Origin of the sequence: Desulfitobacterium sp. (genome assembly GCF_034927245.1) — a bacterium.
Lineage (GTDB): Bacteria > Bacillota > Desulfitobacteriia > Desulfitobacteriales > Desulfitobacteriaceae > Desulfitobacterium_A.
In genome coordinates, this window is record NZ_JAYFQK010000031.1 from 1 (window position 1) to 47,103 (window position 47,103).

The window sequence follows — 47,103 nt, forward strand, 5'->3', positions numbered from 1 at the left end:
GCAGCCCACTCACCTCCTCGTGATTTGTAGTTAACTGTTATCCCTATGGCTGTAGAATAGTAAGAAATTAGCTCGAAGGCAACATATTTCATGCTGTTTTGTGCCTTGAGCGAAGCGAAAGGAATGGCTATATAAATGACACATCAAATTTCAATCCACGCTCTCTCGCAGAGAGCGACAAGAAGTGGTTACTATAACAGAGAAGCTAAATGGGATTTCAATCCACGCTCTCTCGCAGAGAGCGACGGCTGAGACAGTTGATGTAGTTAGAATAGTAAGAGATATTTCAATCCACGCTCTCTCGCAGAGAGCGACAAATTTCATATCTTCACGAGTTATACAGTACATTTATTTCAATCCACGCTCTCTCGCAGAGAGCGACGGCAATACTTCGAGAATTTTATTGATGGAGCAGGATTTCAATCCACGCTCTCTCGCAGAGAGCGACTGGTTATGGTCGAGTAAACATTTTTGATATTCATATTTCAATCCACGCTCTCTCGCAGAGAGCGACTAACGTATCTCTTAATCATGCTTTGCTTAAGTACATTTCAATCCACGCTCTCTCGCAGAGAGCGACGTAAGGATAAGGCTGATCAGTATGCTGAGTGGGAATTTCAATCCACGCTCTCTCGCAGAGAGCGACTCAAAACGGATAAGGCTCCTTACGATATATGGCTATTTCAATCCACGCTCTCTCGCAGAGAGCGACTTAAAAAAAGCACAAGCAAGTGCAACGCGGGCAAAATTTCAATCCACGCTCTCTCGCAGAGAGCGACGTTAGGTTTTTAGTGCATTGACTAGCTAGTTAGTTATTTCAATCCACGCTCTCTCGCAGAGAGCGACACGCTTTTAATATTCAAATGACTACAGGTAAAATATTTCAATCCACGCTCTCTCGCAGAGAGCGACTCATGGTGGATACTGGATGGTAATTGAAGTATGATTTCAATCCACGCTCTCTCGCAGAGAGCGACTTTTGTATTATGAAACAAATGTATATTTAGTTAATTTCAATCCACGCTCTCTCGCAGAGAGCGACGACATAGGGGTCTTTTTAACTTCGGAGTATTGCCTATTTCAATCCACGCTCTCTCGCAGAGAGCGACTTGGCATACGCTCGCGGAACGCTCTATCCGAATTCGATTTCAATCCACGCTCTCTCGCAGAGAGCGACCAAGTGAGTTCAACAAAAGACATTGAAAATCTAATATTTCAATCCACGCTCTCTCGCAGAGAGCGACTGGCCGTTTGGGGTGCGCTTAATACCACAATTACAATTTCAATCCACGCTCTCTCGCAGAGAGCGACTAGGAGTATCAAGATTTTCATCAAATGGAGCAAATTTCAATCCACGCTCTCTCGCAGAGAGCGACTCACTTTCTTTGAGTCGGCTTGCAAAGATAGTGAATTTCAATCCACGCTCTCTCGCAGAGAGCGACAGGCAGTAGATGATTTAGATTCGCTATACAATAATTTCAATCCACGCTCTCTCGCAGAGAGCGAAGCAAAAAACAATGATTTTATCCACTATTAAAAAGTTCTTATCACAATAATTAGGGTTTTCCACTAAAACTGCATCAAAAACCTACGACTATCCACATATTTCAACACAATTCTTATTATTTCGCGGTGCGAGAGCCCCTGGAATTCTATGCTCGCTATACATTCGCACTAAATAACGCTACTTAATAGCTTATATAACGCATAAACGCGCTTAATCCCCAAACAGACTCATTTGCTCTGGCGGCGTGCGCAGCACCATGTGCTCGAGCCGCTCGTTCTGCCGGATGTCTCCGTTGCGCCTGACCTCGTCGGTGCGAAGATAGGAATTTCGGCTATAAAGGGCCTGCCGGACGGAAAGCTGGTAAATCAGGGCAAAGCGGTTGGTAATCGAGCTTTGACTCAGATCGGAAAGGCAGATCATCTGCGTTTTGAACTTTTTGGCCACGCGCAGCATGGCTTCCAGCAGATGCTTGGACGAGGTTTTCCCGAACGGGTTGTCGATGAGAAAAACACGGGTGGTATCGGTCACACCGCTTTTGCCCATGATGCTGTTCCGCCGGTAACTCATCAAAGCGGAGACCAGTACGAAACAGGAAACGAAAAGTTCGCCGCCCGAGTTTTCAACCAACACGTCTTCCCAACTCCTCAGTCCACTGTTTTCCTTGATCTGATCAACCTTATAAAGCGAAACGGGGATGTTCGCTGTATTCAACACCTGGCAAAGCAGTTCCCGGTCCGAAAACAGAGCGCCTACCCGTTTGCGCAGTGTTTCCTCCGGAAGCGTACCTGCCGCCTTTTCCGCGCGCAGGATGGCGATACAGTGTTCCACATATGCTGCCATCCGCTTATCTTCTTCACCGTCGAGCACTTCCGGCACCCCGATTTTGAGCGTCTGACGCGGCGGGGAGCCCGGCCAGAGATTGACCAGCGAACTTTTGGAAAGTTGGCGGAGGCCGTCGTACAGGCTGTGCCCCTGAATCAGAGCGTGGCGGACGATATTCTGCTTATCGGTTTCCAGATGGGCCAGGTCGGCCGCCAGCACGGCGAGGGTATCCCGCAGGCGGGCGGACTGATCCGTCATCCGCTCATACACAAAATAATAGGCGCTGTAGGTCGATGCCGTTTCCTCGAGGGGAATATTCCGGAGATACCGGGTAAGGATCGGGTGCTTGTCCCCATAGTTCCGGCGCAAATCCCGCAGCCGTTCCTGCAGATAACTGCGTTGCTCTTTATTCCTTTCTTCCGTTTCCTTATAATTTTTCCCGGCTTTGACGATGTCGAATTCTTCCCAACCACCTTCCCTTGGAGCGGCGAGGGGCAGCACCTCCTCGGGGGCGATATAGTTCAAAATACGGTTTGAGCGCTTCGTCAGTTCTTCCATCACTTGCTCACAATGCGCCCGTTCGGTGGAAAGGCGGCCCAGCAGCTCTTTAATGTCCTGCCGACGCTGCCCATAGTTTCCGTAGATCTGCTCCGGGGGCAGCGGTTCGGAAAGTCCCGCGCCGGATAAGGATCTTCGGGCGTCCGCCATGCGCTCTTGAGCGGCGGTATATTTACCCTGCTCCACAGCCTGGGCGTCCTGTGCCGCGGCGGCCGCTTTTTCCGCCTGACGTTCCTTTTCATCCGCGTCGGAGAGCGCTTCGTCCGTAAAGCGCATGTTCTCGTATAGGGCCGGAGAAAGGTGCCCATAGCGGCGCAGAGCCTTTTCCGCGTTGTTTTCCGCGCTTACCGCGTCTTTAATCTTCCCGTGCAAAGAATTCTCGTCCTGATTGCGCTGATTAAGAATATCGCGGTAGCGCTCTTCCAGCACCGGCAGACTCCCCTCAAGCAGTTCGGCAGTTGAGGGACTGCCGAGTTCAGCCCGACGCTTATGGCAATCATCCAATTCCTGTTGCAATCGCGTGTTTTCCCTTTTCTTTTCTGCAAGGCTTTCCGTAAGCTCCCGCTCGAGCGTGCGATTTTGGGTCAGCCGATGATTGGCGTCAGAGATTTCAGCAGCCAGCTCATTTTGCCGCCGCATACTGACCCTATATTGGTCGTCCCTCTCCAGGAAATCGGCAAACAACCGACGGTGGCGCTCCGCAGTCTCAGCCTTCTCCTTGTTTTCCTGAAGTGCGGTGACAAGGGCGGATGCTTCCTTTGCGGTCTGCTCCGTCTCTATCTCCAGTTCCGCCACCCTGCTTTTCACCCTTTGGTATTCCCGCTTCGCGTCCTCCAGCGCTTGCGCCAGCTGCTCCGAGCTTTCCGCCGTATAGGGGAAAGCTTCCTTTAGTTCATGCAGATCGGCTTCCAGCTGTGCTCGCTGTTCCTGCAGATGCCTTTTGGCCGCAGCCTGCCGCTCAATTTCCTGCCGCAGCAAATCAGCATAAGCTTCTTTTGTTTCCGCGCGCAAACTTTGCCCGTTATAAAAGCAGGCCAACCGCAAGCCGGATGGCAGTTCCACCATCCGCCCATCCGGTTTCCCCGGCGTGGCGACATCTTCGAAAGCGATCACCGGGCAGACCCGGTTGATCGCTTCGTCCGAAACCGGCAAACGCGCGAGATCGCCTTTCGCCACTAAAAAGCAATAGGGCAGCATGGGATTAGCCCGGAGAAAAGCGTCTTGCTCTTCCTGGGAAAGCCTGCTGAGATAAGTCTCCCCCGTATCGTAAACAATACCGGACGCTGCGAGCAATTCACCATACCGGTGAGCGGTATGCAGATTGCCGGTCTCACAGTCATGCAATGTTTCCATAGCCGACAGATACCGCCGCTGCACGCTGTCTAGTTCCTTCTGTCTTTCCTCACCCAGCCGGACCAGTTCGTTTTGACAATAATCACCATCATAAAGCCGCTCAGTGGGAATACCGTGCCGCGCCAGAATCCCTTGGCGCCGGGCCCGCGCTTCGGTAAAGGCGGCGAGCGCTTGCTTCCCTTGCTCAATGGCAAGGCCGGCTGATTCACGGTGCTGACCCAGTGTCTCCCGTTCAACCTTCTGGGCGGCCGCCTGTGCCTTATTTTCTGCCGTAGCCTGGGTAAGGTTCTCTTTTTTCGCCTGCAGCGCGGCCTCCCGCTTTTGCAGCTCCTTCTGGGCAAACTCAATCTCAGACGGCGGCAGTTCACCGAGTAGATTGCGGGCAAGCACGAGGCTGAGTTCCCGCAGCGTTTTCTCCTCATAGGAGCGGAAATTTCGAACGCGCTCCTCCAAAACTCCGTCCTCCCGCCGGGCCTTCACTAACAGCTCCTCCAGTTCCTTGCCCCGCTGTTCCGTCTTGCGCAAATTTCCGGCATCCTCTTCCGCGCCGCAGCGCAGCCGAGCGATTTCTCCTTCATGGTCTTGGATGGCCTGACTGTAGCGAACAAAAAGCGTATAGACGACGCGCTGAAAATCCTCATCCGCCCGACCACTCCGCAGCAACTTAAGCTGTTCGTTCAGTGACCGGCGCATTTCCCGTGCCCTCTGCCGCTCCTCGGCATAGCGGGCGGCTTCCAGACATTCCCGTGCCTGTTTGGCCTCCGTGTGCTGCCGCTTGGCGTCTTCCCATAGCGTCTTAGCCTTCTGCCAAAGTTGCTCCCGCGTATGATATTCCTCGGCGCGGTGCAGGCAGTTCTCCGATACTTCCTCTTGGTGGATCGTTTCCAGTTTTCCGTTCTGCTCCCATTCCTGAGCGGAAAGCTCCGCCTTTTTCTGCTCCGTTGCCTGCTTCCGTCGATTAAGATGAACATACAAACCGGACAGCTCACCCGCCGTCTTTTCGGCGGCGTCCAGCCCCGTACAGAGAGCAGACAGTTCAGCGACAAAATCATCCGCTTTCTGAGAAAAATCCTCCAGCAGTTCCTTTTCCTTGAGTGTTTCCTCTTTTTCCAGAATCGAGGACATCAGTGTCCGGAAGAGTTCCGCCAACTCCTTACTCCCGCCGCTGAGCTCCTCGGATACGGTTTTCAAAATCCACCGGTCCATCAGGCTGTCGGAGGTCTTGCAGGCGGCAAACAGCTCGTCCACGCCGCCCTCCTTGTCATTGATGTCGGCGATGAATTCCCATTCCTCCGGCAGGATGCCGTACTCGCGCAAAGCGGCCTTATAGGCTTCGCTTTCATCGCGGATAAAGCAGCGAAGCTGAAACGATTCACCATTCGCCTGCCGCAACAACTCACGCGCCTTATCGTAAGGGGTATAGATCACACCGCCCTCCTCGTGCGCGATCAGCGGGATGCGGCGGATATCGTAATCATTGGCCTCATCATAATAATTGAGAAAGGTGAAATATTTCGTCCGGGACGATTGCTCGTCTGATTGGCCAATCGAACACATGGCAACACCGGTCAGCAGATAAAAAGAATGCTCGCTATTGTCGAGCTTCCACTCGATCATGATATAGCTCGGTGCGCTGGTCTTGGAAAGATAGTCGTCGATTTTGCGTTTATGAATGCGGCGCGTGGGCAGAATCGGCTGCAGCATCATCTGCACGAGGACGCTTTTGCCGCCGCCGTTTGCCAGGTTGAGCAGCATATCCTCGCCGTCGTAGCTGTCATACAGCTCATCGAGAATGATCCGCTTTTCCCAGGAAACGTTAGCGATGCGAATGCGGTTGATTTTAGGCATGGCTGTTCTCCTCCCGCGCAAACAAACTCTGGATGGCGGCCACACGCTCGTCGCTGAGGTAATAGTTCGTCATCAGATCCTTGAGCCGGGTCGTGGGGCGGATTTCCGTCCCTTCCTCATAAAAACCGATCAACTTTTGCTTTTCCAGCGCACGGCAGGCCTTGAGCACCGTCTCTTCCCGGGAGGCGCGCCGGCTGTCTTCCCGAATGGAGAGGTTATTCCAAGTCTGGGCCACCTGCGTAAAGTTAATTTCCATTTCTTCCTGCCAAACCGCTGCGGCCTGCTCTTCTGGTATGGCCAAGCGCCGGTCGAGTTCCGCCACGATATCCTTGATCTGCAAAAACGGCGTGCGCAATGGGTCGGTGTTTTTGCCGCCGAAAAACAGATAAAGGATCACCATCATGATGGTGCATTGCAGAAACGCGTCCACCGTGCGCGCGGCGCTGCCGATCCCTTTGCGCAAATCGCCCAGCGTCAGGCTCAGGAAAGGGTTGTCCATTTCCGGAACTAGGTAGACCGCATGGGGCACTTCCACCAAAGTAAACATCAGCTCTTCGGCGAACTCCTCCAATTCGGCGCGCACTTTTGGATCCTTGAAATCAGCAAAACGCGCCGGGTTAGAGGTATCGTTCAGTTCACCGTCCGTCAACAGGATTTTCAAAATCTGCAGTGTTTCCTTCATCAATTTCCACCTCAAATAAAAGATCGTCCATGGTCAGACGCGGCGTTTCGGTAAGCCCGTCCGCCACAGAATAAGGGGGCAGGGTACACTCCATATACCGACCGGCTTTTTTAATCCGGATACATCTCAACCCGTAAAAATCCGGATGAAGCCGTCCAATCCGGCCGAGACAGTACGACAGGTCAAACTCCCCGGCACAGTCCTCGCTCCATTCGTCATGCTGTTCCTTCCAGAGCGCCAGATCAATGCTTCCGGCCTCAAAAAGGCGCAGCATGGCCAGAAATAATAGCCGTTCCCGGCACAGTTCGGCAAACCCCTCTTCCTGCCGGAGCGCATTATAAAACATTTCTAAGGAAAAGCCTGCGGGGTGGGTCGCCGCGAAAGCGAGCAAACGGTTGACAACCCGGACATGCGCGCGGTTGCGCCATGCTAAACGCTCCTGCGCCGCCTGTTCGGACTCCACGGCCTCTTCTTCCACCGTTTGCTCCCGTTCAACTTCCCGGATCTTGGCCTGGCGGTCATAAATCAGTTTCAAATTTAAGATGGGTGAAAGCTGTGGCAAAAACAATGGCGCGAGCAACCCCCGGCTTAAGCGATCCATCGCCTCCGGTGACCGGATGGTACAGGCGGCAAGCGGCGCGAGAATTTCATCTTCCATGTTATACCGCCGCGTAGCATGATAGGCAATCGCATCCTCCAGCACATGCAGATAGAGTTTCTTCATCTTTTCGCACTGAATCAGCATCTGCCTTTGCAAGGAAAGCGCACGGCGCACGTTGGCAAGGATACCCAGCACCTCGGTGCGGGCCACCTGCGCTTTCTCATCCAGCCGCCCGCGGCGTGATTCCTCCTCGTCCAGCTGTTCCTGGGCCCGGCGCACCTTCGCCTCTATTTTCTGCATGGTGCCATATTCTTCGGCCAGCATGGCATCCACGCCGCGCATCAGAGCATCGTAATCCTGGCCGGAAATGGCGGAGAGGTCGCCGCGGATCTCCGCTTCAAACTGGGCCAGCTCTCGGCGTTTTTGAATCAGCATCCGCACCAGCTCGCGGCTCTGGCCGATGGCTTCTTTGTAGTAATGTTTTTCGATCTGCATCTGCAGGCGCATTTCCTCGATCTGAAAGCCCAGCTCGTCGTCCACTTCTTTGGTCCGGAACAGGAAATCATAGCCCTGTCGGGTCAGTTCAAAAATGACCTGATTGTGCTCGTTCACCTGATCGGCAATCAGCCGGACGGTCTGTTCCCGAAAACCGGCGGCAGCATAATCCATCACCTTGTAAGTGCGCTTCACCCCTTTGTTCTGGAGAATATCCTTAACGAGATACCGCGCGAGCGCATCTGCTTGCGCCGCGGAAAAGTGTTTTCCATAGGCGGGAAGCACGGCGCTTAAGAATCCGGCGATACTCTCGAGGGTACAGTCATGGTCCTCCGCCAGGGTGCGCTCCATAATAAATACCAAGATGGAAAACAGCAGGTTGTCGATCTCCTGTGGCGCGAACTGCTGCTCGATCTCACTATTCTTATTGATGCGGTTGACGATGGAATCCACCACGGCGGCAAACTCCATCCGCTTCTCAAACCGTTCGAGAAAATCAAACATCGCCATCCTCCACTTTTAAAAGCTGTTGTTCTAGGAAAGGGCAGGTTAGAATTTCCTGCGGCAGATAACGTCCCGCCGCAAGCAACCGGGCCATTTCCTCCGCCTCATCGGAGGTAAACAGGCTGAGAAAGTCCGCCATCCGCGCGGGTTTAGCCTGATCGGTATGTAAAAGTCCGTAGCCCGTCGTTCGCCCGCGCCGCAGCATGGCCCGATAGGCTGGCAGGAACAGCGAAATGTTCAACGCAGGGTTTTGTTCCGCCACAGACAGAAAAATGTCGATGCCGGCGTAATCCAAATCACCAAAATATAAAAACCGCGGCAGGGTGTCCGGCAGCAGCGCGGCATATTCTTCCAACGCATGCGGACGCGTTGCTTTCCGGCCTTCACCCAGCACCACACCGTCCAGATGGACACCGAACAGCCGGCGCTTTGCGGGATACTGCAAAAACAACCGGCGCAAAGTATACCAGGTATCTTTGTTTTCCAGAATGAGCAATGTTTGAATCGGTTCCCCAGCCAGATAATCAAAAAACGGCTCCGGCGTCGGATAAGTATGCAAACGGGTCTCCCAGTCGTTGAAGCGCAGCACGCCCCGGCAAAGGGCGCTGTCCAGTTGCTTTTCATTATGCCAGACGGCAAAGGCACGTTCGTTCCGTGACATGGGCCGGGCCAGCTCCCCCTGGCATTTTTTCATATAATCGTTCAGCGGAAGCAACAGTTCCCGGTGTTTCCGGTAAAGTTCCGGCTTTTGCAGATAGCCGGAGATATTGAGGGCAGGGGAAAGCTGCCGGATCGCGTCAAGGTCGGCGGAATCGTCTGCCTGCGGACGCAGGATCCGGTATTTGAGCCGCAGCGGCGGCACCATGCCGTTGTTGTTGCGGGCAGAACCGACAGGCTTGAGCAAACCGAGTTCCTCTAATCGCGTCACAGCATCATACAACCCGGAGTAGTCGGCGGACGAAAGGCATTCCTTTAGCTGGTCGAGGGTCACAAAGCTGCCTTTATATTGCTCAAGATTGTTTATGACTTTCGCGATATCCATGGACTTTTTCCACCTGCCCTGTAAAAGTAATTGATATCATTTGACTAATTGACTAATGCTAATATTGACATTCGTGAGAATTCGGCTCATTTCCTCTTTAGCTGTATAATTTGACAGAAATATTTTGAAGGCTTCCATATGTCAGGGAATAGACCCCGTTGCGCCTATGAATTTAATGTTAATATATGGTATAATTATTCTAAATGAATAAATGGGAGTGATCTTATGTCCATTCCTGAATCGAATAAAAAGTATACTTATAATGATTACCTCACTTGGCCTGAAGATGAACGTTGGGAAATCATCGACGGAGTACCTTTTATGCAATCTGCGCCTTCCTGGCAGCATCAAGCTATATTAAGTGAGTTGCATAGACAGTTTGCCAATTACTCTCTCAATAGCCCCTGTCGAGCATTTGTATCACCTTTTGATGTTAGACTTCCGGATTTAGAAGAAAACGATGAAGATGTTACTACCGTCGCTCAGCCTGATTTAACCGTCATCTGTGATTCCTCAAGATTACAAGGAACCGGGTATTATGGGACACCAACTCTTGTTATAGGAATTACCTCACCTACAACTGGTAAAATGGATAAGCTCTATAAGTTTAACAAATATGAAGAAGCCGGAGTTAAAGAATACTGGATTGTAGAGCCGGAACCAAAAATTGTAAGTGTCTTTGTTCTTCAGAAAAATCAAAGATATGGTAGGCCAGATGTCTATCCGGAAGATGCAAAAATTCTCGTCAGTACTTTTCCGGATCTAACAATTGACTTAAAACCAGTCTTCAAATAAGTGAGTTGTGATATTTATGCCATTACCACGAGAAGGAGGAAAATATTCATACGCCGATTATCTGACCTAGCCGGAAGGTGAACGTTGGGAGATTATTGACGGAGTACCCTATATGCAAGCAGCACCGTCGCCAACTCATCAACTGATATCCGGTGAATTATATAGGCAATCGGCGAACTATTTACAAGATAAGACCTGTAAGGCTTATCCGGCCCCCTTTTGTGTAAGATTAACCAAGGGTGATGAAAAGCAAAACGAAGATATAAAGAAAGTTGTTGAGCCGGATATCATTATTGTATGTGACAAATCCAAGATTGACGATAAAGGCTGTGCCGGTGCCCCTGATATGATCGTTGAAGTTATGTCTCCATCTTCGGTAAAGATGGACAGATTTATAAAGTTCAACAAATATGAAAAAGAAGAGGTAAAGGAATATTGGATCATTGAGCCTGAGGCGAAGCTTGTAAGTGTCTTTGTGTTGCAAGAAAACCAAAGATATGGCAGACCGGATATATATACAGAGGATGATAAAATAAAAGCATCCATATTTCCCGATCACATAGTAGACTTAAAACCTGTATTCGAAGGCATTTAGACGTAAGCGTCAAATAGACGCTTACGGTTATCTTCACGACACCATTATATCCACCGCTTACAAGTTACATTGAGGAAAACAGAAAAAGAGACCCGAAATGTTTAATGAACAAATCGGATCTCTTTTGCGTTTATCGAATCTTTTGGGAGGGCTTATGATGCACCCTTAGCCCGGCGCACAGTCAGACCCCGTTGGCCGATTACTTTTTTACCAATCCCATGTCCAGCTAGACCCCCAACCCGTTTGACTGAATCCGGGGCCCCGTCCATGCCCATACTTTGGCATCATCGGTCAACGATCAGGGGACCGCAGTGCGGAAGGACTGCTTTCTGTTTCCGTTACCAGCACGGCGGCCGAAAACGATTCACCGCCTGACCCTAAAGACGAAGGAGCAATTAAGACATTCCCGCTCTTATCCGCCATGGCGACCGGCGTAACCACGTTGCCGGAAGCATTCAGCGGCTAGCCATCCACTTTGGCTGAGGAATAGTTGACCGTTCCCATATTCGCCAAGGGATAAAGCTGGCTGTTCTCATTCGAAGTATCCTCGCTAATCCACTCTGCTAAGGTGCCTATTTCCTGAGCATAGGTCGAATTTAAAGTTACGGTAATCGTTTGGGCTTGCGTTCGGCCATCCGGTGTTGTCACCATGTACGTAAGGTCCCAAACATTGGTCGAACTGTCCATAGCGCCAAAGAGTGTGGAGTTTTCTTTCTCCAATTTCAATCCACGCTCTCTCGTAGAAGGCGACTTGCTAATTTAGATGAAGCCACTGGTAAAATTTATCGGCTCATTTAAGAATGTCATTGTACGGAGATGCCTATGGCTTTATCTATCTAAGAGTCTTAACCCATGCTTTTATGGGATACCTTTTTGTTTTGTTTGTGGTATCTTTTATTAAAATATGGCGCCATTCCATACCCTTATTCAAATCTTTCGTTGTCATTTCGATTGTTGCCTATACCCCGTTGAACTATATTAATGTCGATAGAATAATTGTAAAGGAAAATATTGCACGCTATACCGAGGGAAAAACTATAGACGTTTACTATTTAACAACACTGACCCCCACGCTAAGGAAGGTTTCTGTTTACAAATAGCGAATAGGTAAGACATCACCCAAGTTGGAGGGAGAATTTTATGGCATACGATTTCAAAAAGGAGTTCAAATCGCTTTATGCACCTGCCGCAAGACCGACTCTTATGGACGTTCCGGAGATGACTTTTGTTATGGCAGATGGCCAAGGTGACCCAAACACGTCAGCCGAGTACACAAACGCTGTCGGAGCTTTATATGGGTTTTCCTATACTGTAAAGATGAGCAAAATGGGCGGCAATACCCCTGACGGCTATTTTGATTTTGTCGTACCGCCGCTTGAGGGATTATGGTCTGTGGAAGGCGGGAAAAGCGCCCCGACCTTCATTGATAAAAGCAGATTCAAATGGACATCTATGTTGCGTGTACCAGACTTCGTTACGGAGGATATTTTTTAGCAGTTCAAAGGAATCCTCTCCACCAAGAAACCCGAACTTGACTTGTCGGTTATCCGGCTTGAAAAGTTCACCGAGGGACTATGCGGGTAGATTACCCACATAGGTCCTTACGACGGCGAACCGCCGACCATAGCGGCATTAGAGCATTTTATTGAAGAAAGCGGCTATCGCACGGAGATGTCGGGTATGCGCCGCCATCACGAGATTTATCTCGGAAACCCGCGCAAGGTTACGCCCAAGAAACTGAAAACGATTATCCGGCATCCGATTGTGAGGAAATCATGCTCGGAGCAATAATCGGCGACATCGTAGGCTCGGTCTACGAGTATGTATGCCGTCGGTGGCGCAAATTTGTACTGGATTTCGAGTAAAAGACCGAGCGGTTCAAATTTAACGATTACCTCTGTCTGTTAACGGTTACTCCAAAAAAATGCACCGCTCTCTTGAAATTTAACGGTTACTTTCGCCGGCTGCGTTGCTCCAACGTAAGCCCAGAAATGACCGCTGATACTAAAACGAAAGAAGCCATGAAAGTCCAATATTACTGGGCTTTCACGGCTTTTCTGCATGAGTGTCTTTTTAAGCTCATTGATTGACTTGGATCGCTGCAACGGTTGTCAGGCCTGAAGCGTTACTTGCAAGATGGAGAACAAAGTGGCTTTGGGGGTTTTCTAGAATCGCGTTCATCGCATGGGCCCGGTTGAAAAATTTCGAGATAAACTAGAGATGTTTTATTTCCTAAGGCAATGCATGCATTGTGAAAATTAATCATCCAACATTGAAACGATAAATTCAGTAAGATCTTGCACCCTTACTCTGGCTTTTGCTTTTCGAACTGCACCGCTCATGGTCCGTTTGCATTGTTGACAACCTGTTACGACGGTTTGAGCCCCAGTTTCTTTAATCATATTTACCTTTAAATCACTTATATTTGCAGCTAATTCTTTATCAGTCATCTCTAAGTTCCCACCTCCGCCGCAGCAAAGCGAGTTTTCTCGATTTCGTTCCATCTCAACGAGTTTTACACCTGGAACCGAGGTAATCAGTTGGCGCGGCTCATCATAAATTCCACTATTCCGGCCTAAATCGCAAGGGTCATGGTAAGTTACAATTTGTTCTTTTTCTTTCAGCTTTAAACGGCCTTCCTGCCTTAATTTCAATAAATATTGACTGCTGTGTAAGACAGGAAAGGGCAATTCTCTGTTTAATAAACGTGGATATTCATGTTTCCACGTATGCAAACAAGAAGGGCAGCTCATAACTATGCAGGAGGGAGACAGTTCTTCAATCCTGGCGATATTTTCTTCGGCTAGTTTTTTTATATCATCCGTTAATCCGGCTGCCATCAGGGGAAAGCCACAACACATCTCTTCTGCTCCCATGGTTGTAAAATTAACCCCGACTTTAGTCATGATTTTGACCATGGACTGAGGAATACTATACGCCGCTGGGAATAATGAAGACACGCAGCCTAAGAAATAAAGAACTTCAGGATTTTTCTTGCCATTCAGACCCTCTGGAACTTCATCCAAGTTTTCTGACCATAATAATCGGCTACTTTGCTCTTCACCCGATATATTGCCTTTATCTCGGACAGTATCCCGAAGAGAATACATCACCTCTGGAGCTTTACCCGACTTAGCAATCCGTTGGCGTAAATCAAGCCACATTTGACGTGTGTCAATATTAAGATGGCAAACTTCTCTGCATGCCCCGCATAAAGTGCATTGGTAAACGCGATCAATTAATTTTTGAGGATATTCCTGTTCATTTGCGGCCTGTACCAAAGCCATTTTTCCGCGTGGAGAAAAGGACTCCCATCCGCCTACTTCATAGGCTGGACAAACATCCCTGCAGTAACCGCAGCGGCCGCATATCGTCGTCTCTTCATTTAGACCCTCATAAAAAAACGGCTTGTCCATTTTCTTCACTCCTTTTCTCTTGCCCCAGTATATCTTTGCAGCAAACTGGCCATTCGCGTCCCAAATGAGAAAAACCAAGGAGGAAGGAGGGAAGGATAAGTATAGTGTTTCCCTGGATTTAATAATCCTTTAGGATCTAATTCTTTTTTTCGCTTTTTAAGTTTTGCCAATTCAACTTTTGAAAATATCGATGGTAAATAAGGTGTATTCCAAAGCCCCACGGAATAGGGATGTCCTCCCAAATTAATCGCCAGCTGATGGAGTCTTCCTGTAACCGCCATAGCAACAATATAACCTAAACCTTGTCGAGAATCTGCCCGGTAGGCTGTAAACATCGTCATCTTTTGAGAATTGACAATGGTGCCATAGCTGTAAAACTTGGTGCGCATTCGGCTGCCAAGCCGGGCTACCGAATCTTGGTATTGACTAAGATTATTAACCCCTATCCAATCTTCAGCTGCCATTAACGTTGGTCCGAGCCGTTTAATCCGCATATGGTAAAAACGCTCTTTCCATTCAGAAACTCCAACTTCCGTTGGAAGTATTTCAGCTCCAAATGTCCCCGCTAATTGTTTGATTATCTTCTGACCGCCCTGCACAGTTTCCTGATTGCCCTCATAATCAACAGCAAGGATCTCCCCGTGGGGCGCCGGGTAGCCTAATTGACGAAAGAAATCAAAATAATGTGCACTATAATATCCCAAGTTATAAGGACGATTCGCCTCTTCGGCAACTGTTGCTGCTGCTTTACTGAGCGAAGCCACATCTTTAAAGGAAAGCAGCCAGTGTCCTTCCACATCAGGTGCATGTCTGATCTTCAAAGTTACCTTTGTAACCAACCCTAACGTTCCGTCACTCCCGGCAAACCAAGAGATGGCCGGTTCACTGGCTTGGGTCACTTCCTTGATTGTTCCATCGGGTAAGACAACTTCCAGACGCACAACTTGCTCACTTAAAGGGCCAAAAGCCAGACTGCCAATGCCGTACCCTTCCATATTGAGCCAGCCACCGATAGTTGCCGTAGGCGCACTGCTCGGATAACTCCTAACCGCCCATCCCTTTTGACGCAACGCTTTATCAAGTGCTTCCCAACGTTGACCAGCCCCTACGGTCACTTCTTCCTGCTTCTCATCAAGATTAAGAATACCGCTTATACCGCTTAGATCAATGGTTATCCCCTTCTTGACCGGCACACTGTTAAAAAAGGCAGACGAACCGCTGCCCCGTGGGATAATCGGAATCCCTTGGCTATACGCGTACTGAGCCAGTGCAGCCACTTCTTCCGTATTTTGCGGCCGTGCAACCAAATCGGGAATGGTTTCTAAGCGTAATGCCCAACGCATAATCCCAGGGACCTCCGCTAAATCGCGACCATAGGTTACACGTTCCCACCAATCGTCTGTGATACGGTTACACAGAAGCTCCGACAAATGATTATCCACCTCAACACCTTCTCCCCTTGAAGTCGTTTTTAACCGTACGTTCTAATGGGTGCTAAAAAGTCTTTCCGCCTGATGATACCAAGGAGCCCCTTTAAATAATGATTCATGGTTTAAAACATCCTGAATTTGCCGCGGGGAAACTCCATTTTTCATCCAAGCGATAACCGCACCGGCTCCTCGATAATATCCTACAAACTGTACCCCTAAAATTTTCTCTTCCGTATAAATCACTTTGTAATAGCCATTAGAATTATTTCGTTCACACACCACTAGGTTGTCTGCATCTTTAAGACTGGTTTCAGTAAATCCCGCGGAAACCGCTGTTACGCCGCCGATCTCCTCGATCATTACACCTAGCGCGCCTTGGTAAACTCGTTCAAATCCTAAACAACTGCTGGCAGCAACCTCCGCCTGTTCCTTTGCGCTTGCCCAGAGCAAGCTTAGGGTTGGCTTTTGCAGGAGCCGATCCCAGATCTGTACACAATCTCCGCATGCATATACATTGGGTTCGCTTGTCTGCATCCGCTCGTCGACCTTGATCCCTCTTAACGATCCTGTCTTAATGCCGGCTTCTTGGGCAATAACTGTGTTGGAACGCACCCCCGCAGCCCAAATGACCAAGTCGCTGGGAATTGTTCCTTGAGTCGTTGTCACCCCAGTAACTTGATCTGTGCCCTCAACTCCCATGACCTTCTCATTAACCAACACTTTTACGCCATGCTTTTCGACAGCAGCCTGAAGAATACGGGAGGCTTGCAAGTCAAAGGCTGTAGGCATAATTCGATCGACCATTTCAATAAGTGTGACATCGAGGCCGCGTTCTTTTAACGCCATGCTTGTTTCCACACCGATGGCACCCGAACCAACAACAACGGCGGACCGGCCTCCCCAAGCCATAATTTTTTCAACATCGGCTAAAGATTTGAGGGTAAAGTTTCCCGGTATTTTGGCACCAGGTACCGGAGGGACAAGAGCCGAACTTCCGGTTGCGAGGATCAGCTTGTCGTAATCAATCCACTGTTGACCTGCCTTCACCTTTTGTTGCTTCACATCAATACTCTCGACAACTGTTCCCTTAAGAAGCTTAATTTTATCAATACCCGGAAGTTCGGGGACAAATATCCCTTCGCGGGCTTGATAACCATGCAGATAGTCCGGAAGGGCACACGCTGAATAGAGTGGAACTTTTTCTAATCCAATCAAAGTAACTTTTGTCCTTGGAGCTAATGAGTGAATCCTACTGGCCACCGTATAGCCCGCTATGCCATCCCCAATAATAACAATGTTGGATTTTTTGATGCTCATGATAAAATAGGCCTCCTTATCCTTTCATTGATCATCTGCTTGGCCTCTTCAATACGATGAGCACCTGCCCAAAGTTCCACAGGTGTACAACTCCAGCCTGTTACACACTCAAGCAAACTGCACAGTTCTTCCACAGATTGTCCGAGTCCGGAAGAAATCCACTGCGGACAACTCCCTGTGGCTAACCACAAGTTTAAAGCCGCATTCTGAACTGTAGATTCTCGAGAAAGCATAAGCCGCTCGCAATGACCGTGGCATACTGCACATCCGTTTGATCCATTGCTTAGGCCTGTCTCTTTCCATCGTTTGACGATTTGACTTGATTGGGCTAAAACATCTTTAGGTTTAGCGAGAGGTAAACCTTTTTTCCCTTGAACGATAACCGCCTTAACGTTCCGCCGTTCCAAAAGAAACCGTGCTTCTGAATCCGCGCTCACCAACCCGCTGCTTGTCACAATTCCAGTGTCAGTACTTACCAGCGCTTCGGCTTCATCGCCAAAATTTCGTTTCATTATTTTAAAAAATGCTGCTGTACCTTGGTTTTCTTGATATTCTTTAATATCGCATCCATTTTCATACAGAATAATATAACAGGGTTTGCGGGCCGTCTTCCAAAGTATGACTTGATCCCAGCCCGTAAACTTCAGGACCGCTCCCCAATTTCCAGTTCCATATACGCTTGTTAATTGGCCATTAAACGGATGTAAACCGTCAAGCGACCAAACGTTTTCTCCCATTACGGGAGAGCCAACTAATGGCCCGGCCGCAATACTCACGATATCACCAGCCAGCCGTTCCCACCCCGGTAATTTCCCTGCCTGAACAGCGATATTCAGTCCCTGTCCACCGATCCATTGGTAATAATAATCTTCTAGAAGTGTCTCTTTATGACACTCTCCTTTGCTTAAATCTATAACAATAAGTTTTCCAGTCCAGCCAAACACTTTCCTCACCCCTCTCAAGGCAGTTGGTATACTTTATTCCTTCCGGCCATCGCCATTCTCTCTGCTGCAAGCTGGCGTTTGGACAAGCCTTCGACCTGGGGTTCTATAAATTGCAGTGCCCCAGTTGGGCAAATTGTTACGCAATACGGGTTTCCAGAACAAAGATCACAACTTACCGCGACTTCACGATCCGTGTCTAACACAGCTGCCCCGAATGGGCACATGGCAATACATGCTTCACATCCAATGCAAGCCGATTCGTTCCGCTCAGTAAGCCCTTTTTTCGTCTTAGAAATAGCCTCCATAAGACAGGCCGTTTTACAAATCGGCTCCTCACAATGGTTGCAGGTCTGTACAAGATTCTCACTTCCCGAGAGATGAAAGACTTGTATTCTTGAGGATCTTAAACCACTACGGTCATTTTTCCTAAGATGACAACCCATTTGGCACAGTTGACACCCATTGCATAAATCCTGATTTACGACAATTACTTTTTCCATAACCTCACCTCACAAGGCGGTAAAGGCTGGTTTACAACCAGCCTCCCCTTGATCCTATACTCTGACTTAACGTCCTAAAATACCATTACCAAACAATTGGTTTCTGCTCGAAGTCGCATAACGTTCTCGAATAGCCTTAGATATCTCATCAACGGTTCCCACCATAATCGCTTCCGCTTGACATGCTTTTTGGCAAGCTGTTTCCGTCAATCCATCATCAAACCGGTGAACACAGAGCGTGCACTTTTCCATTTTATTGTCCGGGCCGAATTGGGGTACCCCAAACTGGCAAGCCCAGAGGCATTGGCGGCAGCCAATGCATTTTTCTTTATCGACAAGGACGATGCCATCCACCGTCCGTTTACTAATCGCACCCGTAGGACAAGCTTTTAAACAGGCTGGATCACCACAGTGCAGGCACGGCATGGGTAAAAACATGGTTTTGTCTACTCCGTCTTGTGTAACCTCTACTTCTGTAACCATGGTCCACCGTGGCCCCGCTGGTACACCATTCTCCAGTTTACAAGCCGTCTCACAGGCGCGGCAGTTCATACACCGCCTAGTATCTACATACAATGTTTTCTGCCGACTGGTCATGGTCTTCCCTCCTACATTTTCTCGATTTGAACCAAGGTATTAAAATATGCTGTTGTATTTCCATCAAGGAGCGGATGATACTCTTCCATAATTCCTGCTCCTACATCACGCGGTCCACCAATACTTCGGGAAGAAAGAACATTGACATTGGCCCCTAATTTGACCCACATTCCGCTGGAAAGTTCCGCCGTTCCTGATTTGACCCGGATCGAAGGCTTCGCGTAAATTCCTTTTAATTCACCGCGATCATTGAATACTCTAACTTTGTCCCCTTCTTTAACGCCCGCTTTAGCCGCATCTTCCCGACTAATATAAATTTTCGCCGGACCCTCAATTTCCCGGATCCAGGGCAAGTTATAATATTGAGAGTGCGTCCGGAAAGCCGGATGCTGGGAAATCAATGTAAGCGGATATTTCTTATACAATTCCGGTGTACTCAATGGGCTTTCTTCCGGCTCTAAATGATAAGGAACTGCTTTAAAGTCACCGGGGAACTTCTTGCCCCGTTCCTCCATACCAATGGAATAAAGTTCAATTTTCCCGCTTGGTGTCGCGAATTTCAAATCGGCATACGGAACGCGTGGGCACCAATTTTCCGGAAGACGCAGGGGACCCTTAGGAGAAACAGCTTCATCAACATTACAGTTTTCACCGATCAGCGTCTTAATGTAATCAAGGCCTGTTGTTTCTTTAGGGAAGTATTCCTCCCAACCCATGCGCCGGCCTAATTCGGCCCAAATCTCAATGTCAGGTACTGCTTCATAGTAGGGTTGACAAACCGGAACAAGCACCTGCAAGTAATGATGCCAATAAGACGGATGCAATCCGTATTGCTCTAAATAGTGGCAGCCTGGCAATACAACGTCAGCCCAATCCGTATCGTCCGTCATAAATTGCTCGATTGTCACAAAGAGGTCTAACGTTTTTAAGGCTTCAAGCGTGTAGGCGACCTCTGGCTGCTGAGAAACTAAACCACCGCGATATGAAATAACACCCTTGATCGGTTTGCCCTGTGCAGCTGCTTCCTGAATGGCCGTGGCAAACGTCGCAATATTAATCAGCCTTGTTTTCGGAATATCAGCTCCTTCGGGATTCATCACTTTTCCGGCCTGCATAAAACCGGGAAGTGCGGGAAAGCCCATCTGGTCGATATAATTGTAGTTGCCTGTTTCCTTGCCAATGTGCCCGCATATGGCAGCTAAGCAAGCATAGGCACGTTGTGCCTGATGTCCGTTTGAATATCGTTGATGACCGTAGCCGCACTCTGTCTGCGTATTCAAGGTAGCATACCACTGGGCAGCTTGAATAATTTTTTCAGCTTCAATCCCAGTCAGTTCTGCCGCCTTCTCAACCGGCATGGTTTTTACTTCTTCCAGTAAATCCTCGAAACCATGCGTGTATTTCGCGATGAATTCCTTATTGTGCATGTCATGACTAATAATATAGTTCATCATTCCTAAGGCCAGGACAACGTCTGTCCCCGGGCGAGGCTGCAAATGCAAGTCTGCTTTCGAGGCAACGGCAGTCACATAAGGATCAACAACAACCAACTTCGCGCCGCGCTCCATCGCTTTATATAGGAAAGGATAAATATGAGGGTTAGTAAAGGATGGGTTTCTGCCCACTAAGAAAATCATTTCTGTTTTTTCAGACCATACTTCGGGCATCATCGTATGTTGATCACCTACAGAATAGTAGGAACCGGCAGCCCCACTTAGAAGGCAGAAACTTCCAACGAGTTTGGATGCTCCGAAGAGATTCAAGAAACGTCCGCTAACGGTCTTAGCCATATGCTCCCGGTTTCCGGAATAACAGTATTCCGAAAAGGCCTCACCACCGTAGCGGCTGCGAATATCTTTTAACTTGTCAACAATATAGTCCAGGGCCTCATCCCATGTCGCACGACGGAATTTTCCTTCTCCTCTTTCACCGACACGGATTAACGGGTATTTAACTCGATCCGGACTATTAATTTTCTGGACATTGGCATATCCTTTTACGCACAAATGTCCTCTTGTAATCGGATGATCTGGATCGCCTTCCAGCTTAATGACTTTTTCATCCTTAATATATGCCAGTACACCGCAAGTATCATAGCAATTGTGAGGACAAGCCGTCTTAACGACCCTATCGGCAATAACCTTTTTGCCGCCAACCCAGACAGGGACATTTCGCGCAACGGCATATTTATTCAGGTCTTCGTGTAAGCGCGTGAAATTTGCCATAGCCTTACAATACCTCCCATCATGATCTCTATGTTACGAAGGACTATCTCTAAAGGACATTTTTTAAAGCATCATGCTCCTTGATCATTGACTGTCGGCATTTTTCACAAAGTCCGAACAGTTTGTTTCTCACCTCCTTCTCAGTCCATGAAGTATGCATCAAGCAATCATGTCTGCAGCAATGTTTAAGTCCTACAAGATGTCCGATTTCGTGACATGCTTCTTTCGCCAATTCTTCGATTGTCCCTAATCGGGCATTTGAAACAACCGCTTTTTTATAACCGGCAGCCCCAAACAAATAGGGGTGCCAAGAATCACCAATATCACCGTTGATTAGCCAAATTATAAAATCGTAATCATCAGGAATGACTAAGTTTTCTAATAGAAAATGAATATCATATTGACCCCGATAGCTATCCCATGCGGTAAGAGGTACCTCTAATGGTCCAGCAAGATGGGCCTCCAACAAAGGAAAGTTAGCCATGATGTGATGCGCGATGACACTTGCCGCTGGGGATAGCCCAGATATATAATAAATACCAAATTTTGTTTTCATATTTATTTACATTTTTCCGTCTGCCATCAATTTGGCTTGTGGAACTTTACGAAGAATAAAGGCTGCAACGGGAGCAACAATAGCACCTATGCCGAGTGCGATAAAAGCGGGTGCCCAAACACGCATCTCCGTAGGATCAATCGGCCCGTTGTACGCTTGCAGGATTTTCCCAAATACAATCGGAGCAATAATGGTCATTGAATATCCGATCGCAGATTGAATACCTAAAAGGGTCGACCTCTTTTGAGGAGTGACCATATCGGTTAAGCCTGCTTTATAAATGGCGGAGTCAGAGATTACCCAAAATCCAATCCATATGCCGACCAAGACAACCGCAGTCAGTGATTTGCCAACAAGGCTGCCAATGAAAAACTCTGCAACCAAACTGCAGGTGGCACTAATGATAATTGCCTTAGTCCGTCCGATTTTATCCGCCAGCATTCCCATAAGCCAAACTGCAGGGGCACCTGCCAAGGTAATACAGGCTGCCAATAAGCCTCCCCATTTCACTGCGGCAGAGGCAGCCATCCCAGCCGCTGTTGCGTTAGCGACCATAAAGGGACCAAGCCAGCCCCAAAATGCATACAATTCCCACATATGGCCCATATATCCCGCCGTAATAATGGCCGGTCCTGCATATCCGCCTTCGGGACATTGCCGAACTCCGCCTGGGATCGAAGTTTTGATTGCGGGTGCCCCATCAAATTGCAATTTTTCAGTTGGTTTTTCATCGACTAAAAACCACACGATAAAAAAAGCAATAAAAACCGGAACAGAAGTCCATAGCATACCCGTACGCCAACCGGCAGAAGCTGCTATAGGTGCTGCTACAAAATACCCCCCGGCCGAAGCAACCGTCAAAGCTGCTGTATAAGCCCCTAATGCTCCGCCCCGTTCATGGGGAGCAAACCAGTTTGAAATCAAAGCCATACCAGGAACATAAATGGCACCCGCTGCACAACCCGTTAATAACCGCATAATCATTACCGTTGTGAGATCGTGTACGACAAAGACAAAAGCCGTTGAAAAAATACCAGTGAATAAAGTTGCGTACAAAACAACTCGTTTCGTCCCAATCCGATCTGCGAGCCATCCTGTGAATATTACCACTATTACATAGCCAGTCTGAAACGCTGCGATAATCATGCCGGTATCTGATGCGGTCAAATGGAATTCCTTCGAGATGTATTTTAGAACAGCTGAGAAATTGTACCAAGGCAGATAACTGATAATCATGGCTATAACCATCCAGAGCAAAATACGAGTTTTCTTTTGCATAAAACCCAAAATCCCCCTTTTACAAATTCCTTCCTGTTACCCTACTTGTAATGCCTCCTTTCTTAGTACTTGTACCCACAAGTATATTATTATGCAATTTACATGCCAATCTCATACAACGGGTTGACGTCTGTTTAAGAGCTTACTGTATTTCCGATTCCTATTTTAAAACATTTTGTGTCCTGTTTTGAGAACGATCAGTATTTATGTTTTAATTTGATACACACATTAATCGCTCAATGGCCTTTACGATCTAAAATTCACCGAAGAATTTAACTCATTGAGTATTTTACTTTGTTCAATTCTCGTTTTAAGTTAAAATGGCGCAATGGCACGAATCTTGCATTATTTTATCAGAAACTTCTTTTAGAACGGAGGATCCCTATGCTGAAGAAAAAAGTGGCCATTTATCCAGGCTGTTTAATCTTATATCGCTTTCCGGAGTATGAATCATCAGCCAAACAGCTGCTTCAACTTTGTGGTTATGAAATCACTTTCCTTCCCCAGGCCCTTTGTTGCGGTTCATACCTGGAGGGAATTAATCCGAATTGGTTTAATTTCACCGCTTATAATTTGGCTCTTGCTGAGAAAGAAAATGTTTCCCTAATCACTCTTTGTGGTGGATGCACAAACACCTTTTACCGGGTACAGCAGATGTTTCGGGAGAAACCTGAAATGTTGCATCAAGTTAACCTTAAACTTGCCGAATTTGATCTGAAGCTCACGCAAACGATTGAGGTTCAGCACTTAATTAAAGTTTTGTATGAACAACAAGCTAGCCTAAAGATGTTAAAATTACGTTCATTGAATCTTAAAGTTGCCCCCGTTTACCCCTGCCAAGTTTATCGGCCGGGTTCCATTATGCATTTTGATCATCCGTTAAAACCAAAGTCCTTATCAGCGCTTATTTCAATAACAGGAGCCACGCCAATACACTACCCCCAAGAACATGAGTGCTGCGGATCAAGTCTCTACCTTAGCAAACCAGAAATGGCTTTTCAGATAGGCAAACAAAGAATTGAGAACTTAAAAGAACGCGAAGCTGATGTTGCAGTAACAGCTTGCGGAAATTGTCACTTGCTGCTTCAGCGATTTCAGTCCCAATATATTTCCGGTACGCCGCTTCCTATAATTTTTTTCTCTCAACTGATTGGACTGGCTCTCGGTTTAGAACCGGCCCAGCTCCATATCACGAATCCCAGTTTAAGGAGGATGATAAAAAATGCTTTCTAATTGTCTAAATTGCGGCGCCTGCCAAAGTGTTTGCCCGGTACACCGGCTTGGAGAAGCGTCCTTCCCTCTGTCATGGCAAAAGTCCGGCTTAAAACCGGAAGTCTGGAATTGCACCAACTGTTGGTTATGTCAGGAAGTCTGCCCCCAAAAACTTGAGTTATGGGAAGCCAAAGCGATGACTCAGCGCCAAAACACGCCGCCCGCTCAAGTTGCGCTCAGCCTTGCTTCGCTTAATGAAATAGGGCTTTCCCTTCCCTTGACAGCAAATACTAACGAACTGCGCCAAGGGTACGGACTTGACCCAATTAGCTTTATAAATCAGACCGTGCTGCAATCACTGATCCAGACTAAATAGTGTGCAGCATTGACTTGTAAACTCAGCTTCGAGTTTCATCTCCCGGGCTAAGCCGATGGTATCTGGGCTCGGATAAGCAATAGCATTGACCCCGGCATTAAGCGCATATTGTTCAAGAAGCGGTCTTTGGTAACCGGCTGGCCTGGCACATCCTAAGGAAAGATAAGCTGACGGATTCGTTAAGCGGGCAAGTGCTATGAGCCGGCCACAATCTTCAACAGACGGAGGAACAACCTTAGCCATGGGTGTACCTGCCATAGGCGTTAAAATGACAATCACAACGTACTTTGGCTGTACCAAGCTAATCATCTTAAGCGCCTCTATTTCGCCGGCGAGTTGACCGTAATTAAGTCCAATAACAATATGAGGAGCGACCGGCAATCGATACTTTTGGCATAATTCCAACACGCGAAGGTAGTCTTGGGGCTCTTTATCAAGATGATACACTTCTTTAATCGTTTCCTGATCACCAATTACATCAAAGAGAACCTGCTCTACTCCGGCTTCCTTCAAACCATCTATTGTCGACTCTTCGGCTAGCCCGGTATGTACAATAACTTTTACACCCCATGAAGTGATTTCCTTAATTGCTTCGAAGAAAGGAGCAACAGGTACGGCTCCTTCTTTATTTGCGCCCCCACTCAAAAGGACCCCTTTACAACCGCTAACACGGAGATGCTTTACTGTTGCCAACAAATCACTTGGAGTAGAACAATTCAACATCGTTGCTAGCAGTTTTTTCCGACAATGAGCACAATCCAAAGCACATTCATTTCCGGTTAGGCTAATGGTAACAAAATCCTCACGTTGATTGCGGTAATACTCATTTTCGTAGGCCTTTGCTCCCGGCGCAGAAAAGAACACCCGATCGCTGAAATACTGTCTCCTTAAACGCCAAGCCTCATTCAGTAAAACACTGGTTGGTAAGTTAAGCCATGCCTCAAAATCAAAATTCATTGTTGCCATAGGTTTCTTCCTTCCGTCAGAATAACGGCCTCATTAATATTCAGAAAGCTGCATTAATATATCGGCAATATCACTTGCTTCAGGTGGAAAAGGGAAGTTTCGGATGGGTTGAGAAGGTCTTTCATTCCCGTAGGGACGGTTGCAAGCGACTTTTCCATCTGCACCAGGGCAACCCGAGGTCATAAATGCCTCACCATCTGCAATAATTTTATCTTTTGTTCTCTCGTCAATTCCAAAGTGAACAATTTGTCCATGCTCATTATACTTCATTCGTAATTCTGTTGACAGTTTATGATTGATCAGATAACGAGCCATCTGCACACGACGATAACTCCCAAGCGGAGGTTGTTTCTTGTTTTCTAATTGAGTCCCTTTTTCAGGAAAAAAGGAAAAGAGATGCGTTAGCGCCCCAAGGTCGTCCGCTCGTTGTATCGTTTTTACCATCTCTGCTTCGGACTCTCCTAAACCAACAACCAGATGAATCCCGACTTTTTCACGACCAAAAACCCTAATCGCTTCTCCGACACTCTTCCAATACTTATCCCAACTGTGAGGACCGCCAACACCTTTTCCACGGTGCAACTCGAATAATTTTTTTGTAGCAGTATCAATCGCAATTCCAATTCTATCCGCCCCACACTCGCGAATCAGTTCAAGATGTCCTTTATCATGAACAATGGTCGGCGTAATCAAGGCACTGACCGGATAAAGGGTTTTAGCCTTTACATCTCGGATTATTTTACAAAGATCCTCTAAAGCACGGGGATAAGTAATCATCGAAACGCAGACTCGCTGAACTTGGCCGCTTACGTGTTGGGATCTTTGAATAATCTCCTGTAACGGGTAAGTCGGCCAAGCTACACGAATAAAGGTTTCACTCTTCACGCGGGAACGGGAAAGTCCACAATATGAACAGTTCGCCGAACATCCTTTTTCGTTCGTCAATAATAGATTCAGTGCTCTTAACTTTGCATTACGATAGAATGTACCTTCTTTTAATCCCAGAGTCATCGCTGCCGCCAAACTGGTTTGAACCCCTGCTACGTTTGCCATAATCTTCCCCCCATTAATCTTCGTCCTCTAAGTCATCTTCACCGATTTCGGCAATCATTTTATATATCGATCCGTTTCCACCTTCGATTTCGTCCTCGTTAAACCTAATGTTCTCTAATTCAATGACCCTTCGTTGTGTAATCCAAGCTTCGGCCCAATCAATGGAACAAAGTTGCTTAACTAAATCAGGTCCATAAACGGTGTCCCTCTGATCGAAAAACCACTGTAGTTTTTCCTGCGGAACAAGATTAGAACAATTAAAAGAAACTCTCCTGTCTAGGGAATTTGGGGAGTTTAACGTTTCAATGAGCTTTCCTGGAAGTATCCCGAAATGTATCACTTGGCCAAAGTTATCAAATTGCATTTGTTCCAACGTGACGAAATTTTTCTCTAGCAAATATTGACCCACTAAAATTCGAAATAATTTACCCGCGCTCACTTTGAATACATCTAGTTTGCCTTCCATAGGCAAAGGACTAATCGAAACGAGAACACCTAATGCTTTAGCTTTTTGAATGGCCGCTAATGCCTGCTGTTCAGTTTCCCCAATACCCAAACCCAAATCAAGGATCACGTTGCCATAGCCAAAAATCGGGGTTGCACTGGAAGCCACCTTCCAACATATATCCCACCACGGCACACTATCCTGATCAGGCCGAATGGACGTTTCGATATTTCTTGTACTCGCAATTAAAGAGAAACTAACCTGATTAATTCCGATAGACTTAAGAATTTTAAGCTCTTCATTATGCGTTACAAGCCAGGGATTAATTGAAACGATTATGGGTAAATGGGTACCCGTCCTAAGCTGTTCGATACAAGAACAGAGATCTTTAAATGCATTGTTGTATATTAATGTTATAATGTGAATTTCCCGTATTTCTCCTCTGGACTTTTTGAGAAATGCAAATACTTCTCTTAAACTAAATGGTTTCGTATCTTCTATACTTATTGAACAATAGCGGCAACCTATTGTACATTTGATTTCGCTGTGGATAAGCAGAGATAGCCTTGAGACTTCCGAATTTTTTAGAACTGTGATTTGCATCGTAGACCACCCCTTTTTGGTGTCTATATAATAGAACGGGCACCATAGATCAAAAACTATCCCCATGGTGCCTTTCCAACAAACCAATCAATGCCTGATAACCAAAAATGCATTCTTCTAAATTAGTCCACCCAAAAAGCTTCAACAGCTTCGGTGAGGTAAGTGGTAGCATAAGCGAAAGTTTTAGCCCCACCAAAGGGAATTGCAATACTGGCCGCTTCATAAATTTCTTCTTTAGTGGCCCCTTCTTTAATCGCATTATACGTATGAATAGCAATACAATATTTACAAGGTGTCCGAACGCCTTGGGCCAACATCATGAGTTCCTTCGTTTTATTGTCGAAAACACCGTAGTTTACGCCGGCATATTTTTCAAGATCCATATAGGCTTGAATGGTTTTCGGCATAGCGACTTTAGCACGTTCTAATCCGTCTTGAAAATCTTTAAGAATCCTTTGAGCTCTGTTTATTTCTGACATTTAATCTTCCTCCCTATTTTTTTGGTCTTTGGCATCGATTGCGATTGATGGGTCGAAGTTTAGAAACCCTTTTTAGCTTGAAGTTTCTTCTGGCGTTCAATCTCGGGTTCTAACCACTCGCTGAGATTTTCAACGGTGAGCAAATTCGCTAATTCCATTTCAAGCTGGCTTGGCTTGATTTTGACGATCCACCCTTTATCATACGGGTCTTGGTTAACCAACATCGGCTCAAACTCTAATTCTTCGTTAACCTCAACAATTTCACCCGATACCGGAGCAAATACCCGGCCAACCCATTTACCTGACTCAACCGATAAGAATGCTTTATCCTGTTGAACCTTTTTACCAGGTTCGACCATCTCAATAAATACGAGATCACCAGCTGAATTTGTTGCATATTCGGTCATTCCCATGATAACCACGTCGTCTTCGATTCGAGCCCAAAAATGATGTTTATCATAGTAATAACCTTCAGGATAGTTGTATTTGTCAACTTTCAATGCACTGACCTCCTCTCTAAAGTGGCTTTATGTTTTCTTAATATTCCTATGCAAGTTCTATGCCATAAATAGGCGAGACGTTTTAAGCCTCTTTTATTAGGATTACTGAAGAATTTCCCTAGGCCATGCCCAATAAAAAAGAACTTGGACTTAGCCCAAGTTCTTTTTTATCCGAATCTATCTAAAGATCTGTTTTATTTTAAGACATTAATGTTCTATTCTGAGATAAAGAGCTAATATCTCAGTAAGAGTGTTTCAAAATCAGTCATCGCTATAATAAATATTATATTCTTTGATTTTGCGATATAGCGTACTCCGGCTTATTCCCAAAATTTTCGCTGCTTCTACAATATTAGACACCTGGGTCAACGTTGTTTCAATAGCCCTTTTTTCGATGTCCACCAACCTAAGGAGTTCGCTTGTAACTATTTGAGAAGGCAATGGTCGTTTAACCAGATAATCAGGAATATCTTTAATGGTTAAAAGGTTACCTTGGGCTACTATAACACCGCGTTCCAAGACATTTTCTAATTCACGGACATTACCGGGCCATCGATATTCCTGTAGGCATTTTAATGCCTGAATGGTTATTCCGGTTACTTCCTTTCCTAACCGGGAACTAATCTGAGGCAAAAGAGATTTAGCTAATACCGTTATATCATCAACTCTTTCACGTAACGGTGGAATATTAACGGTCACTACATTTAACCGGAAATATAGATCCTCGCGAAAAGTTCCCTCTTCAACCCTCGATGCCAGATTCTTATTCGTAGCGGCGATAACACGAACATCGATCGGGATCGTTTTATATCCTCCTACTCTTACAACTTGTCTTTCTTGTAAGACCCTCAACAAAATAGTCTGAAGGTCTAGCGGCATATCGCCAATCTCGTCTAAAAAAATGGTACCTCCATTTGCTCGTTCAAACTTCCCAGGCCGCCCATTTCGATCAGCACCCGTGAATGTACCCGCCTCGTAGCCAAAGAGCTCACTTTCAATAAGCGACCGTGGAATAGCACTACAGTTTACGGCAATAAATGGTCCTTTGCGGTGACTGGCATTATGGATACTCTGGGCAAACAATTCCTTGCCTGTGCCGCTTTCGCCTAATAACAAAACAGTAGAATTCGTTAATGCTGCTGTACGAGCTATTTCTTTTGCCTTTTCAAGTTTAGTGTCTTTGCCTAAAATAGAATGAAACGTAAACTGAGCCTGTGCACCGGTAACTTTATTGACAAGATAGTTGACTGTTTCCTTCCCGCGAAGTACAATAACACCTCCTGTAACCTGCTCCTCTTCTGTTATTATAGGACGGGCATTGACGGTAATATATCTGTTTTTAATCTTGTCCTGTTCAATGGCCACTTCAACAGCATCCATCATAACGCCTTTTTCTACGACTCGGGATAAAGGGGGCTTAGTACAAAAGATCTGATCAATATTTTTTCCAATGACTTCTTCCCCGTCAACTCCCAGTATCTGAGCAGCTTTACGATTAAGTTGACTGATATTTTCTCTCTCATCCAACGTGATAATCCCATCGGGCACCGAAAAAAGGGTTGTTTTCATTATGGTATTTGCTTTCACAACTTGTTCAAGAGCTTGTTTAATTTCTAACTGATTTTCAATACATTTTGCTGCAGAAACTACCATCCCCAATGTGTGAGGGTGAACTCTTTCACATGCCCCAGACATATTTAAGGCACCGACCATCTTATGATCACACCCGTATATCGGTGCCGCTGAACACGTAATCTCATGCTGGGTTACGCAATAATGCTCACCACCCACAACCTGAATCGGCTGTCCGGTTACAATTGCGGTGCCAACAGCATTCGTACCGACTTCCTGCTCAGTCCATATTGCACCCTCTATGAGATTTATCCGTTTGTGCTTTTCCAATTCAGAAGGATCTCCATCGATAAGCAGCACAACACCTTCTTCATCGGTTAAAAAGATCGTAAACCCACTGCCTTTAACGAGTTTATATAAGTTTTTAATCACTGAACGAGCAATTTTTATAAAATTGCTGCGCCTTCGTTTACGAACATTAAGCTCCCTAAAAGGCAGCACTCTTGGTAATGAAAGCGCCAACGGATCCACCTTTAATTGAGCACAGCGCTGCCAAGATTGCTTAATCGAATCAGGAATATCTTCGGAAATTTCGCCATCGTAAACGAATTTTTCCCAAGCCCCATAATACTTAATTCTTTCTAACGGTAACCGTGGGATTTCCTGATCCGGGTTATATGATAACTTCATGCCAATGCCTCCTAGAATATAAATCCTGGATTCAAAAGGCCGGGCCATTCCTGTAATAAATATCTTAAATCCTTTCTTCGAAAAATACTATATTTAGTTCTATTTATAAAATTTTTATGCAAGACTTCTAATTCTTAGCCTTTTCTCGAGTATAATTTGGAAATGCAATCCAAGTTTCCTGAATAAGAGCACTTAAAGCAGCTTGATCATTCGTCCACATTGTTTTTTGATATTGGCGATTATTAACCGCTCGTTGCAGAGAACGTCCTAAATACGTTCGCCATTCCTTCTCATAGTCACCTAATAACCTCCGGTTGCCGGTCTGAATCGTTTTGGCTGCCGCCCGCCCGGCCATCTCCCCACAAAGTATGGCATTCGCAATTCCTGCTCCTGTAATTGAATGAGTTTGCCCTGCTGCATCACCTACCAATAGATAACGATCGGAACAGGTTGATTTTAAAGGCCCCCCTACAGGAATAATTCCTGCAGTTTGGCTTACCACTCGTTCCCGTCCATACCCCAGCCGCTTAAGAAACCTATCCAATATTTTCTGGGAGCTGCCGATAATCCCTGCGGAAAGTCCTACCCCGATATTGGCTGTTGTCCCTTTGGGAAAAACCCAGCCATAACCATGAACATAATCAGAGTGAAAATATATTTTAGCTGTTTCTATCGGCTTGTCTAAAACAACCTCGACTTGGGCTGCTACTAGGAAATCTTGGTTGACTTGATCCATCCAGTGTCCGACTGTCGAGCCGGGACCATCAGCCCCAATAATTATTTTGGCCCCAATTTCTTTCTCCTCTGATTGATGAATGACAATTAAACCATCGCTGCTTGGACGTAAAGCCCTCGCCCCAACCCATAAATGTGCTCCCGCTTTGTTTGCCGAGACTGCCAAGTATTTATCAAATGCATTGCGATGAAGGATATATCCACGGGCAGGCATAATATGAACATCCCCGTTTGGAAGATAGGTTTCTAAGGCGGATACAGGCTGTGCTATATGTTCTGGCTGTATGTTGACATGATGAACGAGGGCTTCAGGAATATGTTCGGCACACTGTACAGGCGACCCTACCTGAGATCGTTTCTCCAGAAGCAAAACCTTTGCCCCGTTTTCCCCAGCAACACGCGCTGCCGTGCTTCCCGCAGGGCCTGCTCCTACAACAACAATATCATAACTTGCCTTGCGTTTCATTTTCCTCTCCCCCTATGGCTGTCACTTTTTCAATAACCCTTTGCAGCAAATCAATTTTTAATTTCGTTTGATTTTCAAATATGCCTTGATGGGCTGCATCTTCCTTTCCTAAATCGTAACAGGTCGAACTATCCACATCAATTAAAATACCTTGTAAACCAATCCGTTCAAAATCATCACGATATTTAGCCATAAATGCTTCACAGCATGTCCCTATGAAAGCGGGAAATCCCTGTTCTTTTAAGTTTTTCAATATATCTTCGAGCATCTCGTAATTTTGGATTGAAATAGGTTCCAAATTGAATGCATCCGCTAATTCGTAAGCTTTCCCTATATCGCAGCGTCCGCAGCGCCCGCACCCTTCTGTATAACGGAATTCGCACTCTGGTAGCTTGGCACAATAAGGAAGTAAAAATGGCAGCCGCTTTGGATGCTCCTTTAAAGGCTTTTCAGAAGATATTATCCGGTTAAACGTTTCCCTAACCGAATGATTCGTTAAACTTTCGTCAGTTAACTGATGAAGTTTATTTCCTACCAAAAACAATGTGTTAACTTCTTCTGGATAAGCCCCTAATTCAGTAAGTTTGCTTTTATTGAGAGCTTCGATAATGGCTTGCGCAAAATGGTCTGCAGTTAAACCAGGAATACGGGCATTGGCCGCAGTAAAGCATTCCTCGATCGTCTCGCGAATGATTTTCGGATAAGCGGGCAAATCTTTGAGTCGGGCTTCGAGATCAAGAATTACTCTGCCGGGGTAAGCAAAAAAATCTCCAGTGATCAAGGCAGATTTTATTCTCCGGCTAATGATGTCCACAACCAAAGAGGTTCGGATGATTCCCCCTTCAGCCTTTAATAGGGAGCGAAGCTCACGGCGGCGATCTTGTTTATTACGAACGCCAAAGATCCATTCCGGGGACTTAAATTTAGGCAACAGTTCCCCGAACAATTCTTGTTCAGCGGTATTAAGCGTTCCTGTTCGGAACGAAAACCCGAAGACCTCACTAAATCCCTGAACTAAAGCGGCTTTAATAGCATCTGCCGAAGGAGTAAAACCGAGAACCCAATTAAGACAAGTTACTCTTTCTTTCACCGATTGAATTTCTTTATTTTTTAATTTTTCGATAGGAATACGCAAAGCACGCAGCATCGTTTCGACATCAAAATCGACAAGAACTGACCCTTGATAAAGGAAAGCATTATCAAACTCCGTTCCACCCGTTCCTGAAATCTTGCGCCCATCTACCTCAATATCATTCCGGGGACGATATGCCGCATTAACGCCTAGCTTTCTTAGTCCGCATACGACGGATTCGCACATTTTTGCATAGAGTTCATCGAGGGTTGGAGGAACTGCCGGATGATCTTTAGGAGCAAAAATCTCCCACCCAATGGCAGACTCATCCCAATAAAGCCCTCCGCCCCCAGTAATCCGACGATTGATATCAATTCCCTGAGCTTGACAATACTCCTCTCGAATTTCTTGATTAACCGATTGATGAAATCCGACCAAAGCACAATGAGGACGAAATTGTAAAAAACGCAAAGTGTTCGGACTTAGGCCGCGACTGCGAGCAATAAGCAACGTCTCATCCAAAGCCATATTTTCCAAACCGGTTCGGTGCCCTGTATCTAGTAATCGCCACGTTTCATTCATCGTTTTTCCCCCAATCAGTAATGGCTTCTATGATTTAACAAGAATTCCTCCTTTTCATTTTCTTGCAATCTGCATGCCAACTTTTAATATAGGCCAAAACGTTTGAATATCTATTTAGCTGCACATGTTTCTTATAGCGCTCCGCCAGATTGCGTATCGCCTGCAAAACAGCACCTGAACTTCCAATATAGACATGATCTTTAATCTCTTGCAATAAATCGTTAATGGGATCATCCATACAAAATCCTAAAGCGATTTTTCGTAAGTAATCATTGTGCATTTCACATAAAACGTTAAAAACAGCGTCCACAACGCAATGGCTTTTCTTGTCGATTAAAAAACTTACCCGCATGTATTCTCTGGTATTGGAGACTATAGACTCTTTTGCTACTACAGCATCACCGCTAACCAAAATGTAATTTCTATAATCGAATTCACTGTCGCCACACTTCTGGAAATAACCGTTCATCACCGATCTTCCCCTTTCTACAAAAAACACAAAAGACCAAACGCAACCAGTATATCTTTCTATAAAAAGATATCCCTTACGTTTGGTCTTCATTTGCTTGATTATATCAATGTGTAGCATTGATACTCCGCAAATTGCCAATACCATTACTTTTATTCATATACTACACCATATCTCCGATAATGTAAATAATAACTTTCACATATTTAAAACTTTAATCCTAATCAAGCCATTTTTTAGATTTAAAATAGGCAAAGACAAGGATCACAATTGCCCCTGATAAAGTATAGAAAAAGATCATACCGTACGGGTTGTGTATTAAGGGTACCCCTTCAATGTTCATGCCGAAGAACGAGGTAAGAAGATTAATAGGTAAGAGAATAGTCGCTAAAAGAGTAAGCCATTTCATAATGTCATTCGATCGATTATCCATGGACGACTGAAATGCCTCTCTCAGATTCTCCGTGATCTCATGAAGCTGTCTTACGTTTTCTACTTCATGCTCCATATCTGTAATTAACTCCTGCCAATCTCCATGATTTTCGGGATCTAATCGAGCGAGCCTCATATATATTGGGAGGTGGCTGTTCATGTCTTTTTTTAGTTTGATCACCTCTCGATGAATACAGGTTATACTTATTTGTTGAGATCGTTCAAGGTTTTCAAGGATCGCTTCTTCTAAGTCGCTCATTCGAATTTCAATTTCCTCAATGTAGTTTTCGCTATGCTTCAGTATTTTGAATCCCATCAGAAGTGCGATACTCATTGGCCCGTTAATCAACCCTTTTTTAAGCCAATCTTCAATTTTTATTAAAGGTAAGGAATCTTTATCGATTACGATAAATTGTGTCGGGTCAACTAAAAGCTGAATAGCCGTTTCGTTTCCGGCCTGAGTGATATCCCATAAGCACACATAAACAAGTCCATGACCTAGCTGGCTGAGATACGGACGTCGAGCTTTAGCTGTCCCATTCAACATTAACTTCTCTTGTACTTGAGCAATTTGATATAAGCACGACTCTTTAAAAGGCTCTACCACGCTGCTTAGAACAGAATCGATATTTTTCCAATCACTTTTCTCAAAAAAAATCATTTTAAATTTTGTATCGTTATTTTTCTCTACATCTATTCCTTCTTCTGAAATATAAAAGATATCCATTTAATCTCTCCTTCATATCTTAAAAACGGCAATAGGAGTATTATATCCACTATCACCCAGCAACCGCCAATTAAAAAACCACCGATGACATCTGTGGGGTAATAATTTTTAAGTCCTTCAAATTCTAAGGCTGCCGGTCCACATGTGTCAAATATTGCAGAGACGCCAATCGCTTTCGGGTCCCCCTCACCAACGTTGAAATCAGCACTCTTTTCTGCTATCAATATTATTCGTCTTACTATATCTCAATAAACATTTATCGTATTACGATAAATATTTATTGAGTTTTGACAAATAAGGATTTATACTGGTTTCGTAAGAATTAATTACAAGGAGGGCTCGGAACAATCATGTTAATCTTGGGCGAAAAAAGCTTATCTGTATTAGTGAAATGGATTCTTGATTTGGTTTTCCTAGGAGGACTAGCAATTACAATCACCCTACCCTATGGATTAAGGTGGTATATGAATGCGCTTTATCCAACGAACAGCGAAAATTATTCTTTTATGCTTGGGTTCCTCTATTTTACCGGAATCGTATGTCTTGTGTTAGTCAATGAGATTCGAAAGATCTTTAAAACCCTCAATCGAAGAAATCCTTTCATGATGGATAATGTGAAAAGTTTGAACCGAGTGGGATGGGCTTGTTTTATTATTGCTGCTGCGTATATTCTCAAGATCCTTTTTTACAACTCTGTTCTCACCACAATTATTACAATGATCTTTATCATTGCCGGACTTTTCTCCATCGTTCTTGCTGAAGTCTTCCGTCAGGCCATCGAGGTTAAAGAAGAAAATGATTTAACGATATAGAGAAAGGATGCAGGAAATGGCAATCGTTGTAAACTTAGACGTCATGATGGCTAAAAGAAAAATGAGCCTGTCAGAATTAGCTGCCAAAGTGGATATTACCTTGGCAAACCTATCGATCCTAAAAAATAATAAAGCAAAGGCCATTCGGCTTACTACTCTGGAGGCTATTTGCCAGGCATTGGACTGCCAGCCGGGGGATATTTTAGAATACAGGCCGGACTAATCATGGAGGTGGTTTCGATGGAGCAAACCAATATTCAACTCACAGAAAACCAGATTGAAGGTCTCGCAAATAAGAAGGGGATCACTCTTTTGTTGGGTTCTCTTGCCCTTGGTCTCTTGTTTAATTTATTATTCTATAAGAAATCTCTGGGGTTGTCCTATCCCTTATACATAACCGCACTGTATATTTTTTTATTTTGGAGTATAAAAAAGAAACCAAAACTCACGTTGGATTTTACAGGGCTGCTGGGGATATCGATCATCGCCCTTTCTTTTACTTATTTCTTTTTCTCAAATCCATTCTTTCACGTCTTTAATTTTCTTCTTATACCCATTTTGGTCGTCGCCCACACCCTTCTTCTCACCTCAAACAATCAGTTTAAGTGGTTTGAAGCGCCATTTTTCCTGGATATGCTTAATGGGATTTTTGTTCGTCCTCTGGAAAACTGCCTCAAGCCTTTTTCGCTGATATCTTCGACTATAAAAAGGAAAACGGATTTAGGAAAATCGACGGTTATGGTAAAAGTTCTGATCGGTTTAATCCTTACGATTCCTTTGTTGATCATCATCGTTCCTCTTCTAGCATCCGCCGATGATGTCTTCCGTTATTTTATTAATCAGATTCCGAATCTATTTCAAGACATCAACCTCGGCCAATTTGTTCCCCAATTCCTTATTGTTACGATAGTAACCTGCCTCGTGTTTAGTTATCTTTGGAGCCTCTTTTATTCAAAGCCTAAAACCGGAAAGGGAATTTCCAACCTAGAACTTCTCTCCCCCGGCAAGTTTCTCGATCCTATTACGGTTACAACTCTATTGATCGTGATCGACGCCCTTTATATCTTTTTTATCGCCATTCAGTTTTCCTATCTCTTTGGGAGCCTAACAGACGGCCTGCCTCGTAATTTCACGTTCGCACAATATGCACGCAAAGGATTTTTCGAACTGGTTGCTGTAACTCTCATCAATCTTGCTCTTCTGATCGGAAACATGTATTTTGTTAAAACCTCTGGGAAAAAGCTGGACAGAGTTGTAAAAATATTAAATACAGTCCTGGTGATGAGCACGTTCATTATGCTGTTATCGGCTCACTTCAGAATGTCATTGTACGAAGATGCCTATGGCTTTACCTATCTGAGAGTCTTAACCCATGCTTTTATGGGATACCTTTTTGTCTTGTTTATGGTATCTTTTATTAAAATATGGCGCCATTCCATACCCTTATTCAAATCTTTCGTTGTCATTTCGATTGTTGCCTATACCCTACTGAACTATATTAATGTCGACAGAATAATTGTAAAGGAAAATATTGCACGCTATACCGAGGGAAAAACTATAGACATTCAATATTTAACAACACTTTCTTATGATGCAATCCCGCCGCTTGTAGAATTTGTGAATACAACGCACGACATGAGTTTGATCACTCCCTTCAATAATGGGCTTAACTCTAAAAAAGCAGTACTCGATAGCAAAACATCCTGGCAATCTTTCAATCTTTCCAAGTACAGAGCACAGAAAAGTCTTAAAGAAAATAAAAACCCCGTGCCCCTCATAATCTTCCCCGGGGAGAGAACCATGAACTTGTTGACCCCACGCTAAGGAAGGTTTCTGTTTACAAATAGCGAATAGGTAAGACATCATCCAAGTTGGAGGAATAATATTATGGCATACGATTTCAAAAAGGAATTCAAATCGCTTTATGCACCTGCCGCAAGACCGACTATTGTAGACATTCCGGAGATGACTTTTGTTATGGCAGATGGCAAAGGTGACCCGAACACGTCGGCCGAGTACTCAAACGCTGTCGGGGCTTTATATGGATTTTCCTATACTGTAAAGATGAGCAAAATGGGCGGCAATACCCCTGACGGCTATTTTGATTTTGTCGTACCGCCGCTTGAGGGATTATGGTCTGTGGAAGGCGAGGAAAACGCCCCGACCTTTATTGACAAAAGCAGATTCGAATGGACGTCTATGCTGCGCGTACCGGACTTCGTGACGGAGGATATTTTTGAGCGGTTCAAAGGAATCCTAGCCGTCAAGAAACCCGAACTTGACTTGTCGGTTATCCGGCTTGAAAAGTTCACCGAGGGACTTTGCGGGCAGATTACCCACATAGGTCCTTACGACGGCGAACCGCCGACCATTGCATCATTAGAGCATTTTATTGAAGAAAGCGGCTATCGCACGGAGATCTCGGGTATGCGCCGCCATCACGAGATTTATCTTGGAGACCCGCGCAAGGTTTCGCCGGAGAAACTGAAAACGATTATCCGGCATCCGATTGTGAGGAAATCATGCTTGGAGCAATAATCGGCGACATCGTAGGCTCGGTCTACGAGTGGCATAACATAAAGACAAAGGAATTCCCGCTGTTCCGTAACGATTGCTTTTTCACGGACGACACGGTGATGACGGTCGCGGTTGCCGAAGCGTTAATGGACGGTGGTGAACCTAACAATTTCATTGAGTCGATGAAGAAGTGGGGGCGAATGTATCCGAACGCTGGATACGGCGGTCGGTTCGGAAGCTGGCTTTTCTCAGATAGCCGCGAGCCGTACAATAGTTGGGGAAATGGTTCTGCGATGAGGGTATCACCATGTGCATGGCTGATGGATTGTGGGTTTTGCGCCCGCACTGGGATGTGGCCGTCAAACGGTAGAAACAGAGCAATACAATCCGCCGAAGTAACGCACAACCATCCCGAAGGGATCAAAGGTGCATTGGCTGTGACGGACGCAATATTTATGTGCCGTTTCTACTTTGGTGGCTACGAACTTGACTACGGCAATGGCGACTGCTGTACTCCCGAACAATGGAAAGCAAGAATTAAAGAACACATTGAGCATGAACACGGCTATGACCTTTCGCGGACACTTGATGAAATCCGCCCGACCTACTGTTTTAACGCAAGCTGTCAAGACACCGTGCCACAAGCTATTACAGCATTCCTTGAAAGTACAGACTTTGAGGACGCTATCCGAAATGCAATCTCGCTCGGCGGTGACAGCGATACACTTGCCGCGATTACCGGCAGCATTGCCGAAGCAGCCTACGGTATTCCAGATTGGATAAAGGATAAGGCGTGGACGTATCTTGATGAACCGATTCGAGATGTATGCCGTCGGTGGCGCAAATTTGTGCAAGATTTCGAGTAAAGGCCAAGCGGTTCAATTTTAACGATTATCCCTGTCTTTTAACGGTTACCCTAAAAAATGCACCGCTTTCTTAAAATTTTATGGTTACTTTCGGCGGCGGTTACGTTGCTCTAACGTAAGCCCCGAAATAGCCGCTATACTAAAACAGAAAAGCCGCGAGAATCCAGCATTACTGGGTTCTCACGGCTTTTCTGTGTGGGTGTCTTTTTAAGCTCATTGATAGCATCTACAACCGCTGTCTGCAATGTTTCCTCGTTTACGGTTGGGGATGTAGCTCCTTCTTTACGGTATTCCTTTGAATTAGTACAGAAAAAATCGAAAACCTCTTGTTTAACATATTGCCAAAGCCCTCTCTTTCTAATAGCCTATACAAACATTTTCAATTGCTACGGCATTTGAAATGTTTGTATTTACACCTATGGCCTTATTGCCCACAAAACCCCATTACTCTAAGCTGTTCAGTAAAGAGCAATTCCGTCTCCGTTTGGACCAACTAGCAAACTTACTGTACCTAAACTGATGTTTTAGCTAATGTCTGGCATGACATTAGATCCTTTAGTTCCTAATAAAATAATCCCAAAGAGAATGGAAACCCCCGTCGCATCAGGCATTGCCCCTTGAGCAGAAACATAGGGTACATACTGATCGCTGGAGACGCCCCCATAGGCAGTATGATCCAATCCTTTTCCCTGACTCATTAACACTTACCACTTTTAGAATAGAATGCTGTGAATAGTATGTTTAGAGCTTGCAGGCATTATTTGGGACTGGGTCGCCAATTTTCACCGGCTGTAGGTTATTTATAATACACTTTATGATACTTCTAAGATTGGTGGGGCGAATTTTGGCCGGCTTCCTTTAGCCTATACTAATTAGACCCGTGAAAGAAAGATATATAATGAAATAAAAATATAATTATTGTAATAAATTGTTTAAGGCTTTTGAGCTGCTGGTACGCTTAAACAGCTTTAAATCTTTAAACGGAGTGAGACAAAATGCATACTATAGAAATCGGCCCCTACAAGGGGCTCGGCCTTACCGCTGTACGCTACGATAATAACGATATCGAGAAATCGGCGTTGAAGGCTGTTTTGTATGCCGCCATGCAATGGCAACAACAACATCAACCAATCAAGACTGGCGATAAACTGACCGTCAGAATAGACGCCCGCTGTGGGGACAGGCTCATTCCCGAACTCTGCGTCTCAAGGCTGGTCTACGAGGTTAGCAGTAACCGGATGCTCGCTGCCTTCAATAACGCGATCGGGCATGTCCTTAATGACAGCTTCGATATGCACATAAATTTTGACGAGCAATGCCCAGTGGCCGCCGTGAAAAACAAGACGGTAGATTTTATAGTCACTATTGACAATGTGCAATTCACCACCGCACCCGTGCTTAACAATACTCTAGCCCGCGAGATTGATCCCTCGGTCAAAAATCTTGCTGAGTTGAAGAACAAATTCAGAAAAACCGTGGAAGCTCGGTATCAACGCCAGGCCGATGAGGCTCATATCAATCAGATCATGACTTTGATAGAAAACAACTCAAAAATCGTATTCGATCAAACCAAGCTGGATCAGAGCGTCGACGAAAGCATCTCCATAGCAAAGGGAATGGCCAAGCGAATGCTGAACAGCAGAGGCGACACCGCCGATTTCTGGAGGGAGGATAGCTTGTTTTTTGAGGAATGCCGCAATGTTACGCTTACCGAACTAAAAATAAACCTGATTTTCAATGAGATCGCCAGGCTGGAAAATATCAGCGTATCTTCGGAGGAAGCAGCCGTGTCGATGCAGCGGTATATGACGGATAAGCAAAGTACGGAGGAGTTCCGTAAGAACTTCCCCACCGATGATAGCTACCGCGAATTCTACTGCAGGAAAAGATCATCCACTCGCTGCTGGAATGGAATCTACAATAGCGCTAAACAAAACCCGAACAAATAATGTCTGCGGAAAGGATTTGATAATTACTATGGAAAGCATCGAGATTTTCAGGGAGATTTTAATCAAAGAGCTCGTAACCGAGGAATCAAAAAAAAATAAGATCGACCAATGCAACGCGGAGGTCGCCGCTATAGATCAGGAATTAAGGGAGTTTCAGGAAAGGAAAAACAAGGCGCTAACCGAGGCCTCCTTAAAGGGCGCTGACAAGGCTCAACTGGAAAGCTTCCGTCAGCATTTCGACGCCGAATCACAGCACTATCATACCAGCCGTGATGAGCTGCTGATGCGTATTGACGGGATATATAATCAGGAGGTCGGCAGCGAGGTCGTTATTGGCTCCGTGGAAGGCCCCTATAACCTACGTATCGGCCGGAAACTTTCCGACGCCACCGCGTCCGTGATCCTACTCAAAGAAGGCGTCGTCATCGATATCCGGTAATAAATTCCTAGGGGGAGCCTACCATGAAAGTAGATTTACCGATAAAAAATAAAGCCGCATACTCCACTATCGGTTCCCTGGCACTGGGCGTAAACACTGTAACTGATATGGTCAAACTGACCATGGGACCGATGGGTAAAAATGTGCTGATCGAAAGGGGCAACCTCTGTCCCACGGTTACCAAAGACGGCGTCACCGTCGCCCAAAGCATGGTTTTTAAAAACCCGCTGATCGCCGCTGGTGCTGCCATCTGTAAGGATGTCTCCAGCCGCACCGACGCCGAGGCGGGCGATGGTACCACTACCTCGCTAGTATTGCTGCAAAGCATACTCAATGCCGGCATCCGCCTGATAGCCGCCGGCTATAGTCCGGTCGATCTGAGTGTAGGAATGTTCGCCGCCCTGGAGGATGCGATAGCGGAATTGACTGCGCTGAGCATCCCTATCACCTCCGCGAAAATGCTGATCCAAACGGCAACCCTCTCTGCCAAGGACGAGGAAATCGGCGGGATGATCGCCGAATGCATGGAAAAGGTCGGGCTTGATATCAAGATTACTGTGAAGCAGAGCCACCGACAAAATACTTTTATCGAGATCACTCAAGGGCTAGAGTTGACCAAGGGCTTTATCTCCCCTACCCTAATCGGCAAGGGCGAGGGGCGGACCTGCGAGCTGGAAGACGCCTATCTGCTGCTGCACAGCGGCAAGGTGGATGATCTTAATGCCATAGAAAAAATCCTAGATTTCTGCACCAATAACAAAAAGAGCCTGCTAATCATCGCCGGCGAGCTCAGCCGGGAGTTGCTCTCCCGGCTCAAGGAGATCAATAAGCAGGGAACCGTGGCAGTTACCGCCGTTCAGGCGCCTGGCGGCGGCATGGTAAGGCTTGATATCCTGAGCGATATCGCCATCTATACCGGCTCTTCAGTTTTCGATCCCATGTTCGGCAATGATCTTTCACACATCGCTTCCAAACAACTGGGCGGTGCCGAGAGGATTGCGGTCAGCGGCGGCAATACCCTCATCACCGGCGGCAAAGGAGATCCGGAACAGATCAAAAGCCGGATGGAGCAGATCAAGATACTGCTAAGTGGCAAAAACAGCGCCGCGGAAAGAACAAGCCTGGAAAGCCGTTTGACGATGCTCAACGGCGCTGTCGCAGTCATCCAGGTAGGCGGTAGCACGGAAGCCGAGATGAAAGAGCGAAAATACCGGGTTGAAGACGCGATTGGTGCCGCCACCGCCGGACTGAGAGGCGGAGTTTTGCCCGGTGGCGGCAAGGCCTTTTGGTGGGCGGCAGAGCAGCTGCAAAGTAAGCTGGCACTCAAGAAGCTCCCTGAGGACATAAAACAGGGCTATGAGATCGTCATCGCTGGTTTGCGGCAGCCGCTACTGCAGATTGTCGCCAATGCTGGTATCGATATCACGCCCTATCTTCATCAGTTCACTCAGGACCAGCCCTGGACGGGCTTTTCCGTCGTGGATGAGCGAATGCTGGATTTAGCCGCGGCTGGCATCTTAGATCCGTGTATCGTCACGCTGGCAGCGCTCAAAAGCAGCGTCAGCGGTGCTGCTATGGCCTTGACCTGCGAAACTTTCGTTTCCGAGCCGACAAAAGCACTGGATATGAACAATTATGATTTTGGTAATTTTATATAGTTAATATTACTGGTCCAAAGTAAGGTAAAATCCGTGTGAGAGAAGCTTATTTTATGTTTTAAGAGGGTGTATCCATGAAAAAGTATTTCATGCTGATTATCGCCATTATCGTTTTGATCGCCGCGGCAATCTACGGCAGTTATAACAATCAAATGGACGAGGCCACGGTACTTAAGTATTATCATTCAGCCGCACCGGAGGCCAGTCGCTTCATCCCTATCACAGATCACACAGCCAGCTATTATGACACCGCCGGCACGCTCGCCGGATATATCGGCGTCAGTAGCAATATTGGTTATTCCGGTCCTGTATTCACCGCTACGCTAATCGATACGAAAGGCAATATCACAGCGGTCAAGGTCGTTAACAGTTCGGAAACTCCTGCCTACCTACGTAAGCTCGACGCCGCCGGTTATTTTAAACAGTACAACCAAAAAACTGTCACGGATTCCTTGATGCCAAAATACGATATTGATTGCGTATCCGGCGCCACTCTTTCCAGTCGAGCTATCGGCAACAGCGTTCAGAATGTCGCCCATTCCATCGCCGTCAGCGAACTAGGGCTGAGCCCTGCGAAGGCTAAAATCGACTGGCAATTAGGCGTTAAAGAGATTGCAATAGCGGCGCTCTTTGTATTGGTACTGATCCTTTCCAGGTTCCCAAAATTCGGCAAATTCCGGCTGGTATTTCTGATCGGCAGCATCGGCATTATGGGCTTCTGGCTTAATCGTTCTCTTTCGATTTCCCAGATCTCTTCGCTCCTGCTCGGCTATTGGCCCATGCCCCAGACCAATCTGATCTGGTATCTAATACTGGTCGGAGCTATCGTTCCGGCGCTAGCTAGCGGCAAAAATTTCTATTGCACCTATATATGTCCCTTCTGCGGCCTCCAGGAGGTTACCCACGCGATCAGCCATACCAATCTGCCGCTCGGTAAACATTCCAAGTGGATGCGTAAAGGTCGCGATATCCTGCTCTTCACAGTTATATTCATCGCTTTTATCTCCCTGAATCCCGCCAACGCATCCTATGAGCCTTTCGGCACCATCTTCGGTTTAAACGGTACCAGCACTTTCTGGTATCTGACATTCTTCGTGCTGGTCGCCTCCTTTATCTTTAGGAGATTCTGGTGCACCGCCTTCTGCCCTGTCGGCGCTTTTCTAGATAAACTGGCCTCGCTCAGCCGTGATATCCGCAAGGCTATTGGCTCCGCGGACAAAAACAAGGCCGCCAATGCCGCCGTAAGCAAAAATCGGCCGCAGCGGGAATCAAAAAACGGTGCAGCTCTAAAAATCGAACAAAAAATCAGGTTCTCTAAAACTGAAATTATAATGTTTGCTTTCTATATCATAATTCTGGCGCTGATCATTGCAGCCATCGTCGAGAATATCACTATCAATATTTAAAGTAAAATACGTTTGGAAAGGAGGCTTCGCGATGGATACCAATACCATAAGCGGTCAGGACGCGCGGCTGGCTTTACTGCGTGGCGTGAATCAAATAGCCAATTGCGTCAAAAAGACTTTGGGACCTATGGGCAGAAATTGCATCATCGAAAACAAAAACTGGTATTATCCCACCGCTACCAATGACGGCGTTACCATCGCCCAATGCGTCACCCTGCCCGATAGCTATGAAAACATGGGTGGGCAGCTGCTGTTGCAGGTTGCTGATCAGACCAATGACAGCGTCGGTGACGGCACCACCACCTCCATCATCATGGCGCAAAGCCTGATCGAAACCGCGATGAAATATCTGCAAACCGGTTGTGATCAGCGCCTGCTGCTCAAGGGGATGCAAAAAGCTGTGGATTTCACCGTGGACTATCTGCAAAAACAAACCATCTCTATCAATACTCCGGCGGAAATAGAGGCCATCGCCACCGTCTCTGGCGGTGAAGAAAAGATTGGCGCCCTAATCCGATCCGCCTATGAAAAAGTCGGAATGCACGGCGTCATCCAATTGGAATTGGGTGAGCGGCAGGAAACGGTGCTCGATTTTTGTGAAGGGATCAAATTTAATAAGGGTTTCATCTCGCCGCAAATGGTCAATGATGTACCACAAAACCGCTCCTTGCTAAAACAGCCCTATATTCTCGTAACCGATGACGAAATCAATTATATTTATCAGATAACATCTATCCTTGAGAAAATATTTGAAAGCAAGCGCCCGCTGCTAATCATCGCCGAGGATATTTCCGCCGACCTGCTAGCGGTGCTTTTGCAAAATAGCCTGAAAGGCACCATGGAGATCGTCGTCGTGACCGTGCCCGGCTACGGAGAAAGGCGGCAAGCCTATCTGGACGATATCGCCGTGATTACCGGTGCTACCGTGGTGGCAGAAGCCAGAGAGCTGTCTTTGGAACAAGCCGACTGTTCAGTCTTAGGCATGGCGGAGAGCATCATTATTGAAAAAAACGCCACTACCATCATCGGGGGCGCTGGCGATAAAGAACAAATCAAGGCCTATACCGCGGCTCTGGCAGCGCAAATCGAGCTGCGCAACGAAGGCTGGACCAAAGACAAGATGTGGGAACGGCTGGGCTGGCTCAAGGGCGGCATCGCCAATATCAAGGTTGGTGCGCCTACGGAGCTGGCGGCCAAGGAGCTGTATTACCGCATCGAGGACGCGCTCAATTCCGCCCGGTCTGCTGTCGGAAACGGCATTTTACCCGGCGGCGGTATCGCCTTTCTCGCTGCTGCCGATGAGCTGGCGCAGCTTACCGCTGCCAGCGAAGAAGAACAATGGGGAATGAATATCGTGCGAGAATCCCTCCGCCGCCCCCTGCTACAGCTGGCTGAGAATTGCGGTAAAAACCCCTTTGAGATCTATCATCAAATCCGGGAACTGCCTTCCGGCTATGGTTATGACGCCAAAAATGATGAATACCGGGATATGCTAGCCGCAGGTATTGTTGACGCAGCAGAGGTCGAAATCCAGATAATGACCAACGCCTTTTCGGTGGCCACTATTCTCCTCTCCACAGATGGGTTGATAGCCTATCAAAGGTAGAGCATTTATAATGACTTAATATTTTAATTGCTCATCTTCAATAAGATCCCTCAATTTATCAAGATCGTAAATCTTCACATCCTTTCCTTTTTTCTCCATTATGCCTTCGTTACGAAGATAAGCTAATAATTTACACACCGTTACATAATGGGTTCCCGTTATCTTGGCAATCGCCTTTTGCGATAAATCAACTGTTAACTCATAATAGTTATCCACCCGTTTACCATTTTTGAGACAGAGATTATAAAAGAAATTTAATATCCTGGATGTGACCGCGTACGCTAAATGGCGGTGAAAGACTTAGCGCCAAAGGCGCTGATACAAAATGGTGATAATGCAGGAAAAATGACGATAAACGGAGAAAGCCATCCCTTGTAAAAAATGCAAGGAGATGGCTTCTTCATCT

43 protein-coding genes, 2 pseudogenes and 1 CRISPR repeat array are annotated in these 47,103 nt (G+C 46.2%); of the genes and pseudogenes, 17 read left to right on the top strand and 28 right to left on the bottom strand.

Going from position 1 to position 47,103, the window contains the following annotated elements:
* Positions 1 to 147: 147 nt before the first annotated feature.
* A CRISPR array of direct repeats spans positions 148 to 1,507; the repeat unit is 32 nt; unit sequence ATTTCAATCCACGCTCTCTCGCAGAGAGCGAC.
* A 210-nt stretch (positions 1,508 to 1,717) separates the two neighbouring features.
* From VB077_RS08105 to VB077_RS08120, 4 genes are read right to left on the bottom strand one after another with little or no spacing between them, the layout of a single operon-like run.
* Positions 1,718 to 6,088 carry a hypothetical protein gene (locus VB077_RS08105; RefSeq protein ID WP_323414721.1) on the bottom strand — a complete coding sequence of 1,457 codons (4,371 nt, stop codon included), beginning with the start codon at positions 6,086 to 6,088 and terminating at the stop codon, positions 1,718 to 1,720.
* Positions 6,081 to 6,770, bottom strand: coding sequence for a DUF6063 family protein (locus VB077_RS08110; protein WP_323414722.1), 690 nt, complete (start codon positions 6,768 to 6,770; stop codon positions 6,081 to 6,083). Before VB077_RS08110 ends, VB077_RS08105 begins: the two co-directional genes overlap by 8 nt.
* Positions 6,724 to 8,370 carry a hypothetical protein gene (locus tag VB077_RS08115; protein WP_323414723.1) on the bottom strand — a complete coding sequence of 549 codons (1,647 nt, stop codon included), beginning with the start codon at positions 8,368 to 8,370 and terminating at the stop codon, positions 6,724 to 6,726. The genes VB077_RS08110 and VB077_RS08115 overlap by 47 nt, the downstream gene beginning before the upstream one ends.
* Entirely contained in the window at positions 8,363 to 9,412 is a 1,050-nt protein-coding gene (locus VB077_RS08120; protein WP_323414724.1) for a hypothetical protein, read from the bottom strand. The genes VB077_RS08115 and VB077_RS08120 overlap by 8 nt, the downstream gene beginning before the upstream one ends.
* Positions 9,413 to 9,637: 225 nt before the next feature.
* Here VB077_RS08120 and VB077_RS08125 point away from each other — a divergent pair, with 225 nt between their 5' ends.
* Positions 9,638 to 10,207 (top strand): Uma2 family endonuclease, encoded by a 570-nt coding sequence (locus VB077_RS08125; protein WP_323414725.1) that lies wholly within the window; start codon positions 9,638 to 9,640, stop codon positions 10,205 to 10,207.
* Positions 10,208 to 10,223: 16 nt separating this feature from the next.
* A pseudogene (locus tag VB077_RS08130) lies at positions 10,224 to 10,802 on the top strand (Uma2 family endonuclease).
* A gap of 152 nt (positions 10,803 to 10,954) precedes the next feature.
* Here VB077_RS08130 and VB077_RS08135 read toward each other — a convergent pair.
* Both VB077_RS08135 and VB077_RS08140 read right to left on the bottom strand, forming a co-directional pair.
* Entirely contained in the window at positions 10,955 to 11,077 is a 123-nt protein-coding gene (locus VB077_RS08135) for a hypothetical protein (protein ID WP_323414726.1), read from the bottom strand.
* 187 nt (positions 11,078 to 11,264) lie between these two features.
* Positions 11,265 to 11,528: a G1 family glutamic endopeptidase gene (locus tag VB077_RS08140; protein WP_323414727.1), complete on the bottom strand. Its 264-nt coding sequence runs from the start codon at positions 11,526 to 11,528 to the stop codon at positions 11,265 to 11,267.
* A gap of 71 nt (positions 11,529 to 11,599) precedes the next feature.
* On the opposite strand from VB077_RS08140, the pseudogene VB077_RS16605 reads away from it, so the two are divergent.
* From VB077_RS16605 to VB077_RS08150, 3 genes and pseudogenes are all read left to right on the top strand, one after another.
* Positions 11,600 to 11,902, top strand: a pseudogene (locus tag VB077_RS16605) (DUF4173 domain-containing protein); the annotation flags it as partial.
* A 40-nt stretch (positions 11,903 to 11,942) separates the two neighbouring features.
* Positions 11,943 to 12,296 carry a hypothetical protein gene (locus VB077_RS08145; RefSeq protein WP_323414728.1) on the top strand — a complete coding sequence of 118 codons (354 nt, stop codon included), beginning with the start codon at positions 11,943 to 11,945 and terminating at the stop codon, positions 12,294 to 12,296.
* A 99-nt stretch (positions 12,297 to 12,395) separates the two neighbouring features.
* Positions 12,396 to 12,593, top strand: coding sequence for a hypothetical protein (locus tag VB077_RS08150; RefSeq protein ID WP_323414761.1), 198 nt, complete (start codon positions 12,396 to 12,398; stop codon positions 12,591 to 12,593).
* Positions 12,594 to 13,060: 467 nt separating this feature from the next.
* On the opposite strand, the gene VB077_RS08155 is transcribed toward VB077_RS08150, so the two are convergent.
* The 9 genes from VB077_RS08155 to VB077_RS08195 all read right to left on the bottom strand — a co-directional run bounded on the left by VB077_RS08155 (position 13,061) and on the right by VB077_RS08195 (position 23,065).
* Entirely contained in the window at positions 13,061 to 14,218 is a 1,158-nt protein-coding gene (locus VB077_RS08155; protein ID WP_323414729.1) for a (Fe-S)-binding protein, read from the bottom strand.
* A 5-nt stretch (positions 14,219 to 14,223) separates the two neighbouring features.
* Positions 14,224 to 15,660, bottom strand: coding sequence for an FAD-binding oxidoreductase (locus tag VB077_RS08160; protein WP_323414730.1), 1,437 nt, complete (start codon positions 15,658 to 15,660; stop codon positions 14,224 to 14,226).
* A gap of 42 nt (positions 15,661 to 15,702) precedes the next feature.
* Entirely contained in the window at positions 15,703 to 16,965 is a 1,263-nt protein-coding gene (locus tag VB077_RS08165) for an NAD(P)/FAD-dependent oxidoreductase (protein WP_323414731.1), read from the bottom strand.
* Entirely contained in the window at positions 16,962 to 17,909 is a 948-nt protein-coding gene (locus VB077_RS08170) for an aldehyde ferredoxin oxidoreductase N-terminal domain-containing protein (protein ID WP_323414732.1), read from the bottom strand. The genes VB077_RS08165 and VB077_RS08170 overlap by 4 nt, the downstream gene beginning before the upstream one ends.
* 14 nt (positions 17,910 to 17,923) lie before the next feature.
* Positions 17,924 to 18,409, bottom strand: a complete 486-nt coding sequence (locus VB077_RS08175; RefSeq protein ID WP_323414733.1) for a 4Fe-4S dicluster domain-containing protein — start codon at positions 18,407 to 18,409, stop codon at positions 17,924 to 17,926.
* Positions 18,410 to 18,475: 66 nt separating this feature from the next.
* Complete coding sequence (locus tag VB077_RS08180; protein ID WP_323414734.1) at positions 18,476 to 19,006, bottom strand: 4Fe-4S dicluster domain-containing protein; 531 nt, start codon at positions 19,004 to 19,006, stop codon at positions 18,476 to 18,478.
* 11 nt (positions 19,007 to 19,017) lie between these two features.
* Positions 19,018 to 21,231 carry a molybdopterin-containing oxidoreductase family protein gene (locus VB077_RS08185; RefSeq protein WP_323414735.1) on the bottom strand — a complete coding sequence of 738 codons (2,214 nt, stop codon included), beginning with the start codon at positions 21,229 to 21,231 and terminating at the stop codon, positions 19,018 to 19,020.
* A 49-nt stretch (positions 21,232 to 21,280) separates the two neighbouring features.
* Positions 21,281 to 21,787: a hypothetical protein gene (locus VB077_RS08190; RefSeq protein WP_323414736.1), complete on the bottom strand. Its 507-nt coding sequence runs from the start codon at positions 21,785 to 21,787 to the stop codon at positions 21,281 to 21,283.
* A 6-nt stretch (positions 21,788 to 21,793) separates the two neighbouring features.
* Positions 21,794 to 23,065, bottom strand: a complete 1,272-nt coding sequence (locus VB077_RS08195) for an MFS transporter (protein WP_323414737.1) — start codon at positions 23,063 to 23,065, stop codon at positions 21,794 to 21,796.
* 384 nt (positions 23,066 to 23,449) lie between these two features.
* On the opposite strand from VB077_RS08195, the gene VB077_RS08200 reads away from it, so the two are divergent.
* Positions 23,450 to 24,298 (top strand): CoB--CoM heterodisulfide reductase iron-sulfur subunit B family protein, encoded by an 849-nt coding sequence (locus tag VB077_RS08200; protein WP_323414738.1) that lies wholly within the window; start codon positions 23,450 to 23,452, stop codon positions 24,296 to 24,298.
* A complete protein-coding gene (locus tag VB077_RS08205; RefSeq protein ID WP_323414739.1) occupies positions 24,288 to 24,653 on the top strand; it encodes a 4Fe-4S dicluster domain-containing protein in 366 nt (121 codons plus the stop codon). The genes VB077_RS08200 and VB077_RS08205 overlap by 11 nt, the downstream gene beginning before the upstream one ends.
* Here VB077_RS08205 and VB077_RS08210 read toward each other — a convergent pair.
* The 11 genes from VB077_RS08210 to VB077_RS08260 all read right to left on the bottom strand — a co-directional run bounded on the left by VB077_RS08210 (position 24,633) and on the right by VB077_RS08260 (position 35,668).
* Positions 24,633 to 25,619: a radical SAM protein gene (locus VB077_RS08210; protein WP_323414740.1), complete on the bottom strand. Its 987-nt coding sequence runs from the start codon at positions 25,617 to 25,619 to the stop codon at positions 24,633 to 24,635. The genes VB077_RS08205 and VB077_RS08210 overlap by 21 nt on opposite strands.
* Positions 25,620 to 25,652: 33 nt before the next feature.
* Positions 25,653 to 26,672, bottom strand: a complete 1,020-nt coding sequence (locus VB077_RS08215; protein ID WP_323414741.1) for a radical SAM protein — start codon at positions 26,670 to 26,672, stop codon at positions 25,653 to 25,655.
* 13 nt (positions 26,673 to 26,685) lie between these two features.
* On the bottom strand, positions 26,686 to 27,720 hold the full coding sequence (locus VB077_RS08220) for a hypothetical protein (RefSeq protein WP_323414742.1): 1,035 nt from the start codon (positions 27,718 to 27,720) through the stop codon (positions 26,686 to 26,688).
* A gap of 122 nt (positions 27,721 to 27,842) precedes the next feature.
* On the bottom strand, positions 27,843 to 28,199 hold the full coding sequence (locus tag VB077_RS08225) for a carboxymuconolactone decarboxylase family protein (protein ID WP_323414743.1): 357 nt from the start codon (positions 28,197 to 28,199) through the stop codon (positions 27,843 to 27,845).
* Between the two features lie 59 nt (positions 28,200 to 28,258).
* Positions 28,259 to 28,699, bottom strand: a complete 441-nt coding sequence (gcvH, locus tag VB077_RS08230) for a glycine cleavage system protein GcvH (RefSeq protein WP_323414744.1) — start codon at positions 28,697 to 28,699, stop codon at positions 28,259 to 28,261.
* A gap of 261 nt (positions 28,700 to 28,960) precedes the next feature.
* Complete coding sequence (locus VB077_RS08235) at positions 28,961 to 30,961, bottom strand: sigma-54-dependent Fis family transcriptional regulator (protein ID WP_323414745.1); 2,001 nt, start codon at positions 30,959 to 30,961, stop codon at positions 28,961 to 28,963.
* A 127-nt stretch (positions 30,962 to 31,088) separates the two neighbouring features.
* Positions 31,089 to 32,162 (bottom strand): NAD(P)/FAD-dependent oxidoreductase, encoded by a 1,074-nt coding sequence (locus tag VB077_RS08240; RefSeq protein WP_323414746.1) that lies wholly within the window; start codon positions 32,160 to 32,162, stop codon positions 31,089 to 31,091.
* The gene (locus VB077_RS08245) at positions 32,140 to 33,816 is read right to left on the bottom strand and encodes a lipoyl protein ligase domain-containing protein (RefSeq protein WP_323414747.1); all 1,677 of its coding nucleotides are present in this window, start codon (positions 33,814 to 33,816) and stop codon (positions 32,140 to 32,142) included. Before VB077_RS08245 ends, VB077_RS08240 begins: the two co-directional genes overlap by 23 nt.
* 34 nt (positions 33,817 to 33,850) lie before the next feature.
* Positions 33,851 to 34,285 (bottom strand): DUF3870 domain-containing protein, encoded by a 435-nt coding sequence (locus VB077_RS08250; RefSeq protein WP_323414762.1) that lies wholly within the window; start codon positions 34,283 to 34,285, stop codon positions 33,851 to 33,853.
* 220 nt (positions 34,286 to 34,505) lie between these two features.
* The gene (locus VB077_RS08255; RefSeq protein WP_323414748.1) at positions 34,506 to 35,444 is read right to left on the bottom strand and encodes a magnesium transporter CorA family protein; all 939 of its coding nucleotides are present in this window, start codon (positions 35,442 to 35,444) and stop codon (positions 34,506 to 34,508) included.
* Positions 35,411 to 35,668, bottom strand: a complete 258-nt coding sequence (locus tag VB077_RS08260; protein WP_323414749.1) for a hypothetical protein — start codon at positions 35,666 to 35,668, stop codon at positions 35,411 to 35,413. The genes VB077_RS08255 and VB077_RS08260 overlap by 34 nt, the downstream gene beginning before the upstream one ends.
* A 126-nt stretch (positions 35,669 to 35,794) precedes the next feature.
* Here VB077_RS08260 and VB077_RS08265 point away from each other — a divergent pair, with 126 nt between their 5' ends.
* From VB077_RS08265 to VB077_RS08285, 5 genes are all read left to right on the top strand, one after another.
* Positions 35,795 to 36,256, top strand: coding sequence for a DUF2975 domain-containing protein (locus VB077_RS08265; protein WP_323414750.1), 462 nt, complete (start codon positions 35,795 to 35,797; stop codon positions 36,254 to 36,256).
* Between the two features lie 16 nt (positions 36,257 to 36,272).
* The gene (locus tag VB077_RS08270) at positions 36,273 to 36,479 is read left to right on the top strand and encodes a helix-turn-helix transcriptional regulator (RefSeq protein WP_323414751.1); all 207 of its coding nucleotides are present in this window, start codon (positions 36,273 to 36,275) and stop codon (positions 36,477 to 36,479) included.
* 17 nt (positions 36,480 to 36,496) lie between these two features.
* Positions 36,497 to 38,080 carry a DUF4173 domain-containing protein gene (locus VB077_RS08275; RefSeq protein ID WP_323414752.1) on the top strand — a complete coding sequence of 528 codons (1,584 nt, stop codon included), beginning with the start codon at positions 36,497 to 36,499 and terminating at the stop codon, positions 38,078 to 38,080.
* A 63-nt stretch (positions 38,081 to 38,143) separates the two neighbouring features.
* Positions 38,144 to 38,794, top strand: coding sequence for a GyrI-like domain-containing protein (locus tag VB077_RS08280; protein ID WP_323414753.1), 651 nt, complete (start codon positions 38,144 to 38,146; stop codon positions 38,792 to 38,794).
* Positions 38,779 to 39,639, top strand: coding sequence for an ADP-ribosylglycohydrolase family protein (locus VB077_RS08285; protein WP_323414754.1), 861 nt, complete (start codon positions 38,779 to 38,781; stop codon positions 39,637 to 39,639). The genes VB077_RS08280 and VB077_RS08285 overlap by 16 nt, the downstream gene beginning before the upstream one ends.
* Before the next feature lie 524 nt (positions 39,640 to 40,163).
* Here VB077_RS08285 and VB077_RS08290 read toward each other — a convergent pair.
* A complete protein-coding gene (locus VB077_RS08290; protein ID WP_323414755.1) occupies positions 40,164 to 40,337 on the bottom strand; it encodes a hypothetical protein in 174 nt (57 codons plus the stop codon).
* Between the two features lie 297 nt (positions 40,338 to 40,634).
* Between VB077_RS08290 and VB077_RS08295 the strand changes: the two genes are divergently transcribed.
* The 5 genes from VB077_RS08295 to VB077_RS08315 all read left to right on the top strand — a co-directional run bounded on the left by VB077_RS08295 (position 40,635) and on the right by VB077_RS08315 (position 46,697).
* Entirely contained in the window at positions 40,635 to 41,588 is a 954-nt protein-coding gene (locus tag VB077_RS08295) for a hypothetical protein (RefSeq protein WP_323414756.1), read from the top strand.
* A gap of 28 nt (positions 41,589 to 41,616) precedes the next feature.
* A complete protein-coding gene (locus VB077_RS08300) occupies positions 41,617 to 42,027 on the top strand; it encodes a YlqD family protein (protein WP_323414757.1) in 411 nt (136 codons plus the stop codon).
* A 23-nt stretch (positions 42,028 to 42,050) separates the two neighbouring features.
* A complete protein-coding gene (gene groEL / locus VB077_RS08305; RefSeq protein WP_323414758.1) occupies positions 42,051 to 43,685 on the top strand; it encodes a chaperonin GroEL in 1,635 nt (544 codons plus the stop codon).
* A gap of 74 nt (positions 43,686 to 43,759) precedes the next feature.
* Positions 43,760 to 45,091: an FMN-binding protein gene (locus VB077_RS08310; RefSeq protein WP_323414759.1), complete on the top strand. Its 1,332-nt coding sequence runs from the start codon at positions 43,760 to 43,762 to the stop codon at positions 45,089 to 45,091.
* 31 nt (positions 45,092 to 45,122) lie between these two features.
* Positions 45,123 to 46,697, top strand: a complete 1,575-nt coding sequence (locus tag VB077_RS08315; RefSeq protein ID WP_323414760.1) for a molecular chaperone GroEL — start codon at positions 45,123 to 45,125, stop codon at positions 46,695 to 46,697.
* A gap of 15 nt (positions 46,698 to 46,712) precedes the next feature.
* Here VB077_RS08315 and VB077_RS08320 read toward each other — a convergent pair whose 3' ends face one another.
* Positions 46,713 to 46,958 (bottom strand): helix-turn-helix domain-containing protein, encoded by a 246-nt coding sequence (locus VB077_RS08320; RefSeq protein ID WP_323414763.1) that lies wholly within the window; start codon positions 46,956 to 46,958, stop codon positions 46,713 to 46,715.
* Positions 46,959 to 47,103 lie beyond the last annotated feature (145 nt).

Coding starts and splice junctions, on each gene's coding strand:
- VB077_RS08105 (WP_323414721.1), bottom strand. CDS start 6,088: ATGCCTAAAATCAACCGCATTCGCATCGCTAACGTTTCCTGGGAAAAG.
- VB077_RS08110 (WP_323414722.1), bottom strand. CDS start 6,770: ATGAAGGAAACACTGCAGATTTTGAAAATCCTGTTGACGGACGGTGAA.
- VB077_RS08115 (WP_323414723.1), bottom strand. CDS start 8,370: ATGTTTGATTTTCTCGAACGGTTTGAGAAGCGGATGGAGTTTGCCGCC.
- VB077_RS08120 (WP_323414724.1), bottom strand. CDS start 9,412: ATGGATATCGCGAAAGTCATAAACAATCTTGAGCAATATAAAGGCAGC.
- VB077_RS08125 (WP_323414725.1), top strand. CDS start 9,638: ATGTCCATTCCTGAATCGAATAAAAAGTATACTTATAATGATTACCTC.
- VB077_RS08135 (WP_323414726.1), bottom strand. CDS start 11,077: ATGGGCATGGACGGGGCCCCGGATTCAGTCAAACGGGTTGGGGGTCTA.
- VB077_RS08145 (WP_323414728.1), top strand. CDS start 11,943: ATGGCATACGATTTCAAAAAGGAGTTCAAATCGCTTTATGCACCTGCC.
- VB077_RS08155 (WP_323414729.1), bottom strand. CDS start 14,218: ATGGACAAGCCGTTTTTTTATGAGGGTCTAAATGAAGAGACGACGATA.
- VB077_RS08165 (WP_323414731.1), bottom strand. CDS start 16,965: ATGAGCATCAAAAAATCCAACATTGTTATTATTGGGGATGGCATAGCG.
- VB077_RS08175 (WP_323414733.1), bottom strand. CDS start 18,409: ATGGAAAAAGTAATTGTCGTAAATCAGGATTTATGCAATGGGTGTCAA.
- VB077_RS08180 (WP_323414734.1), bottom strand. CDS start 19,006: ATGACCAGTCGGCAGAAAACATTGTATGTAGATACTAGGCGGTGTATG.
- VB077_RS08185 (WP_323414735.1), bottom strand. CDS start 21,231: ATGGCAAATTTCACGCGCTTACACGAAGACCTGAATAAATATGCCGTT.
- VB077_RS08190 (WP_323414736.1), bottom strand. CDS start 21,787: ATGAAAACAAAATTTGGTATTTATTATATATCTGGGCTATCCCCAGCG.
- VB077_RS08195 (WP_323414737.1), bottom strand. CDS start 23,065: ATGCAAAAGAAAACTCGTATTTTGCTCTGGATGGTTATAGCCATGATT.
- VB077_RS08200 (WP_323414738.1), top strand. CDS start 23,450: ATGCTGAAGAAAAAAGTGGCCATTTATCCAGGCTGTTTAATCTTATAT.
- VB077_RS08205 (WP_323414739.1), top strand. CDS start 24,288: ATGCTTTCTAATTGTCTAAATTGCGGCGCCTGCCAAAGTGTTTGCCCG.
- VB077_RS08210 (WP_323414740.1), bottom strand. CDS start 25,619: ATGGCAACAATGAATTTTGATTTTGAGGCATGGCTTAACTTACCAACC.
- VB077_RS08215 (WP_323414741.1), bottom strand. CDS start 26,672: ATGGCAAACGTAGCAGGGGTTCAAACCAGTTTGGCGGCAGCGATGACT.
- VB077_RS08220 (WP_323414742.1), bottom strand. CDS start 27,720: ATGCAAATCACAGTTCTAAAAAATTCGGAAGTCTCAAGGCTATCTCTG.
- VB077_RS08225 (WP_323414743.1), bottom strand. CDS start 28,199: ATGTCAGAAATAAACAGAGCTCAAAGGATTCTTAAAGATTTTCAAGAC.
- VB077_RS08235 (WP_323414745.1), bottom strand. CDS start 30,961: ATGAAGTTATCATATAACCCGGATCAGGAAATCCCACGGTTACCGTTA.
- VB077_RS08240 (WP_323414746.1), bottom strand. CDS start 32,162: ATGAAACGCAAGGCAAGTTATGATATTGTTGTTGTAGGAGCAGGCCCT.
- VB077_RS08245 (WP_323414747.1), bottom strand. CDS start 33,816: ATGAATGAAACGTGGCGATTACTAGATACAGGGCACCGAACCGGTTTG.
- VB077_RS08250 (WP_323414762.1), bottom strand. CDS start 34,285: ATGAACGGTTATTTCCAGAAGTGTGGCGACAGTGAATTCGATTATAGA.
- VB077_RS08255 (WP_323414748.1), bottom strand. CDS start 35,444: ATGGATATCTTTTATATTTCAGAAGAAGGAATAGATGTAGAGAAAAAT.
- VB077_RS08265 (WP_323414750.1), top strand. CDS start 35,795: ATGTTAATCTTGGGCGAAAAAAGCTTATCTGTATTAGTGAAATGGATT.
- VB077_RS08270 (WP_323414751.1), top strand. CDS start 36,273: ATGGCAATCGTTGTAAACTTAGACGTCATGATGGCTAAAAGAAAAATG.
- VB077_RS08275 (WP_323414752.1), top strand. CDS start 36,497: ATGGAGCAAACCAATATTCAACTCACAGAAAACCAGATTGAAGGTCTC.
- VB077_RS08280 (WP_323414753.1), top strand. CDS start 38,144: ATGGCATACGATTTCAAAAAGGAATTCAAATCGCTTTATGCACCTGCC.
- VB077_RS08285 (WP_323414754.1), top strand. CDS start 38,779: ATGCTTGGAGCAATAATCGGCGACATCGTAGGCTCGGTCTACGAGTGG.
- VB077_RS08290 (WP_323414755.1), bottom strand. CDS start 40,337: ATGAGTCAGGGAAAAGGATTGGATCATACTGCCTATGGGGGCGTCTCC.
- VB077_RS08295 (WP_323414756.1), top strand. CDS start 40,635: ATGCATACTATAGAAATCGGCCCCTACAAGGGGCTCGGCCTTACCGCT.
- VB077_RS08300 (WP_323414757.1), top strand. CDS start 41,617: ATGGAAAGCATCGAGATTTTCAGGGAGATTTTAATCAAAGAGCTCGTA.
- groEL (WP_323414758.1), top strand. CDS start 42,051: ATGAAAGTAGATTTACCGATAAAAAATAAAGCCGCATACTCCACTATC.
- VB077_RS08310 (WP_323414759.1), top strand. CDS start 43,760: ATGAAAAAGTATTTCATGCTGATTATCGCCATTATCGTTTTGATCGCC.
- VB077_RS08315 (WP_323414760.1), top strand. CDS start 45,123: ATGGATACCAATACCATAAGCGGTCAGGACGCGCGGCTGGCTTTACTG.